45 protein-coding genes and 1 pseudogene (2 of these 46 only partly in view) are annotated in these 57,671 nt (G+C 29.9%); 43 read left to right on the forward strand and 3 right to left on the reverse strand.

Annotated elements, in window-relative coordinates:
- Together BN3004_RS03725 and BN3004_RS03730 are read left to right on the forward strand one after the other, a co-directional pair.
- Positions 1 to 848 carry the 3' portion of an ABC transporter ATP-binding protein gene (locus BN3004_RS03725; RefSeq protein WP_058259920.1) on the forward strand. It extends 847 nt beyond the left edge of the window, so only the last 848 of its 1,695 coding nucleotides appear in the window; its start codon lies off the left edge, out of view; its stop codon occupies positions 846 to 848.
- 220 nt (positions 849 to 1,068) lie between these two features.
- On the forward strand, positions 1,069 to 2,244 hold the full coding sequence (locus BN3004_RS03730; RefSeq protein WP_058259271.1) for an ISL3 family transposase: 1,176 nt from the start codon (positions 1,069 to 1,071) through the stop codon (positions 2,242 to 2,244).
- 196 nt (positions 2,245 to 2,440) lie between these two features.
- On the opposite strand, the gene BN3004_RS03735 is transcribed toward BN3004_RS03730, so the two are convergent.
- Positions 2,441 to 3,703, reverse strand: a complete 1,263-nt coding sequence (locus BN3004_RS03735; RefSeq protein ID WP_058259921.1) for a DUF1576 domain-containing protein — start codon at positions 3,701 to 3,703, stop codon at positions 2,441 to 2,443.
- A 130-nt stretch (positions 3,704 to 3,833) separates the two neighbouring features.
- On the opposite strand from BN3004_RS03735, the gene BN3004_RS03740 reads away from it, so the two are divergent.
- From BN3004_RS03740 to BN3004_RS03805, 13 genes and pseudogenes are all read left to right on the forward strand, one after another.
- Positions 3,834 to 4,403 carry a redoxin domain-containing protein gene (locus BN3004_RS03740; protein WP_058259922.1) on the forward strand — a complete coding sequence of 190 codons (570 nt, stop codon included), beginning with the start codon at positions 3,834 to 3,836 and terminating at the stop codon, positions 4,401 to 4,403.
- A 162-nt stretch (positions 4,404 to 4,565) separates the two neighbouring features.
- Positions 4,566 to 5,981: a C69 family dipeptidase gene (locus BN3004_RS03745; RefSeq protein ID WP_058259923.1), complete on the forward strand. Its 1,416-nt coding sequence runs from the start codon at positions 4,566 to 4,568 to the stop codon at positions 5,979 to 5,981.
- Positions 5,982 to 6,135: 154 nt separating this feature from the next.
- A pseudogene (locus BN3004_RS08520) lies at positions 6,136 to 7,353 on the forward strand (ABC transporter transmembrane domain-containing protein).
- A gap of 43 nt (positions 7,354 to 7,396) precedes the next feature.
- Positions 7,397 to 7,687 carry a CD1845 family protein gene (locus BN3004_RS03760; RefSeq protein ID WP_004829699.1) on the forward strand — a complete coding sequence of 97 codons (291 nt, stop codon included), beginning with the start codon at positions 7,397 to 7,399 and terminating at the stop codon, positions 7,685 to 7,687.
- Positions 7,688 to 7,752: 65 nt separating this feature from the next.
- A complete protein-coding gene (locus BN3004_RS03765) occupies positions 7,753 to 8,751 on the forward strand; it encodes a replication initiator protein A (RefSeq protein WP_432416302.1) in 999 nt (332 codons plus the stop codon).
- Between the two features lie 14 nt (positions 8,752 to 8,765).
- Positions 8,766 to 9,623 (forward strand): ATP-binding protein, encoded by an 858-nt coding sequence (locus BN3004_RS03770; RefSeq protein ID WP_005956106.1) that lies wholly within the window; start codon positions 8,766 to 8,768, stop codon positions 9,621 to 9,623.
- Between the two features lie 14 nt (positions 9,624 to 9,637).
- Positions 9,638 to 10,129, forward strand: a complete 492-nt coding sequence (locus BN3004_RS03775; RefSeq protein ID WP_058259926.1) for a PcfB family protein — start codon at positions 9,638 to 9,640, stop codon at positions 10,127 to 10,129.
- Positions 10,130 to 10,540: 411 nt separating this feature from the next.
- Positions 10,541 to 11,620 (forward strand): IS30 family transposase, encoded by a 1,080-nt coding sequence (locus tag BN3004_RS03780; RefSeq protein WP_058259272.1) that lies wholly within the window; start codon positions 10,541 to 10,543, stop codon positions 11,618 to 11,620.
- Positions 11,621 to 11,900: 280 nt separating this feature from the next.
- Complete coding sequence (locus tag BN3004_RS03785; protein ID WP_432416307.1) at positions 11,901 to 13,646, forward strand: VirD4-like conjugal transfer protein, CD1115 family; 1,746 nt, start codon at positions 11,901 to 11,903, stop codon at positions 13,644 to 13,646.
- A gap of 151 nt (positions 13,647 to 13,797) precedes the next feature.
- Entirely contained in the window at positions 13,798 to 14,661 is an 864-nt protein-coding gene (locus BN3004_RS03790; RefSeq protein ID WP_058259928.1) for an Abi family protein, read from the forward strand.
- A 189-nt stretch (positions 14,662 to 14,850) separates the two neighbouring features.
- The gene (locus BN3004_RS03795) at positions 14,851 to 15,174 is read left to right on the forward strand and encodes a single-stranded DNA-binding protein (RefSeq protein WP_058259929.1); all 324 of its coding nucleotides are present in this window, start codon (positions 14,851 to 14,853) and stop codon (positions 15,172 to 15,174) included.
- Positions 15,175 to 15,390: a Maff2 family mobile element protein gene (locus BN3004_RS03800; protein WP_002838961.1), complete on the forward strand. Its 216-nt coding sequence runs from the start codon at positions 15,175 to 15,177 to the stop codon at positions 15,388 to 15,390.
- 1 nt (position 15,391) lies between these two features.
- Entirely contained in the window at positions 15,392 to 15,709 is a 318-nt protein-coding gene (locus BN3004_RS03805) for a VirB6/TrbL-like conjugal transfer protein, CD1112 family (protein ID WP_148344901.1), read from the forward strand.
- A 76-nt stretch (positions 15,710 to 15,785) separates the two neighbouring features.
- Here BN3004_RS03805 and BN3004_RS03810 read toward each other — a convergent pair whose 3' ends face one another.
- On the reverse strand, positions 15,786 to 16,595 hold the full coding sequence (locus tag BN3004_RS03810; protein WP_058259930.1) for a helix-turn-helix domain-containing protein: 810 nt from the start codon (positions 16,593 to 16,595) through the stop codon (positions 15,786 to 15,788).
- Positions 16,596 to 16,930: 335 nt separating this feature from the next.
- Here BN3004_RS03810 and BN3004_RS08235 point away from each other — a divergent pair, with 335 nt between their 5' ends.
- The 28 genes from BN3004_RS08235 to BN3004_RS03930 all read left to right on the forward strand — a co-directional run bounded on the left by BN3004_RS08235 (position 16,931) and on the right by BN3004_RS03930 (position 56,569).
- Entirely contained in the window at positions 16,931 to 17,230 is a 300-nt protein-coding gene (locus tag BN3004_RS08235; protein WP_242854187.1) for a helix-turn-helix transcriptional regulator, read from the forward strand.
- Positions 17,231 to 17,388: 158 nt separating this feature from the next.
- Positions 17,389 to 17,817 (forward strand): hypothetical protein, encoded by a 429-nt coding sequence (locus tag BN3004_RS03815; RefSeq protein WP_058259931.1) that lies wholly within the window; start codon positions 17,389 to 17,391, stop codon positions 17,815 to 17,817.
- Between the two features lie 69 nt (positions 17,818 to 17,886).
- A complete protein-coding gene (locus BN3004_RS03820) occupies positions 17,887 to 19,767 on the forward strand; it encodes a hypothetical protein (protein WP_058259932.1) in 1,881 nt (626 codons plus the stop codon).
- Between the two features lie 19 nt (positions 19,768 to 19,786).
- Positions 19,787 to 20,407 carry an ATP-binding cassette domain-containing protein gene (locus tag BN3004_RS03825; RefSeq protein ID WP_058259933.1) on the forward strand — a complete coding sequence of 207 codons (621 nt, stop codon included), beginning with the start codon at positions 19,787 to 19,789 and terminating at the stop codon, positions 20,405 to 20,407.
- Positions 20,408 to 20,556: 149 nt separating this feature from the next.
- Positions 20,557 to 20,940 carry a hypothetical protein gene (locus tag BN3004_RS03830; protein WP_432416303.1) on the forward strand — a complete coding sequence of 128 codons (384 nt, stop codon included), beginning with the start codon at positions 20,557 to 20,559 and terminating at the stop codon, positions 20,938 to 20,940.
- A gap of 416 nt (positions 20,941 to 21,356) precedes the next feature.
- Entirely contained in the window at positions 21,357 to 23,057 is a 1,701-nt protein-coding gene (mobQ, locus tag BN3004_RS03835) for a MobQ family relaxase (RefSeq protein WP_058259935.1), read from the forward strand.
- A gap of 153 nt (positions 23,058 to 23,210) precedes the next feature.
- The gene (locus BN3004_RS03840; RefSeq protein ID WP_058259936.1) at positions 23,211 to 24,284 is read left to right on the forward strand and encodes a PDDEXK nuclease domain-containing protein; all 1,074 of its coding nucleotides are present in this window, start codon (positions 23,211 to 23,213) and stop codon (positions 24,282 to 24,284) included.
- A gap of 456 nt (positions 24,285 to 24,740) precedes the next feature.
- Positions 24,741 to 25,463: a hypothetical protein gene (locus BN3004_RS03845; RefSeq protein ID WP_058260673.1), complete on the forward strand. Its 723-nt coding sequence runs from the start codon at positions 24,741 to 24,743 to the stop codon at positions 25,461 to 25,463.
- A 132-nt stretch (positions 25,464 to 25,595) separates the two neighbouring features.
- Positions 25,596 to 26,450 carry an ATP-binding protein gene (locus tag BN3004_RS03850; RefSeq protein WP_082244073.1) on the forward strand — a complete coding sequence of 285 codons (855 nt, stop codon included), beginning with the start codon at positions 25,596 to 25,598 and terminating at the stop codon, positions 26,448 to 26,450.
- 59 nt (positions 26,451 to 26,509) lie between these two features.
- A complete protein-coding gene (locus tag BN3004_RS08355; protein WP_155995276.1) occupies positions 26,510 to 26,683 on the forward strand; it encodes a hypothetical protein in 174 nt (57 codons plus the stop codon).
- 14 nt (positions 26,684 to 26,697) lie between these two features.
- The gene (locus BN3004_RS03855; protein WP_180339358.1) at positions 26,698 to 28,704 is read left to right on the forward strand and encodes a recombinase family protein; all 2,007 of its coding nucleotides are present in this window, start codon (positions 26,698 to 26,700) and stop codon (positions 28,702 to 28,704) included.
- A gap of 85 nt (positions 28,705 to 28,789) precedes the next feature.
- Positions 28,790 to 29,386: a VirB6/TrbL-like conjugal transfer protein, CD1112 family gene (locus BN3004_RS03860; protein ID WP_489884272.1), complete on the forward strand. Its 597-nt coding sequence runs from the start codon at positions 28,790 to 28,792 to the stop codon at positions 29,384 to 29,386.
- Between the two features lie 17 nt (positions 29,387 to 29,403).
- The gene (locus BN3004_RS03865) at positions 29,404 to 29,661 is read left to right on the forward strand and encodes a hypothetical protein (RefSeq protein WP_050198402.1); all 258 of its coding nucleotides are present in this window, start codon (positions 29,404 to 29,406) and stop codon (positions 29,659 to 29,661) included.
- The gene (locus tag BN3004_RS03870) at positions 29,661 to 29,999 is read left to right on the forward strand and encodes a PrgI family protein (protein ID WP_002838958.1); all 339 of its coding nucleotides are present in this window, start codon (positions 29,661 to 29,663) and stop codon (positions 29,997 to 29,999) included. The genes BN3004_RS03865 and BN3004_RS03870 overlap by 1 nt, the downstream gene beginning before the upstream one ends.
- Positions 30,000 to 30,100: 101 nt before the next feature.
- Complete coding sequence (locus tag BN3004_RS03875; protein WP_432416308.1) at positions 30,101 to 32,491, forward strand: VirB4-like conjugal transfer ATPase, CD1110 family; 2,391 nt, start codon at positions 30,101 to 30,103, stop codon at positions 32,489 to 32,491.
- On the forward strand, positions 32,472 to 33,428 hold the full coding sequence (locus BN3004_RS03880; RefSeq protein WP_432416309.1) for a DNA-methyltransferase: 957 nt from the start codon (positions 32,472 to 32,474) through the stop codon (positions 33,426 to 33,428). The genes BN3004_RS03875 and BN3004_RS03880 overlap by 20 nt, the downstream gene beginning before the upstream one ends.
- 9 nt (positions 33,429 to 33,437) lie before the next feature.
- Positions 33,438 to 36,401, forward strand: coding sequence for a C40 family peptidase (locus BN3004_RS03885; RefSeq protein ID WP_058259939.1), 2,964 nt, complete (start codon positions 33,438 to 33,440; stop codon positions 36,399 to 36,401).
- 19 nt (positions 36,402 to 36,420) lie between these two features.
- Complete coding sequence (locus tag BN3004_RS03890) at positions 36,421 to 36,678, forward strand: hypothetical protein (RefSeq protein ID WP_001035536.1); 258 nt, start codon at positions 36,421 to 36,423, stop codon at positions 36,676 to 36,678.
- Positions 36,675 to 39,029: a leucine-rich repeat protein gene (locus BN3004_RS03895; RefSeq protein WP_058259940.1), complete on the forward strand. Its 2,355-nt coding sequence runs from the start codon at positions 36,675 to 36,677 to the stop codon at positions 39,027 to 39,029. The genes BN3004_RS03890 and BN3004_RS03895 overlap by 4 nt, the downstream gene beginning before the upstream one ends.
- A gap of 15 nt (positions 39,030 to 39,044) precedes the next feature.
- A complete protein-coding gene (locus tag BN3004_RS03900) occupies positions 39,045 to 39,923 on the forward strand; it encodes a CD1107 family mobile element protein (RefSeq protein WP_058259941.1) in 879 nt (292 codons plus the stop codon).
- A 313-nt stretch (positions 39,924 to 40,236) separates the two neighbouring features.
- Complete coding sequence (locus BN3004_RS03905; RefSeq protein WP_058259942.1) at positions 40,237 to 40,830, forward strand: type IV toxin-antitoxin system AbiEi family antitoxin domain-containing protein; 594 nt, start codon at positions 40,237 to 40,239, stop codon at positions 40,828 to 40,830.
- On the forward strand, positions 40,823 to 41,662 hold the full coding sequence (locus BN3004_RS03910) for a nucleotidyl transferase AbiEii/AbiGii toxin family protein (protein WP_058259943.1): 840 nt from the start codon (positions 40,823 to 40,825) through the stop codon (positions 41,660 to 41,662). Before BN3004_RS03905 ends, BN3004_RS03910 begins: the two co-directional genes overlap by 8 nt.
- A gap of 69 nt (positions 41,663 to 41,731) precedes the next feature.
- Positions 41,732 to 43,438, forward strand: coding sequence for a DNA topoisomerase 3 (locus tag BN3004_RS03915; RefSeq protein WP_019117159.1), 1,707 nt, complete (start codon positions 41,732 to 41,734; stop codon positions 43,436 to 43,438).
- Between the two features lie 278 nt (positions 43,439 to 43,716).
- A complete protein-coding gene (locus BN3004_RS08595; protein WP_008901382.1) occupies positions 43,717 to 44,049 on the forward strand; it encodes a type III toxin-antitoxin system ToxN/AbiQ family toxin in 333 nt (110 codons plus the stop codon).
- The gene (locus BN3004_RS08600) at positions 44,031 to 44,276 is read left to right on the forward strand and encodes a type III toxin-antitoxin system ToxN/AbiQ family toxin (protein ID WP_261795379.1); all 246 of its coding nucleotides are present in this window, start codon (positions 44,031 to 44,033) and stop codon (positions 44,274 to 44,276) included. Before BN3004_RS08595 ends, BN3004_RS08600 begins: the two co-directional genes overlap by 19 nt.
- A gap of 1,179 nt (positions 44,277 to 45,455) precedes the next feature.
- Entirely contained in the window at positions 45,456 to 45,764 is a 309-nt protein-coding gene (locus tag BN3004_RS08645) for a TnpV protein (protein WP_350310033.1), read from the forward strand.
- A gap of 1,262 nt (positions 45,765 to 47,026) precedes the next feature.
- Entirely contained in the window at positions 47,027 to 55,393 is an 8,367-nt protein-coding gene (locus BN3004_RS03925; RefSeq protein WP_432416310.1) for an SNF2-related protein, read from the forward strand.
- Positions 55,394 to 55,426: 33 nt separating this feature from the next.
- On the forward strand, positions 55,427 to 56,569 hold the full coding sequence (locus tag BN3004_RS03930; RefSeq protein ID WP_058259945.1) for a hypothetical protein: 1,143 nt from the start codon (positions 55,427 to 55,429) through the stop codon (positions 56,567 to 56,569).
- A gap of 165 nt (positions 56,570 to 56,734) precedes the next feature.
- On the opposite strand, the gene BN3004_RS03935 is transcribed toward BN3004_RS03930, so the two are convergent.
- Positions 56,735 to 57,671, reverse strand: partial view of a relaxase/mobilization nuclease domain-containing protein gene (locus BN3004_RS03935; protein ID WP_058259946.1) — the 3' portion only. It continues 434 nt past the right edge of the window; 937 of the gene's 1,371 nt are visible here — the last part of the coding sequence; the start codon falls outside the window, past its right edge; the stop codon is at positions 56,735 to 56,737.

The raw sequence follows: 57,671 nt of genomic DNA on the forward strand, positions 1-57,671 counted from the left end.
TGCAGCCTATACAAGAGCTGCCAATACTATTCGCAAAGAAGAAGGCAGCTAGTGGACTTATAGATAAGATGGAAGGCCTTGCTAAATCAAATGAAGAAGAAGTTGGCACTTTAAAACTTAAAAATATTAGCGATGGTATTAAATTCGAAGATGTATCATTCTCATACAATGGTGATGATAAGCTGGCTCTTAAAGATCTAAACCTTAGCTTTGATAATGGCAAGAGCTATGCCATAGTCGGAGAAAGTGGCAGTGGTAAGTCAACTATACTTAGACTTATAATGAGAGGCTACTTAAATTATGATGGTGCTATTATGTTTGATGACAAAGATCTTAAGGATATAGAAAGCACTTCTCTTTATAATTTGCTTTCAATGGTACAACAAGATGTTTTTATATTTAACAGTACTATAAAAGATAATATAACTTTGTACAAAGATTTTGATGATGCTAAAGTTAATAGAGCGATAGAACTTTCTGGATTAAAATCATTGATTGAAAAAAAGGGATTAGACTTTAATTGTGGGGAAAATGGCGTTAACTTATCAGGTGGCGAAAGACAAAGAATATCGATTGCTCGTTCACTTCTAAAAAACACAAAAGTACTTTTGATGGATGAGGCAACATCAGCTCTTGATGCAGAAACATCAAAATTGGTTTTAGATCAAATACTTTCTCTAGAAGAATTAACAAGGATAGTTATAACACATAGCTTAAAAAAAGAAGAACTTAAAAAATTTGATGAAATACTTGTTATGAAAAATGGAGAAATAGTTGAACAAGGCACTTATGATGAACTTATTACAAAGAAAGATTATTTTTATTCGCTATGTAATATAAGTTTATAATGTAAAGAATAAAAAATTGATAAGAATTAAATAGATAATAGACGCAAATACAAAAGCAGATGCACCTCAAAATGCATCTGCTTATTTTAGGCTGTATAATATCTATTGGGGAGTAAAACCTCAATAGATATTTTTTTGATAAAATTACAAAAAAAAGTTGCACTTGCACACATTTTATCCTATACTTAAAATACCACTACAACATAGGAGGTGTGTACAAGTGCAAGAATATAATACCATAAATTTGCTAGCTTGTAAAGATGTAGTTGTTAACAATTTTAAAGAAGGTGAAAATGTAGTAGTTATAGAAGCACAGACAAAAAAGTTAAAAAGCTGCCCATACTGTGGTTCTAAACATATCTGGGTTCATGATCACAGAACTCAAAAGATAAAAGATACACAGATGCATGGTAAAAAATGCATAATAAACCTAAGAAAAACTAGGTACAACTGTAAGTGCTGCGGGAAAAGAATTGATAGCAAAACAGAACTAGTAGCAAAGAAAATGACCATGACAAAAAGACTAGTAGCATCCATAGCTAGAGAGTTTAGAGAACTTTACTCAATAAAGTCAATATCAAGAAGATACTCAGTAAGCACATCAACAGTTACAAGAGTCCTATCTTACCTATCAGTAGAGAGAAAAAGTCTTCCAAAAGTACTTTTAATAGACGAGTTTAAAGGCGACAGCGGTTCATACAAGTATCAATGCTCACTTCTAGATGGCATAACACATGAAATCATAGACATAGTTAAAAGTAGGCAAGAAAATATTTTGTTTGAATACTTTAAAAACATACCAAAAGAAGAAAGAGAAAATGTAAAGATATTTGTTAGCGATATGTCAAAAACATTTAAAAACGTTAAAAACGCATACTTTAAAAACGCAGTACACATAGCAGACAAATATCACTTCGTAAGACAAGTCTCTTGGAGCTTAGAAAACGTAAGAAAGAGAATACAAAAAGATACATCAGCAGAAATGAGAATATACCTAAAAAGAAGTAAAAGCATACTTACAAAACCAATGCCAAAACTTAATGATGATCAAAAGCGAGAAGCAGCTCTAATGCTAGAGATAAGCGAAGAGCTAAGACTAGCATATGGCTTAAAAGAATCCTTCTATCAAGAAGTTCTAGTGCAGAAAAACAAAGAACAAGCACAATACAAGGTAAACGCATGGATAGACATATGTAAAAAATCAAAACTTAAAGAGTTTAAATCATGTATAACAGCCTTTACAAACTGGTCTGATGAAATTACAAACTCATTTGACTACAAACATTCAAATGGAGCACTAGAAGGAAAACATACAAAGATAAAGACACTAAAAAGAAACAGCTTTGGTATGAGAAACTTCGAGAGGTTCAGAAAAAGAATAATGCTTTTAGACTAAAATATATATATAAAACATCATAAAAACCTAATAAGCCTATATAGGTTTATTAGTCATGCAAAAATTACATAAATTTGTGTTATTTTAAGTATATAAATTAAAAACGTGCAAATGTTAGTTTTAACATAAAAAGAGAGACTTAAATCAATAAGTCTCCCCAATATTTGACATAGAGCCTTATTTTATATCTCATATACTATTCTTCTTTTTTCACCTGCAAATACTTTGGCCTTTTATAAAAGGTATCTAGTAGTGGCACCATAAATGCAGCTATGAATCCACCGGAGAAACCATTGTTATAAAGGTTCAGTCCTGAGTGAAGGCCGCCGACGTTGTTTATAAGCGCCATGTGCAAGAAGCCTGCCAAGAAGCCTGCGAAGCTACCGTAGTAGTTTGAGATTGGGCAAAGTGTTGTGCCAAAAAGGCTAGCAAGTAGAAGTGCTGTGTCATGCGGGTTGTAGACGTTGATCAGGCTCGCGACGTATATGCCTAAAAATATTGGCAAGGCGTTTCTTATGTCTTTACCAATGAAGGCAAAGCCCATGATTGTCAGTATGCCGCCGATGATTGGCCCGTTTAGCTCGCCTCCGACAAGTATTACATAAAGCGTCGATACTATGCCAAGTGTGCCCGCATTTATTAGGCAGGCGCCGCTACCAAACTCTGCCTCGTAATTTTGAAGCATGGGTCCTATCCTCTTAAGAAGTTTAAAATAATTTATAAGTGCATTTTTTTCGCTAAGTCCCAAAATTATGAAGAGCATCGATAGAAGTAAAAGTAGTGGCAGGAACTTATCGTTGTATCCACTTAAAACTATGTGTCTTTGTGGCAGCTCTATGTTTATAGTCTTTAAAAAGCCTGAGTAGAACATGGCGATGATACCTGCTGTGAAGCCGCCATTGTAAAGGTTAAATCCCTTGTGAAACTCTTTGAATGGTTTTAAAAGCGGCGTAAATATAAAGCCGACTAAAAAGCCTGCGAAGAAGGCACAGACCACGCCAAAGACGCCGCCAACTAGTAAGTAGACGTTCGTCACCATTGGCGCGAGTGATGTAACGAAGAGGGCGTTTGCGATATTGTCTTCGATCTTGATTTTGTAAAGCCTTGTGAAGGCGATGACGCCAAACATTAGCGGCATTGAATTAAGTAGATTCTTGCCAAAGAGCGAGAAGCCCGACACAACGAAGACGGCGGCTATATGTATGCCTCTTAAGTCTATCTTTCTTATATTCATTATCATTATCGAGAATAGTGTGACTATGGAGCTATTAACAAGGGCGGCTCTGATGTTTGCAAGCTTCATATAGTCTGTCACGAGAGATGCCGATGAGACGCAGATGATATTTAGGCCATTTACAATTTCATCTGGCGTGTTAAAGGCAAAGCCCGTTATAAATAAAAATATGGCGTATAAGTATAAAATTAAGTACTTATTTTTATAATCACTAAGGTTAATCATGTTATGCGCCTCCTTATCTTATATATATTTTACCATAAAAATAGATAAAATTGATATAATATTTTTTGTGATTTATTTAGGCGAATTGGGTATATATGGATTGAGCGAAAGGCTCGATAAGGAGGTATAAATGACAAATTTAATAGGTAAACAATTAGACGAATTTAAGGTAAATGCATTTCAAGCAGGCAAGGACTTTTTCCAAGTAACAAACGAAGACTTAAAGGGTCACTGGAGCGTACTTTTCTTCTACCCAGGAGACTTTACATTTGTATGCCCAACTGAACTAGAAGCACTTGCTGAAGAATATGAAAACTTTAAGAAAGCTGGCTGCGAAGTATATTCAGTTTCAACTGACTCTGAATTTGTTCACATGGAATGGCAAAAAACATCTCCAGCAGTTTCAAAAGCTAAATACGTTATGCTAGCTGACAGAGCATTTGAACTTTCTAGAATGCTTGGAGTTTTAAACGAAGAAGAAGGCCAAGCTTACAGAGGATCTTTCGTAATCAATCCAGACGGCGTTATCACTGCTTATGAAATCCACGACATGGGTATAGGCAGAAGCCCTAAGGAATTACTAAGAAAAGTAGAAGCTTCAAAATTCGTTAACGAACACGGAGACAAAGTCTGCCCAGCAAACTGGATGCCAGGCGAAGACACACTTACACCAGGCATGGACCTAGTAGGTACAATCTAAGATACTTACAAGAGTAGGCGCATCTATGCCTACTCTTTTTACGTCTAGGGCATTTTAAAAAATTATCAAGATAAAGGGATAATTCGCTTGACGTATTAATATATTTAGTTGTATAATAAATATATAGGCAAAACTATGTGTGTAAATTAAGGAGGTTATTTTATGAGAAAAACAGAGTGTACAACTATATTAGTTGGTAAAAAAGCGTCAATAGATGGAACTATCATCATCGCAAGAAACGAAGACTACCACGACGCTATAAACCTAAAGAAATTTGTGGTTCATGAAGCTAAGCCAGAAGGAAGCACTTATGAATCAGACAACACTAAGGTTAAAGTAGAATTGCCAAAGGGCGCTATGAGATATACAGCTATCCCATCAGACGATAAGAACGAGCCAGGCGCTTATGCTGAAGCAGGTTTTAACGAACTAGGCGTTGCAGTTAGCTCGACTGAAAGCTTATACGGCAACGAAAGAGTTTTAGCTCTTGATCCATTAGTTCTTGATGGTATCGCAGAAGATGCTATAAATGACTTAGTTACACCATATGCAAAATCAGCTCGTGACGGAATTAAATTTTTAGGCGAACTTATTAAGAAATATGGTTCAGCTGAAGGCAACGGTATCTTGTTCGCGGACAAGGACGAAGCATGGTACATGGAGATACCTACAGGACATCACTGGGTAGCAGTTAGGATACCTGATGATTGTTATGCAGTTGCTCCAAACCACGTATGCATCGAACAAATAGACTTTAATGACAAAGAAAATTATATGTGGTCAGAAGGCATGGAAGAATTTGTTAAAGAAAATAACTTAAATCCAGACTTCGAAGGATTTAACTTTAGAAAAGTTTTCGGCACATATAGAGAGCTAGACAGAGTTTATAATACACCAAGAGCTTGGTACGCACACAAACTATTGTCATCATGTGACTGCGACCCAACATGCGGCGACATACCTTTTATAAAGAAAGCTACAAGAAAGATCTCAGTAGAAGACTGCGCTAAAGTTTTAGGCTCACACTATAACGAAACAGAATTTGACCCATTAGGCTGGCAAGGAACAGAGCAAGAAAAGAAGAGATTCAGATGCATCTCACTATCAAGAACAGCTCACTCACATATCTTACAAGTATATCCAGACCTAGATGAAAAACTTAGAGGAGTAACTTGGTTATCCTTCGGAACAACAGCATTCAACCCATACGTACCGTTCTTTAACTACGTTGAAGATACACCACAAGAATACAGAACAGTTCCTGAAAAGATGGACATCGACAACGCTTACTGGCTAGCAAAAGTTTTTGCATACTACGCAGAAGAACACTACAAGCTATTCAACAGAGACACACACGAGTTTCTACAACGCATGGCAATCTATGGCAGACAAAGAGTTATGGAAGTTCAAAAAGGAGCAAAGGGCTTAGACGACAAAGCACTTATGAAGTACTTGACAGAAGAAAACCAAAAGACAGCTACTTACTTCATCGAAGAAACAAAGAAACAATTACAAGATTACGCAACAAGAGCTTTGTTCACTTCAAAATTAACTTTCCAAATGGATAAAAACTTATAGAATTTAGTATTATGTATATGGATGGGGCCTTATGATGAGGCTCCATTTTTTGCTTTAGCATGAAAATAAATTATATGAGCTTGACAAATAATATGGGGGGTATAATGTATATATAGTCTAAAATAACTGGAGTAATTAATGAAGGAGGTAATTTATGAAAAAGTACATTAAAGCAAATTTAAAATATTTGATTTTATCAATTTTATTTGCACTACTAAGCACTATATCATTTTATTTTTTAACAAGTAATATGGGTAAAGTTGTTGACGCAGCAGGAGCAGGAAACTTTGAAATTATTAAAGAAAGTTCTTTATATGCACTTTTATTTATAGTTCTATGGGTTTTTACTTCTTATCTTATGCTTATTTCTAGCAACAATTTTTCAAATAACGTTGCCTTATCATTAAATAGAGATTATTGCAGAGCAGTATTTTTAATGCCAACGGCTATATATGATAAGAGATCAAATGATTATTACATAAATTTAATGAACGAGGACTTAAACATACTAAGAAGAGATTATTTTTTTACTCTTAGCCATTTTGCAAGCTATGTAATACAAGCCATAGTTTTCTTAGTAGCTTTGTTCCTTATAAGTCCATACTTCTGTGCACTTAGCTTAGCATTTTCACTTTTACCATTCTTCTTAAGTAAGTTTGTCACTAAAAAATAGCAAAAGCTTCAAATGGAAGTTTCTCAGTCAAATGAAGAAAAATTTGGCGGAATAAAAGAAATCGTTTTTGGATCACACCCTATAAAACAATCAGGTAATGAAGAAACTTTTATAAATCGCTATTTAAAAGTCTTAGGTAAAAATTTATCAACAATAAAAGAGTCAAATATAAAAATGAATATCTTTAATCAATCGATGCGTGGAGTAGGTTTATTGAGCCAATTAGTAATTTTATCTTTAGGCGCTTTATTGATACTAAAAGGTACAGTTACTACCGGTGACCTAATCATGTCTATGTTCTTTATAACATCAGTTTCAGACGCAGTTGGAAATGCTATAGAGACGTATAACAATATAAAATCGACTAAGGGCGTTGGAGATAAATTCTTAAATATGCTTAAGAGTAACGAAGAACTTCCAAAGGGCAGAGCCTTAGCATTAGAAGCAGGCAAAGTAAAAGACGGAGTAAGTGTTAATAACTTTAGCTTTGCCTTTGGCGATAGAGATATATTTAAAAACTTCTCATATGAATTAGCCGATGGAGGTGCCTATGCAGTTATAGGCGAGAGCGGCAGCGGGGACAGTGATATAATGATGACAGATACAATAAATCCATTAAAATCAAAGTTTAAAGGCTTCCACAAAACTTTTAAACAAGACGATTTAGGATTAAGTCTGTCATCTTTTTTATTAAATTAACAAAAAAGAAAAGAAAACATAAGTAATAAGGATTGAAGAGAATATGATAATATTTAGAGTTTTTTTCAAAATCATATTGTTTCCTATTAGTATAGCGTTAAGTATCATCACTCTATTTTTAACGTTTGTATTAGGACTTAGTACAATATTTTTTAAACTGATTTCATTTATCGCTATTATGGGATTTTTAGGATCTGTTTATCATGGAGAAAAAGCACTTGCTATAGAGGCAATTATACTAGCATATCTTTTTAGTCCTTATGGTTTACCAGTGCTAGGATATTTTATTATAGAAGGGATAGAAGAGGTGAATGAAAGAATAAAAACAATTTAAATATAAAAATAAATAGATTAAAACGATGAAAAAGAGATAGCAAAATCAAAGCTATCTCTTTTTATATGAAAAGAAAGGGGGTTATGATGAAAGAAATAGTTAAATTTGAATATTATTATGGCAATGAAGCAGAACAATATTCATTTTTTAGGATTCCCAAAACTTTGTTTACCGACTTAAATTTTAAAAAACTATCCGTAGAAGCAAAAATTCTTTATGGAATTCTACTCGATAGAATGAGCTTGTCAATTAAGAATAAATGGTTAGATGAAGAAAACAAGGTATACATCATCTATACCATAGAAGAAATTATGGAAGTATTAAATTGGGGGAGAAATAAATCGGTCAAAGTAATGAAAGAAATTGAAGAGATAGGATTATTAGAAAAAAAGAGGTTAGGACTTGGAAAGCCAAATTTACTTTATGTAAAGAACTTTATTTACACAGAAAATAATAAAACTACAGAAGTTTCAAAAGCAAACCTCAAGAAGTTTAAAAAACAAACTTCAGGAAGTTTAGAAAACAAACCTCAAGAAGTTTCAAAAGAGGACTCTAATAATACTAATATTAATAATACTGAAACTAATAATACTGATTTTAATAATACCACCCCCATATCCCCCTTAGAAAAGCTAGGAGAAAAATCAAAAAAAACTTTGGAGGAGGAAGAATTAAAAGAAACTATAAAAAAGAATATATCTTATGAAACCTTTGAAAAAGTAAGAATAGAAGAAAAGAAGCAAGTAGATGTAATGATAAATGTACTTGTAAAAGCCTTAACTAGCTTTACAAACATTAAAATAGGAGGGAGGCATATATCCAATGAAAATTTTAAAGAAAAATTTCTAAGTCTTAACTATAAACACATAGACTATGTTTTGAAATACCTAAGAGAAAATGCTCCAAAGGATATTAGAAACATTAATGCCTATCTACTGACTCTCTTATACAATGCAGATGAAAGTATTAGAAACATAGAAGTCATAAAGAGAGAAGATCAGAAAAGAGAAAACTATGACTATAGTAACGATGAGGATATTTGGAGAGAATTTTTAAATACTTGATAGGAGAGGCGCATATGGAATTAATAAAAGAAATCTTAGAACAGAAAATAAAAAATGCAGAAACAAATAGTCCATCAAAAGATGAAGAAAATAGGAGTTATATAGATCAAGAAACAGGATTAAAATATTGTGCAAAATGTAAAACACCAATTGAAAAAGAAATAGACTTCTTTGGAGAAATAAAAAAAGTTGGTATTTTATGTCAATGTAAAAAAGAAAGACAAAAATTAGAGGAAGAAAAAAGAAAAGAAAATAAAAGGCTTTTAAAAATTGAACACTTAAAAAAAGAGTGTTTTTCTGATCCTATCCTATTAAATTGGAATTTTAAAAATATGGACAAAGATAGTGAGCATGAAAAAGTAGCAAAAAACTATGTGGAAAAATTTGATGAAATATATGAAAATAATATAGGGTTAATTCTCACAGGGAATGTGGGATGTGGAAAAACATATCTTGCAAGTGCTATAGCAAATGCTTTACTAGAAAAAGAAATATCAGTCAAAATGACAAATTTTTCAGTAATTTTAAATGATATGACTAACTTTGAGATTGATAAGAGTAAGTATATAGATAACCTAAATCATAAGAAACTATTAATTATTGATGATTTTGGAATGGAAAGAGATACAGATTTTGCAGCTGAGCATATCTTTAACATAATAGATAGTAGATATAGAAGTGGGAAACCTCTAATTATAACAACAAACTTAAATATATCAGCTTTAACTAATCCTGAAACTATAAAAGATAAAAGAATTTACTCAAGGATACTTGAAATATGCAGTCCCATTATATTTACAGGAGAAAATAGAAGAATAGAAAAAATGAAGGAGAAATCAAAATTAGCCTATGAAATATTAAAAAAAGAATGAAAGTAGGTGAGTGAATGCAAAATGATGATATAAATAGCAGAACAATAGCCATAGTACAAAAAGCAAGTATAGTAACAGCCAAGCAAGTTATAAATTTGATGAAGAAAATATTAGAAATAAATAAACATAAAGCGCAGACAGAACAGTCAAGACCCTTAGAAAAATTTAAAAAAGTAAAAGTAAAAGACCTTGTAAAAAAAGGTAAAGTAGAAACCTTAGAATTAAATGACATAGACTTAAAAGCATTGAAAAAAGAATTAAAAAGATATGGGGTGAAATTTTCCATAAAGAAAGATTTAGAAAATGGAAACAACATTATCTTTTTTCAAGCAAAAGATATAAAAGTAATGGAACAAGCTTTTAAAAAGACAGTCCAGAAATTTACTAAAGATAAGTCAAGAAAAAGAAAATCTGTAATAGAAAGGCTTAATAACTTCAAGGATAAAGTCAAAGATACTATTGACAGAGATAAGGTTAAACATAAGCATCAGGAACAAAGTTTATAATAAAAGAACTTAGATATATAATATATATGATGAGAAGGCATGAATAGCTGTATTGTTGAATACTATGAAAAAGAAGATTGGAATCATCCAGTAGAAGAATTTCTCTTATCTATAGATAAAAAATGAGAGCAGAAGTATTAGGAAAGAAACTAAAAGCTACCTTTGAAAGTAAAGTATAAGTGTATGAAATGAAGAAAAATATTTGCCCAAAATGTAAAAGAAAGATGAAACAACAATTTATAGGCCTACTACATTGCAAGTGTGGTATAAGCTACCATAAAGATTTAGGATATTTTAAAAGAAATGAAAATGGAAGATTGTATAATTAACTTAGCCACCAAATAAAAAAATCATGTGTACATATGGTATAGTATTAGTAACAAACAAAAAAACAACTATACGGAGGTACACATGACTCATATAAATTATACCATAGAATTTACAGAACGCAAGAAAAATTCACATCTATCACTACATGAAATGTCATTAATACAGGCATGGAAAATAGATGGACATAGCAACAGAGAGATAGCAAGAAGGCTAAATAGAGCCCCGCAGACAATAAACAACGCAATAAAGAAAGGCACAGTAAAGCAAAAGAGAATAATAAAAAGTAATAACAAAACATATACTTACTACGATGAAAAATACTTTGCCTTAACTAATTATGAGGTATATATAAACAATAGATCTTCTTGCGGAAGAAGACCAAAATATATAGATATAGTCGAATTTCTTAAATGGGCAGACAATAAAATGTTAAAAGATAAATGGTCTCCAGATGTATGTGTTGGATACGCAAAAGCAAATAGACTCTTTCCATCATCAGAAATACCATCAACAAAAAGCCTCTACAACTGGATAAATAAGTCACTAATGAAAACAAAAAATATAGATCTACTAGAAAAAGTAAAGAGAAAAAACAAAAATAGCACAAGAAGAACAAGACAAAACAAGAAAAAGCTTGGCATATCCATAGAAGAAAGACCAGATAAAATACAAACAAGAGAAGAATTCGGCCACTGGGAAATAGATACAGTTATAGGTAAAAAGAAAAAGACAGATCCAGTACTACTTACATTAGTAGAAAGAAAAACAAGATATGAAAAGCTGATAAAAATACATGGAAAAACACCCGATGCAGTAGACATTGGACTTAAATTCTTAAAAGATAATGCGCAGTTAAACAAAGAAATATTTAAAAGTATAACATCAGATAATGGTTCAGAATTTTCAAGCTTATCAGAATTAGCAGAATATGTAGATATATATTTTTGTCATCCATATACATCATGGGAAAGAGGAACTAGTGAATGTCAACATAAATTAATACGAAGATTTATACAAAAAGGCACATCAATAGAAGAAGTATCAAAAGAAAAAATATACAGAATAAACGAGTGGATGAATAATTTGCCAAGAAAAATCTTTAATTACAAAACTGCAAAAGAAGAGTTCATAAAGGAAATAAAACAGCTTAAAAGTATCTAGTTTAATAAAAATAAATACTTTTAAGCTATACTATACATTTAGTCTATATGATGTCTGGGTGGCTAACTTATTGTTGCAATTTATAAAGAAATGAAAATATGATTTTTGTCTTGGAAAGAAAAAAGATAGGTAAAAAAATAAAACAAGTTCCAGTAATAAGATATAAAAAAGATAAATAAAATACTAATGGGTAGAGAAATCTACTCTTTTTTATGGAGAGGAAGTGATTAATTCGAAAATACTAAATGAAATAATAAAAGATATAAAAAATGTTTTTAAGATAAGAGATAAGAAGAAATTTGTATTAGAAAATCTTCCTTACCTCTTATTTTTTTATATAGGAAATATCTTTGCAAGCCATGTCAACTCTTATGTAGGAGGAGATATAATAGATAGAATTATAGTAGCTTTTAGTCAAATAGATACTTTAAACTATATTCCATCATTAAAAATAAAAAATCTGATACCCGGTCTAATTCTATCAGTAGTTATTAAGTTAATCCTTATACAGAAAAAGAAAAAAGCAAAAAAGTTTAGAGAGGGCAGAGAATATGGATCGGCAAGATGGGGAAATGAAAAAGATATTGAGCCATACATTGACAAGAAGTTTGAAAACAATGTGCTATTAACTCAAACTGAAAGACTTACCATGAACAATAGACCTAAAAATCCAAAATATGCTAGGAATAAAAATGTATTGGTAATTGGAGGTTCTGGAAGTGGTAAAACAAGGTTCTTTGTAAAGCCGAATCTCATGCAAATGCACTCTTCATATGTAGTGACCGATCCAAAAGGAACATTAGTCTTGGAATGCGGAAAAATGTTGGAAAGAAATGGATATGAGATAAAAATACTAAATACAATAAACTTTAAAAAATCCATGAGATATAATCCCTTTGCATACTTGAAAAGTGAAAAAGATATTTTGAAATTAGTACAAACAATAATTGCAAATACTAAGGGAGAAGGAGAAAAATCAACTGAGGATTTCTGGGTAAAAGCTGAAAAACTCTACTATACAGCCTTAATTGGATATATTTTTTATGAAGCTCCTAAAGAAGAACAGAACTTTACAACTCTACTTGCTATGATAGATGCAAGTGAGGTAAGAGAAGAAGATGAAAATTTTAAAAATGCAGTAGACTATATGTTTGAAGCATTAGAAAAAGAAAAGCCAAACCATTTCGCAGTAAAACAATATAAGAAATACAAACTTGCAGCAGGAAAAACTGCCAAATCAATCCTTATATCCTGTGGAGCAAGGCTTGCTCCATTTGATATTCAGGAACTTAGGGACTTAATGAAAGAAGATGAACTGGAGCTTGATACACTTGGAGAAAAGAAAACAGCTTTATTCGTAATAATATCGGATACAGATGATACATTTAACTTTGTAGTATCAATAATGTACTCACAATTATTTAATCTATTATGTGATAAAGCAGATGATGAATATGGCGGAAGACTTCCTATTCATGTGAGATGCCTACTTGATGAATTTGCAAATATCGGCTTAATTCCTAAATTTGAAAAGCTGATAGCAACTATTAGAAGTAGAGAAATATCAGCTTGTATAATATTACAAGCACAATCACAACTAAAAAGTATCTATAAAGATAATGCAGATACCATAGTTGGCAATTGTGATTCGACGTTATTTTTAGGAGGCAAAGAAAGAACAACATTAAAAGAATTATCTGAAAGCCTAGGCAAAGAAACCATAGACCTATATAACACATCAGAAACAAGATCGAATCAAAAGAGTTTTGGACTAAATTATCAAAAAACTGGTAAGGAACTTATGAGTCAAGATGAAATAACTGTAATGGATGGTGGTAAGTGTATATACCAACTAAGAGGAGTAAGACCTTTCTTATCTTATAAATTTGATATTACAAAGCATAAGAATTACAAGTTATTGGAAGATTATGATAAGAGAAATATATTTGACATAGAGAAATACCTACAGAGAAAAGATGAGGTTAAGTTAAAAGAAAGTATGGTAGTTGAAATATTAGATGAATAAATTTAAAATTAAAAGTAAGATAGATATTTAGGAAAGATTAAAAGAAAATACTTGACAAAAAATATTTTATAACATATAATAATATCAACAGTACCCGACACGCCTCTTAACAATGCGGACCAAGTCGGGTCATTTGATTTTAGGAGAAAAAATGAAAAAAATCTATCAAGAACCGATTAGTATAGAAAATCAAGTAAAAAATTTAATAGACTTAGGACTTTTAGTGGAAGATAAAACTTATGCTAAGAAAATTCTTGGAAGAATATCCTATTATAGGCTGATTAAAGCTTATAGTATCACATTAAAAAAAGATGGAAGATATATATCAGGAACAAGTTTTGAAGATATTGTAAGTTTATATAAATTTGATAGAGAACTTAGACAGCTTATATTTGAAACAATAGAGCATATTGAAGTTTCTTTAAGAGCAGTTATCACAAACTATTTTTCTTTAAGATATGGGAACTTTTCATATAAAGATATGAATAATTTTGAGAAACAAAAGGAACAAGAAAGGGTACTAGAAGAATTAGCAAGGGAAGTTAAAAGAAATAGACGCTCACCATTTATAAAAAACTTTAAAGACAATTATGAAGGTGGAGAAATTCCACTCTATGCAGTGATAGAAGTAGCAAGTTTTGGAACTTTATCTAAAATGTATAAGAATATGAAAAATGAAGATAAAAGTAAAATTGCAAAAGTCTTTCATACAGACTACCATTACTTTGAATCTTGGATAGAAAATTTTGCCTATATAAGAAATATATGTGCCCATTATGGCAGGCTATATGGAGCAAAGCTTACAAAATCACCAAAGCTATATAAAGAATATTTAAAAAATAATATTTCAAACAATACAATATTTGCTACATTAGTTAATCTTAAAATAGTTTCTGAAGAAGAAAATTACAAAAAATTTTATCATGATCTAACAGCACTAATAGCAAGATATGAAAATATTGAATTAAGACATGTTGGCTTTATAGAAAACTGGAAAGAATTACTAAAACCATAAAATTAAATAGAGAAATCTACACCGAAAAAAACATTTCGGTGTTTTTTTATGCCCAAAGGAGGAAGAATGAAATATATACGAGATGAGCCGAAAAAATAAGATACAGAGAAAAATGAATATTAATCAATAAGAAGTAGAAGCGATAGAAAAAACTATCGCTTTTTTTATGGAATAAAGGAGATAGAACAAATGGAGAGAGAAATGCTAAATATTAATGGAAATCTAGTAGGAGAAATAAAAACAACTGAAATAGATACAAAGGAAGGAGAAAAAGAGGTAGCTAACTTCACAATAGTTAGAAAGAACAAAGAAGAAGGAAAGGTTAAAAAAGAATATATCTACTGTAATCTCTACGGGGAAAAGGCAAAAAGTGTGAAGGAATTTAAAAGTGGAGAATACATCCATATTTTTGGATATTTTAAGGAAACAAAAAAAGAAGACAAGACATTTAAAAATTTTATCGTAAAGCACATAAATAAAATTAAAAAAGAAGAAAAAGAGGAGGAAATATAAATGGAATTTTTTACACAAGCAGTAAATGTATTAAAAATATTAGTTACAGCAATTGGTGCAGGGCTTGGAGCATGGGGTGTTATCAACCTGATGGAAGGTTATGGGAATGACAACCCTGGTGCTAAATCTCAAGGTATTAAGCAGCTTATGGCTGGAGGGGGAATTGTACTCATAGGTTTAAAACTAATACCGCTATTAGCAAACGTGTTAAAATAAAATGTTTAATATAGTAGATAAGATCAAAGAGTTTTTTTCGGAGATACTTATTGATATGATCAAGGAAAATTTAAGCGGAATGCTCCTTGATATAAATGATAAAGTATCAACGATAGCAAATGAGGTAGGAAAGACTCCGAGTGGATGGAACTCGGAGGTTTTCCACTTCATAAAGTCTATTTCAGAAAATGTTATACTTCCCATAGCAGGTCTTATCATAACGGCTGTACTATGTATTGAATTAATTCAAATGGTAATGAACAAAAATAATATGCATGATGTTGTATTCTATAAGAGAAGTTATTCCAATATAGAATAACCTCAAATATAAAATACAAATTATCAAGCCTATTTACGATTGTTACAACCAAATAAATGAATTAGAAATATTGGAACTACTTTTTTCTTTTCCTAAAGTTAATACCTGAGTTTTTAATGATAGGAGATTTCTTGAATAGTCTCCTTAAAAATTCCTTTTCATCTTCAGATAACCTTTTATACTTTAGTTGAAAGGAATTACAGAAAATTTCAATGAACTTGTCTATATTGTTCCCTGAAGAAACCATGATTTGACGAATTTTTTGCAATGATAAAGTATCATCATCTTCAGGAATACTATCAATATCCTGTTCATGTTTTTTACGAATATCTTTTAGAATAGTATCCCATGTTTTATGAGTAATATGACAAAAGAAATCTTCTTCACCCACTTGAGCAGCCGATAGAGTCCTTAAAGTATGGTCACTATCAATATTGGGATGTTGACTAATGATTTCAGCCCTGACAGTTTCAAGAGAAGAATTTAAGTCATTAAATCGCTTAGTAGCAACACCATCAACAAAAATTTCCGTATTAGCCATAAGCTCCCTAAACTTATCATGTGTAGCAATTTCACAAAGTAAACGATTATTTATAGAACTACTTAGCAATAAATCAATCATATTATCACTCAAGTGTAGATTAGTTAAATCTGTATTTGGGTGATTTTTATTTTCCGTAAGGCAAAGCAAATAGTCGGTAGAAACATTATAAAACTGTGCAAGTGTAACTAAATTACCATGATTGATTTCTTTATAGTCATCATTTTCATAGTTACCTAAAGCAGATTTTGAAATACCTGTTAGCTTAGCTAATTCCTCTAAATTCAAATTATGAGCAACTCTTAAATCTTTTAAGCGTTCCTGTAAGGTTATTTTACACTTCATGACAGATAACCTCCTTAATACAAAATATTCTTAATAAATATTATATCATACTAAGTCCACAATCGTGGAAAAATGGGAGCGAAAACGGATATTCCAAGATTTAGGACATACGGGAAGAATAGCAAAAATACAATATCATACAGACATAAAGAAAATTGTTCTTTTACAATTGAATGAGCGGTCTGTAAGGATATGTATCTATGGGGAAGTAGGCGATGACTTTATATGTAGTAGAAAAGAGCCCGTCAAGTAGAACGAAACGTCGCTGTGAGATTCAGGGGCAGGAACTATATCAGGTGTAACCGACAAAAATTAGAATCAGATAACAAAAACTATTGACAAATAAAAATAATTATGGTATCATTGTCTTAACCAAAAAGAAAGGTTTAAAAACAAGAGTGAAAAATAGGATTAAGGAGTTGAGAAAACCATTGGGTTTATCTCAACATAGATTAGGAAAAAGGTCAGGAGTAACAAGAATAACAATAAATAGGATAGAAACAGAAAATACAGTGCCTACATTAAAGGTGGCAAATGATATTGCAAATACTTTGGGTGTGTGTATATATCAAGTATTTGATTTAGATGGCACAGGACGTTATAAATGTTTAAATTGTAATTGTGATAATAATTAGCAAATTTCATTGCTAATTTATGTTATATCTTAAAATAAAGGGAGGTTTAAGTAAGAGTAATTATATGAATCCTCAAAGGTATAGAAACGGAGATTGATTAGTTTTTGAGTTGATTTGGTAATTTGAAAAAAGTTGTATTTAAAATTAGGAGGATTATTATGAAACTTAAAAATAAAATTATCAGCAGTTTATTATTATCGAGTGTTTTAATTACTCCAATTGCGGCGTATGCAGCTAGTGAGAGTCTTGATGGTGGAAGTGGTTCTTGGTATGGTGGAATAGATAATCATGTTTTATATTCCAAAGTATGGGATCATAAAGCGGATGGAAGAAGATATCATGCAACTGTTTGGGTAAAGGATGATAATGGAGACAGAGATGAAGTGACAGGAACAACTAATGGTATTGATGCAGATGGTGAAGTAATAGTTACCAAAAGTGCATCTTATGATCACTTTTTTACTCCTAATAAGGCTGGTTATAAGGATTACGCTGTTATAACAAATCGTAGTATGGATTATAATGAAATGAGTACTGCACCTACTCCTGTTGAACTTGAAGTTGATTTGTGGGATGAGTTACAATAGTATTGAATTGTAATAACATGGGGAGTGAGAATTCTCACTCCCTTATTTTTATTATTGATGGTGATTAGTATGAAAAAATTATTTACATTGACCGGTGTTTTTGCAGGAATATACTTAGTATTTTTATTTATACTTTTTTCAAGTTCTCTGATTTTCCCTAATACTCAGGGACAGTTGTATGACTGTACGTTAGAAAAAACAATTACTGCAAAAGAATTAAGTGACATATCGAACAAATATAAAATTACAACATTTACAACTGAATATAAAAACACTAGTTTTTTTGAAAAAGACATAACCTTTAATTTTTTTAATAATTCAGATGTCAACAATATTAGATATGGATTGCAAAAAAAAATAATTAGAGCTAATAAAATCCTGTACGAAGAAAATTCAAATGAGGAACTAAAAATACAAAGATTTTGGGCTATAAATAATAATGAAGCTAATTTTAAATTATTTTCTGAAGATTTAAAAGAATATGTTTTACAAAAAGAGGAATTTGAAAGTCATAGAATGAATTTCTCGATTGTTTTTGCGGAAAAAAATATAGAGTTTTTTATATGTGTAATAATGTTTTTGATTTTTTGCGTAAGCATATATTATATATTGCGAAGCAAAGAAATTGCCATATTGAAATTAAATGGATATAATATTTTTGTTATCTCCATGAAGATTTTAGCAAAAGCAGTGCAACAGATTACGATAGGGTATACCATAATAGGATTGGCTTTTATTGTTTATTTAAATTTGCTTGACGGTACTCTGATTGGTGATTTTTTAAGACTTTATATGTATATATTTATATGCTTATTTGTGGCAATGTTAGTTATATGCATAATCGGTGCGGTCTTTATTAAAATATTAAAAATAATACCTGCCTTAAAAAACAATAAAAACAATAAAATTCTTATTATTTTAGTAGTGGCGTTTAAGGTGGCTATAACGGGTATATTTATATTTTCTGCTACTCACTTATGTAATGACTATTTAGACTATAAATTAACCACTGAGGGTTATGAAAGTATAGAAAGTAAAAATTTCAATTATATAAAAACATCAAAAACACCAGACGGAAATCTAATGGAAAATATATTGATTGCTATGGAAAAGAGCAACTTAGAAGATATTTATGATTATTCTAATCCAAGCTATAGTTTAAATGGACATGAGGTATTTAATAACATTAAAAAAAGAGAAGAGATGATTACGAATCCACCTGTGATTAGAATGTCTCATAATATGCTAAAATATGTAAAGATATATTCAGAGGATAATTCTGTTATTGATGTAAACTCTTTTGATAATAGAAAAACAATCATATTACTACCTAATAACTTGAGAAATAGAGCAAACGAAATACTAAAAAAATACGATGATATATCAAATTCAAAAGTTATATATATAAAAGACAAACAAGAACATTTTAATTTTTTAAGACCTAACGAAAAAGTTTATAATGCTATTTATTTATTGAAACCTATAGAAAGAAGTATTTATTTTAATAATGGTAGAGTTGTTTTTGGTAAAGAATCAACAGTTAAAATGGAAAAATATTTACTGAAAATAGGTGCAGATAAAGGAACGGTACAACTTATTAACTTGGAGTCTGAACACAAAAAAATGTTAGATTATATGCAGTTAAAGTTGATAGATAATATTCAGTTGTTTTTTATAAATACATTATCGTTTTTCTTAGCAATTATTGCAGTTGGTATTGTTTACTGCGAGTTTAGAAAAAAAGAGATTGCGATAATGAAAGTATCATCACAAAAACCGCTTAGGGTAATTTCTGTATTATGTAGTGTAAATGTAGCAATTACAACGGTAATAAGTTTGATTTTGAATCCGTTATTATGCACTGTTTGTGGATTGGAAATTGTAATATATATTCTAATCGTTTATTTATATTATTCGAGAAAAGCTGTAAGCGTTTTGAAAGGTGAATAATTTTCACAAGGAGGATTTTATGATTGAGCTTAAAAAAGTATCCAAATCATATGGAGATAAAGTATTATTTAATAATTTTAATTGCAATGTTAAAAAAGGAGAGTTTGTAGGTATTAAAGGTTGCTCAGGTAGTGGTAAATCAACTCTTTTAAATATAATAGGCTTGTTAGAAAACTGTGATAGTGGAGATATTATAATAGATGGTGATAAAGTAGATTATAAAGATAAAAAAAAGGTAAAAAAATTATTAAAAACACATATGGGTTATCTATTTCAAAATTTTGCGTTAATAGATGACTTTACAGTTTTGGAGAATTTATCAATAGGAATTAGTGGTAATAAGAACGAAAAAATCAATAAGATAAAAAAAGTTCTTGGGGATCTAAATTTAGATGTTGATTTAAATAAGAAAATATTCAAACTTTCTGGAGGTGAGCAACAGAGAATTGCAATAGCAAGACTTATATTACAAAATAAGTCTATAATATTAGCGGATGAACCAACTGCATCGGTTGATCCACAGAACAGGGATATAATTTTAGATATATTAAAAAAATTAAATAAAGAAGGAAAAACGATTATTTTAGTTTCACATGATGACTATGTGATAGAACATACAGATAGAGTTATATTCTTATAAATTATATTATAAAAGGACTATGGTAAAATACTTTAGTCCTTTTATAATATTTTAGATTTAGTAACTCGGATTGGAGAGTAAAACTTCCAACCTGAGTTGATTGAAAAATAGAAACGGAGAAAATAAATATGAAAGAATTAGAAAATGTAATGATTAAATTAGAAAAAGTTACAAAGAAAAAAGAGCAGATGGACAATCAAATTAAGCTATTGAAACAGAAAGAAAAGAAGCTTAAAAGAAGTGCAGAAACAAAAAGAAAAGTAAGGAAAGGTGGAGTGTTTGAAGCCTTTGAAAGAGAAATTACAGGTATGCAGGAAGAAACAAATAATGATTTGATCTATGACTTTTTAGACTATATCCTATCAGATAATAGGAATAGAGAAAAACTAAAGGAACTTACAGAAATTTATCTTAGAGACAGAGAAATTCCTGTAGAAGAAATTGAAAATCTTGATGATGAAAATGATAGCTTAGATAATCTAAAAGACGAAAACTTAGATGAAGATTTGGAAGCTGGCTTTTTAGAAAGTTAAGATTAAAAAATAAAGAATAGATAGGTGGCTTTTATGAAAACTAAATGTAAAAATTGATGTAGCAAAGTGGAGAGATTTTTAACACTTTGCTTTTTTATTGATTTTTAATCAAGAAAAAACAAAGTTCACAGGGGTTAAGGGGGAGTAGCCCACTTGAACAAATAAAAATGCTTTAGCGTTTTTGTTTCCTTAGCGGAGCGAATAGCTTTCTACAAGAACGCAAATCACCGAATGTAGTCGGTGTATCTTTGCGCCCTTTGAAAAAGGGAGTAAAGATACTTACTACCATAAAGATTATAAAATATTGAAATTTAATATAGGATAAAGATAAGCAGATAGAAAAATTATTAAAGAAAATCTATCTGCTTTTCTTATGTTGAAGAATAAAAAATAAAAAATGAAAGGAGCGAAAAATAATGGAGATAAAAAGTCTGCATACTCGTGTAGACATAGTATCAAGATCAAAGGGAGCAAGTGTAATAGCAAAAGCAGCATATAATGCAAGGAATAAATTAAAAGATGAATACTATGGAAAAACCCATGACTATTCAAAAAAAGAAGATCTTGTATTTTCAAAAATATTTCTACCAGAACATATACCAAAAGAATTTTCCAACAGAGAGTACCTGTGGAATAGTGTTGAAAAAATAGAGAAAAATAAAAACTCTCAACTTGCAAGAAATCTACTCTTTACAATTCCAAGAGAATTAAATGAACAGGAGAGAATAAAACTTATCAGTGAATTTATTGAAGAAAACTTTACCTCTAAAGGTATGATAGCAGATTGTAATATTCATAATCCTATGGCAAGCGATAATGAAGAACAGCCACACGCCCATATCCTACTTACCCTTAGAGAAATTGACGAACAAGGAAAATGGAAACCTAAAAGCAGAAAAGAATATATCCTTGATGAAAATGGAGAAAAGATAAAGCTAAAAAGCGGTAACTACAAAGCAAGAAAAGTAAACTTAAATGATTGGAATGAACCTGACAAAGCAAAAGAATGGAGAGAAAACTTTTCAAAGAAAGCAAATGAGTATTTAGAAAAAAATAATATAGATAAAAGAATTGATCCACGCACTTTTGAAGAACAAGGTAGAGAAGAACTGCCACAAGTTCATTTAGGGACAGCAAGCTATCAAATGGAGAAAAAAGGTATACAGACAGAAAGAGGAAATCATAACAGAAAAATCATAGCCTTAAATAAAGAGTTCAAAAAATTAAAAGAAGAAATTGCAGAAATAAGCAGTTGGATTTTAAGTTTGATAAATATGGTAAAAGGACTGTTGAAAGGATTTTCTAAAGAAAAACAAGAAGAATATAACCTAACTCCAGACCTTTTTGATGTTTATTCCTATCTTGAAACCTACTATAAAATTCAAAAGGAACTTTCTAAAAATCTAAGTTATGACAGTAGAATGAGAAAAGAACATTTTGACTCTAAAAAATATGTTAATGCCCTATCCTATATGAGCAGCAATAACCTAAAGACAATCATAGATATACAGTGTAAAAAAGATGAAGTATTGACAAAGCTAAAAGAAAATAAGGAAAGCATAGCCGACTGTAATAAGCAAATTAAGAACATAGAAACTATAATCAAACAGGCTAAAATAATGAGAGAACATAAAACTGTCTATGATAGATACAAAGGAGCTGGTAATTCTATCTTCAGTAAAATAGCAGGAACAAGTAAAGAAGAATATTACAATTCCCATAAAGAAGAAATTGATAAATATATTAGAGCAAAATCTATTCTAAAAAAATTAAGTGGAAGTGAAAAGATAGAAACAAAGAAATGGGAGAAAGAAAAAAGAGAGTTGCAGACAGATATAAATCATCTCACTTTTAACCAAAAATTTATAAAAGAGGAAATTACTCAAATAAACCATATCAAATATGTAGTAGGAGAAGTAAATAAAGACTTTGGAATAGTTATAAATATTGAGATAGAAATAGCCTATAAAAAAGCTATTGCAAGAGGAGAAAAACCAAGTGTAAAAATGGCATTAGAAGAATTTCAAAGGCAGATTAAAAAAGAGGATAGGCAAAAAGCATGGGCAAAGAAGTATTACAAGAATAAAGACCATATTCATAAGGAAACTGAAAGATAGAAAAGAGCCTTTATTTTTGGTATAATTATGTCAATTAAAATAAAACTTTGATGATAAAATGAGCTTATTTGCTATAAGCTGTTTATGATAAAAAATTAAAACTCGTACCGCTGGTGCGAGAATTGAGATAAAAAAGCGATTGGAGTTGTAAGAATGGATAAAAAAGATTTAGCTATCATAGGAGATAGTGAATATAAAAAATTACTTTTAGATTTAAAGGAAAAAGTTAGACGCAGTCAATTAAAAGCAGCAGTAAAAGTTAATTATGAGTTACTCGATTTGTATTGGAACTTGGGGAAAGAAATTGTTGAAAAACAAAAGCAATATTCTTGGGGTGATAGTTTTCTAAAATTATTGAGTAGTGATTTAAGAAAAGAATTTCCAGACATGAGAGGATTTTCAGCCGTAAACTTAAAACACATAAGATATTGGTATAACTTTTATAATGATTACCTAATTGGGTTACGAGCTGTAACCCAATTATCGGATATTGAAAGAAGGATAAAAAGTATTCCTTGGGGACATAATCAAAGGATTATGTATAAGTGTAAAGATGTCAAAGAGGCTTTGTTTTATATAGATAAGACTATTGAAAATGGGTGGAGCAGGACGGTTTTGGAACATCAGATTGATGGAGATTTATATAAAAGGGTTGGGAATGCAGTTACTAATTTTGACAATAGATTACCGGCTGTCCAATCTGAATTAGCTAAGCAAACAATAAAAGATCCATACAACTTTGATTTTCTAACAATAAGGGATAAATATGATGAAAGAGAGTTGGAAGAGGCATTAGTAAATCAAATAACTTCTTTTCTTTTGGAACTTGGTACAGGATTTTCTTACATGGGTAGGCAAGTTCATATCAAGGTTGGAGAAAGTGATTTTTATATAGATTTACTTTTCTATCATGTTAAACTACACTCCTATGTTGTAGTAGAATTAAAGACAGAGAAATTTAAGCCGGAATTTGTAGGACAACTCAATTTTTATGTAACAGCTGTAAATAAGAATATGAAATCAAATAGTGATAATCAAACCATAGGAATACTAATTTGCAGAGATAAAGATAATGTAGTCGCTGAATATTCGCTTGAAAATATCTCACAGCCAATAGGAATAAGTAAGTATGAAATTAGCAAACTACTTGAGCAGGAATATAAAAGCAGCTTACCATCTATTGAAGAAATAGAAGAGTCTATAAAAGAATTAGATTCAGAAAAATAAAAAATGAAAATGGCAAATAGTTATTAAATAAATAGCCATATACACTTACAAAGGGCGGTAGAAGTAAAATCTATCGTCTTTTTTATTTGAAGGAAGGACGAAAATATAAGTAAAAACAAAAGATTATTACAGGAATAAGGAAAGATGAAATCCTAAAATAGGACAACATAAAAAACAAAAGCTGATGGAACAAATCGTTCGGTCAGATAAATAAGCTGACGCACTGTTTCAGAGCATAAGGCTGCGTACCCATTTTGAGAACGCAGATAGAAAGATGAGTCCTCGTTTTAGGGACGCATATAGCCTGTGTCATGTTTCATGATGGCAGTTTTATAAGGATGCCCTGTTTTGGGGCGTGCTAACTATAAAGGGTGTCGTAAATCACGACTTCCTTAAAAACTAAGAGGGGGTAACGATTTGTTACACCCTTTTTTAGAAGAAAAGAGAGGAGAAAAAATGGCAGATAAAAGAATGTTTTCACTAAAGATAGTGGATAGTGACTTATTTTTGGATATGCCACTAAGTAGTCAGTGCCTATATTTTCATCTATCAATGAGGGCAGATGATGACGGATTTGTGGATAATCCTAAGAAGATAATAAAAATTATAGGAGCAAATGAAGATGACTTAAAAATCCTAATTACAAAGGGATTTGTAATTGTCTTTGAGAGAGGAATTATAGTCATTACTCATTGGAAGATAAATAACTACATCAGAAATGACAGACGAAAAGAAACTATGTATATTACGGAAAAACAAAGTTTAACACAAACAGAAAACGGAGCATATATAAGGCTTGAAAATCTTGGTATACCAAATGAAAACCAAGTGTCAACCGTTTGTCCGCATAGTATAGGTAAGGGTAGATTAGATAAGGTTAGTATAGATAAGGGGAGCATAGAACAGGCTAGCCCCTTTTCTCTTTACGGAGAATATAAAAATATTCGATTAACTGATGAGGAATACCAAAAGCTAAAGGATAGGCTAAAAGGACATACCGATACGATGATTGAAAAATTATCAAGATATATCAAAGGTTCAGGAAAAGACTACAAAGACCACTATGTAACAATCCTTAATTGGTATGAACAGGACAAAGAGAAACTAACACAGAAAAATATTCAAAATAAAAGTTCTAAAACCTATTCAACCAACTATGAGGACAGCGACAGCCTATAAATATCATATAACAAGGTGGAAAGGTGTTTTTAGAGTATTAAAGCTGAAAGAGGTATCAGAGTATACCCAATATAAAAAATAAGCCTTAAAACGCATTCCACCACTTAAATAAGAACAAGGAGGATGAAAGCTATGAATAACAAAGATACTCAAAATATGATAACTACAAAAATACAAGGTACAGATTTTACCTACAACAAAGAAACTCACTATGAAAAAGACGGACATATCTATTGTAAGACTTGTAATGAAAGAATAGACGGAAAGCCTATTCCAATGTTAGATAAAAAGCTAATGATAATTAGAAATGCTTGTAAATGTGATAGAGATAGAGCAGAGCAAGAAAAATTAAGAGAAAAGCAGATTGAACAGGATAGACTTAGAAAAAACTGCTTTATATCCAAAAATCAAATAGCCTATACCTTTGAAAATGCTGATGAAGATACCGACAAAGAAATCATCAAAAAAACTAAAAACTATGTAAAGCATTTTGAAGAAATGAGAAAGGACAATGTAGGTTTACTCTTATATGGAAATGTAGGAAGTGGTAAGACCTATCTTGCTTGTTCAATAGCAAATGCCATAATCACAGAGTATTCCTATACTGTTAAAATGATAAACTTTGCACAGATACTAAATGATTTACAAAAAGGTGGCTTTAACCTTGATAGAAATGAATATATAGAGCAAATAACAAATCCTACTCTACTAATCCTTGATGATTTTGGAATAGAAAGGAATACAGAATACGCCTTAGAGCAAATCTACAATGTGATAAATGCAAGATACCTAAAGGCAAGACTGACCATTATAACTACAAACCTAAATTTCAAAGACATAGAGAAAGAACAGGAAGATATAATGCTTGGCAGGATTTATTCAAGGATAATAGAAATGTGCTTACCTCTTAGGGTAATAGGACTTGATAGGAGAAAAATACAAAGTAAAGAAAAGCTGAAGAAAGCACAAAACTTAATAGACGAGTAAAGGCGATTGAAAAAGTAGAAATTCTAATCGCTTTTTTTATTTTACAGGAAGGAGAATTTATGAATACCATACAAACAGAAAACACAGACAATAAAAAAACTAAAGTAATTCAAAAAGAAATTGGAAATACAAAATACACTGTAAATATCTTTTGTAAGAAAAATGGAAAAGAGCTGAAAGATAAGATGAAATCAATCATTAAGCAGGAAGTTATAAAAAATAGCGACAATTAATGGTGGAAAAAATTATGAAAAAGGAGTATAATACAAATATCGTAGGTAGGCTTGATAGACAGGAGGAAAATATGTCTATTCAAGCTAACAGAAAAACAGCTCTTTATTGTCGTTTATCAAGAGATGATGAACTTCAAGGAGAAAGCAATTCCATTACAAATCAAAAGAAGATTTTAAGCCAGTTTGCCAAGCAGAGTGGCTTTTTTCAGTGTGAATTTTTCATTGATGACGGCTACTCAGGAACAAATTTTGACAGACCTGAATTTCAAAATATGATAACAAGGGTTGCAAATGGAGAAATAGGAACAGTAATTGTAAAAGACTTGTCCAGATTTGGAAGAAATCATCTTCATGTAGGGATCTATACAACAGAATTTTTTCCGAAGTATAATGTAAGATTTATTGCCATAAATGATAATGTAGATACCTTTACTACCGATATGGAAACAGATATAAGTATTCCAATCAAAAATATTATTAATGAAATCTATGCAGTAGATACCAGTAGAAAAATTAAGGCAGTATATAGGGCAAAGGGACTTGAGGGAAAGCATACAGGAAGCCATGCCATATATGGATATAAAAAAGACCCTGATAACAAGGATAAGTGGATTATTGATGAAGAAGCTGCAAAAGTTGTAAAGAGGATTTACTCTTTAGTTGTAAGTGGACTTGGACCCTATCAGATAGCAGATTTATTATACAAAGAGAAAGTCTATTCTCCATCGTACTATATGGCTATGAATGGCTATGGGAATCGTATCAATAAGGAATTTGACACACCATATCGTTGGTGGGGAACAAGTATTTCGTGTATTGTAAGACGTGAAGAATACTTAGGTCATACTGTAAACTTTAAGACCATCAAGCCAAGCTTTAAGGATAAGAGAAGGTACACCAATAAAAAAGAAAATTGGGCTATTTTTGAAAATACTCATGAAGCGATTATTGACAAAGAAACATGGGAAATTGCCAATTCCCTTTTGAAAACGACAAGAAGGCAGTCGAGAGAGGGAACGGTAAATCCACTAACAGGCAAGCTGTTTTGTGGAGATTGTGGAGAAAAACTATATAATTCAAGAGGGATAAATAGAAAGGGTACAGGACATTACAAAGAAGATGTCAGGTATGATAATTATATATGCTCAACCTATCAGAAACATAGAAATGAATGCTCTGCACATTACATTCGTACAGAAGTTGTTAGAGAGCTTATTTTAGAAGCATTAAAAGATATTAGTAAATACATTGAGGATAATGAGGAAGAATTTAAAAATATCGTTATATCTGCAAGACTTGAAGAAAGAGAGAAAAGTCAAAAGGAAAATATAAAGAAATTAAACGCTGATAAGAATAGATTAGCTGTAATAGATAGGTTATTTGTAAAATTGTATGAGGATAATGCAAGTGGCAGAATAAACGATGAAACCTTTAATAAGATAGCTATCCAGTATACTGATGAACAAAAGATCTTAAATAGTGAAATATTTGAGCTTGAGGAAGTAACAGGAAAGCTACAATCTGTTAGTGATAATACAGAGCAGTTTATTAAGACCATTAAGAACTTTACTGATTTTTCCATACTCACAACCTCAATGATAAATCAATTGATAGATAAAATTGTGATATATCAAAAGGAGAAACTTAAAAGATATAAGTTTACTCAAAGGATAGATATTTACTTTAACTTTATCGGTAAGTTTGAAATAGAAAAGGATGATGAAATAAAGGAAGATACCTATATAGAGGAAAAAGAAGATAAAAAGTATATTCACAAAGACAGCAGATTTTCACCGATAACAGAATATCTGAAAGGGCAAGACAGAGAAATAGAGCTTGATTTTTCAAAGGTGGAAGAACTTATAGGCAGAAAACTTTGCAAATCAGCAAGAACCTATCCAAGCTATTGGTATGCAAGTGAAGATAGACCTATGGGAAATTCTATTTATAATGCAGGATATGATATTGTAAAGTTAGATGTAAAAAAAGAAACAATAAGGCTTATAAACTACGACAAGTAAAATATAGATGAGATTAGAGGTAACTACTAAAAATGGTGGTTACCTCTTTTTTTATTTGTAAATATTTGAAAAACTTTGTTGACAAATATCAACCGACACAGATACCTTTGATTTTTTTAAATATATGATAAAAATGTGGATAGCAGTATGGCTTGTATCTCATGCTTTTGACTTTTCTATGGCAGTATTTGATGTGGCACAGAATTTAATAGGAAAGGCAGCAGGTGTGGCAAATGCTAGTGCAAAAGTTTCTCCAGGTGATATAGCTAATATGGTAGATAGCCTAAAAGGAGAGTCAATAGGAAAATTAATGACTATAGTACTAGAGACATCAATTGTAAAGATGATAATTCAAGGGATATCAATACTAATTACAGTTATTCTATACGGCAGGATGATAGAAATATATATTTATACTTCAGTTTGCGCCATACCTTTTGCCACAATGGGCAATAAAGAATGGGGAAGTATTGGAACAAACTATATAAGAGGGCTCTTCGCACTTGGCTTGCAAGGTTTATTCCTACTTATATGCGTAGGAATTTATGCCGTACTTGTTAAGACTTTAAATATATCAGACATACACAAAAGTATTTTTGAATTACTAGGATACACCTTAATACTTGGTATAACTATGATGAAATCAGGAAGTATTGCAAAATCAATTTTAAATGCTCATTAATAAAAAAGGAGAAGATGATGAAAATTAGAAGAAAAAAGGACAAAAAAATTAATTTTAAAACACTTGGAACAATAGGACTCCCAATACTTTTAATAGGGGGATATATTACAAGAGAAATACAAAATAGAATGATTATAAGAAAAACATCGGAAGTTTTAGATAATAGAGAAGAAACGAATGAAAAAGTCTTAGAAATAGCAGTGAATATGGGAAAATCATTAGAAGATCTGAACAGAGAAGACATATATGGCTTTTACTTAGAGGGTTTAGAATAATGGCTTATGTAAATGTCCCAAAGGACTTAACAAAAGTAAAAACAAAGGTAGCTCTAAATCTAACAAAAAGACAATTAATTGGCTTTACAATTGCAGGTCTAATAGGCTTTCCAGTATATTTAATGGTAAAAAAAGTGCTGCCTAATGACCTATCTATGTTAATTATGATAGGTGTGTCTTTTCCTATAATATTTGCAACTCTTTATGAAAAGGACGGGATCTATTTTGAAAAATATTTAAAGTATATTATAGATAAGAAAAGACAGACAAGTATAAGGATATACAAGACAGAATGTATTTATGATATAAAGAAACAAAGAAAGGAAAGGAGTAAATGAATCAAATACAGAAAAAACAACAGAAAAAATTAAATCAAGAAAAAAGAAATTTAAAAAAACAAAAAGAAGATTTAAAAAGCATTAGTATAAGTCAAAAAAAGATGAAAAAAGCAAATATTTCTAAAGAAAAAGGAAAGCCCAAAAAGAAGCTTTCCTTTTTTGGTGGGAAGAAGAAAAAGAGCGTTCAGGAAACAATCCCTTATTTAAGAATGTTGAGAAATGGAATTTGCCAAGTTGAGAAGAACAAATTTAATAAAATGATACGTTTTTTAGATATTAACTACCAGCTTTCAACAGAAGAAGATAAGGAAAGTATATTTAATGAATTTTCAAGTTTTTTAAACTATTTTGATCCAAGTGTTGATATAGAACTTTCATATATTAATCGCATAGGAAAAAATGAAGAAGTAGAAAAAAACATCAATGTTCCGGATAGAAACGATTCATATAATGAAATACGAAAAGAGTACAGGGAAATGCTAAAAAATCAGAGTCAAAAAGGAAATAATGGACTTACTAAATATATGTATATCACCTTTAGCTTACAAGCACAAGATTTAAAAGAGGCAACTACAAGACTTGAAAGAATGGAAATGGATATATTAAATAACTTTAAGCAGATGGGAGTAAAAGCTTATGTATTAAGTGGATATGAAAGGTTAAAGGTTATTCACGATATCTTAAATCCGAATAAGAATTTTGTTTTTTCCTTTGAAGACCTAAAATATAGTGGACTATCTACTAAGGATTATATAGTACCAGCATCATTTAACTTTTCATCTAATAATCAATTTAAAATTGGAGAATACTTTGGAGAAGTAAACTTTCTGCAAATTCTAGCACCTGAATTATCAGATAGATTATTATCAGAATTTTTAGGAGTTGAAGAAAATATGATTGTAACATTTCATATAAATTCCATTGATCAAACAGAAGCTATAAAGATGATTAAAAGAAAAATAACGGACTTGGATAAAATGAAAATTGAAGAAAATAAGAAGGCTATAAGATCAGGATATGATATTGATATTCTTCCAAGCGATTTAATTACCTATGGTAATGATGCTAAGAAACTATTGGTAGAACTTCAAAATCATAATGAGAGAATGTTTGTCATAACTATTTTGTTTACAAATATGGAAAAAAGTAGAAAGAAATTGAGTAATATAATCTTTCAACTAAATTCAATAGCAGGTAGGCATAATTGTGTATTGAAAAATCTTAACTATAGACAGGAACAAGGACTAATTTCCTCCCTACCACTTGGAAAAAATGAAATCGAAATAAAAAGAGGACTTACAACTAGCTCTACAGCAGTCTTTATTCCTTTTACAACAGAAGAGTTGTGCTTAGAAGGAGAGAGCTTATACTACGGCTTAAATGCTTTAAGTCGTAACATCATTATGACAGATAGAAAGCTTTTAAAGAATCCAAACGGTTTAATACTTGGAACGCCTGGTAGTGGTAAATCTTTTTCGGCTAAAAGAGAAATTACCAATGCTTTTTTAATCACACAAGATGACATCATTATATGTGATCCGGAAGGGGAGTATGGAAATTTAACTAAGGCACTAGGTGGAGAAGTTATAAAAATATCGCCAACAAGTAAGGATTATATAAACCCGTTGGATATAAATGTAGACTATGCCGATGAAGACAATCCCTTATCTTTAAAGTCTGACTTTATTCTTTCACTGTTTGAACTTGTAGTAGGAAAGGAAGGATTAAGTGCAGAAGAAACTTCAGTAATTGATAGATGTCTTCCGATATTATATAAGGATTACTTCGACAATCCCATTCCTGAAAATATGCCAATTTTAGAAGATTTATATAATTTACTTTTAAAACAAGAAGAAAATGTAGGGAAAAAATTAGCGGTAGAAATGGAAATTTATGTCAAAGGCAGCCTCAATGTATTTAACCATAGGACTAATGTAGATACAGGAAATAGAATTCTTTGTTATGACATTAAGGAATTAGGAAAGCAACTTAGAAAAATAGGTATGTTAATTGTTCAAGATCAAGTGTGGAATAGAGTAACTATTAATAGAAATAAGAAGGAAACCAGATATTACTGTGACGAATTCCATTTGCTTTTAAGAGAAGAACAAACAGCCTCATATTCCATAGAAATTTGGAAGAGATTTAGAAAATGGGGAGGGATTCCAACAGGATTAACACAAAATGTAAAGGACCTTTTAGCCAGTCCTGAAATAGAAAATATATTTGATAACACTGATTTTATCTTAATGCTTAATCAAGCTAGTGGTGATAGGGAAATTTTAGCTAACAAGTTAAATATATCTCTTTATCAGTTATCCTACGTCACAAATTCCAATGAGGGAGAGGGATTACTATTTTATGGAAACACAATAGTACCTTTTGTAGATAGCTTTCCTAAAGATACAAAATTGTATAAGTTAATGACAACTAAACCAGAAGAATTAAAGGAAGGGATAGAAATTGATAGACATAGAGAAGTTAAAAACTAATTATATTATTAATTTAGATGCAATTTCTGCTCTAAAGGAATTTCCAGATAAAACATTTGATTGCTGTATTACATCTCCTCCATATTATGGACTTAGAGATTATAAATCAGAAGGACAAATTGGAAGAGAAGAAAGTCCGGAGGAATATTTAAATAAATTAATTGAAGTCTTTAGAGAAGTAAAAAGAGTATTAAAAAAAGAAGGAACACTTTGGGTAGTTATTGGAGATTCTTATGCAGGGACAAGAAGCAAAAAAGAATATAAAGATCCTAAAAACATAGAAGGAAGAAGTGGTCAAAAAGAGTCTATTACAGAAAAACTCAGTGGCTACAAGGCAAAAGACTTAATGGGGATACCTTGGCAACTAGCTTTAAAATTAAGAGAGGACGGTTGGTATTTGCGAAGCGATATTATTTGGCATAAGGAAAATGCCATGCCTGAGTCTTGTAGAGATAGACCATCAAGGTCTTATGAACATATCTTCCTACTATCAAAAGCAAGAAAGTATTTCTATAACTTTGACGCTATGAAAGAACCAATAAAAGAAATAAGCAAGAAAAGATATATGAGGGCAAGAGGAAAAAACAATAAGTATTTACAAGAAGGTACAGGAGCTAAAATACAGAGCATAAATGAAGCAAGAGAGTATGGAGAATATATAGGAGATAATGTCCCTGAGTTTAGAAACAATAGAGATATTTGGACTATTAACACCAGTGCATTTAAAGGAAAACACTATGCGGTATTTCCACCAAAACTGGTAGAACTTTGTATAAAAGCAGGATGTCCTAAAAAAGGCTTGATTCTTGATCCCTTTATGGGTTCAGGAACTGTTGGAATGGTAGCTATTAGGATGGACAGAGAATATATTGGAATTGACATAAACAAAGACTACTGTCAAATAGCTAAAGAAAGGATAGAGAAAAATATGAAATAGGAGGTATATATGAAAAAGAAAGGGAAAGTAAACCCAAGAGATGTACCAAAGACCAAACTTATATCAGAAAAGAAAGAAGAAAGCAATGAAAAATTCAGTAGTACAGAGAGAACATCAGATTTTTCAAAAAAAGAAATTAATAAAGTAAAAAGCAGGAATAACATAGACAATAATGATGAAAACTCTAAGTATTATTCATCTCATTTGCAAGAAAATAGTCAGGATTTACTCAACGAAAAAGATAAGTCAAATAGAGGAAGAAGACAAAGAAAAAACCATGAGGAAAAATTTTCAGAAACTTTCTATCATAATGAATATCAGCCAGAATATTCGCAACAGCAGCATAGAAAAATGGAAGAAAATGAGGAAAGTAGATATGGTGAATATTACGGGCAAGAAACAGAATACAGGCTAAGTAACTTTAAAGAAGATTTTAATGATAGACCAAATTCAACTAGCTCTAATTTAAAAAGTAGCACTTCTCCCCAAAAAAATTACAAGGGGAATAGTAATTTAAAATGGAAGAAAAACGTTGAGAGTGAAAGTTTTAATGATGTGCCAGAGAAAAAAATAAGGAGATTTAGAAAAGAAGATAAGAATTTTAATAGAGAGGTAAGTTCAACATATGATCCATTATCACAGGACTCAGATAATGATGGTGTCATAGATCACTATGACATGAACTTTAGTGATAGCAATGTATCCTATAGGGATACAAGAGATGACTATAAGTATTTACCATCTTCTGATGTGCAAAGAAAAAATTGGGATGGTTATTCTATTCTTGGTAAGAAAGGGAAAGAAAGCTTTCAAAAAAATACCTTAAAAAAACTTTATCAATCTCAAAGGCAGTTTAAGGATAAAGGGGAAAAAGTAGAATTAAAATCTTTAAATGGGAAGTTTAGAAGAAAAGGTCTATCATATAAGGCAAATGAAGAAGATAAAAAAATAATTCAAGACCTGAATACTAATAAAAAACAAAATAGCAAATATTTCAAAGGCAAAGTTAGAAATTTAGAAGAAAAAAATATGCTAATGGGTAGGGTTTCTAGTGGGAAATTTAGACAGGATAGCCTATCTGAAGGATTTAAAAGTGAATCTGAAAAAAATAAAGATAAATATAATATAAATAAAAAGAATCAAGAAAAAATAGGCACGAAAAAAGAAATCTTCAAACAGGAAAAAAACGTAATAAAAAATGAGAATCTTGAAGTAGATGAACTTGATTTAAATCATAGTGGAATTTCTAATAAAAACAAGGTAAAGAAAAGACAAATAAAAGACGCTTTTGATAATACTATAAAGAAAAGCAACTTTGATCCAAAGAAAGAATACACCAGGACAAAAAAAGAAGTACAGGATTCTAAAAATGTATCTGAAAAAAATAAGGTAGATACAAAAAATAAAACTAAATTCCATTCTAAAAAAGATAACAAAAGTGAAAAAGATAAGTTTTATAAAAAGGAAGATAAAATATCAAAACTATATGAGAAAAAGAATAAAAAGGAAAAAGAGTTAATTAAGGATAAGAAAAAGTCAAAAAAAGCGGGTTTAGAAAAACCTATTACTTTTGCGAGTGCTATGACGGCAAACTATCTATATAGTGGGAAAGATGATAATGCAGGCGTTAACGCTGCTTATAAGCTTAGTAGAACTACCGAAGTTGTAGGTAGAGAAATTAGCCATTTTAGAAGAAAAAAACCTTTAAAAACTCAAAGAAAAATAAAATCTTTAGAAGGGAAAATTTATAAGAAAGAAAGTAAACTCCTCTTTCAAAGAAATTTTGAAGAATTGAAGAAGACTAAAGCTTATCAAAACTCTAATAAATTGAATCGATTTTTTATGAAAAAGAAGTTTCAGAGAGATTTTAGGAAGAAACACGGGGAAGGTTTAGTAAATAGAATAAAGAAATCTTTCGCTAATATTGGAAAGAAAACATTGGAAGTTTTAAAAAACAAAGGATATAAGCAAATTTTAATTGCCCTTTGTATTTTAGGACTTTTTTTTATGCTATTTCAAGGAATTAGCAATGTTGGCAGTCTTACTTCAGGATTAACAAGTAATGTTATAGCTACAAGCTATCTATCAAAAGAAGAAGTTTTAATGGATATTAATAATGAATTTACAAGTTATGAATATTCATTACAAGATGAAATAGATAGTATTAAAGAAAATTATCCAAATTATGATGAATATCATATAAAAGGAGATTCTGTTGGTCATGATCTACACGAGCTTTTTAGCTATTTAACAGCAAGATATGGAGAGATTAAGTCAGCTGAAGAGATACAAAAGGAATTAAAAAAACTATTTAATCAAATGTATGAGAAAAAATATACTTCAAAGTCTATTACAAAATATGACAGTGAAGGAAATCCATATACCTATAGAATTCTAACATTAACTATAAAAAAGAAAAGTATTGATGAAATAGCAAGAGAAGAATTTGCAAACTATGAAACAAATATGGCTCATTATTTAGCATTACTTGATAGTCAGGGAAATATGAGTGGATATTTTGGATCAAGCTATGGGAACTTGGGAGAGATTATAGACAATCCAAACTTTGGAAATCCTGGTCTTGCTTTTGATTCAGCTACTGCCAAAGCCTTATTTAATGAAGCAGAAAAACATATAGGCAAAAGATATGTGTTTGGAGCAAGTGGACCATCTAACTTTGACTGTTCAGGTTTTGTATGTTGGTCATTTACAAAGTCTGGTGTAAAGAGAATGCCAAGAACTACAGCTTGGCTTATTTATAAAAACTATTGTAATCCAATATCTCCAAGCGAGGCAAAACCTGGGGATATTATTTTCTTTAAAGGCACATATAATTCGGGTACGCCAATTTCTCACGTAGGGATATATGCCGGAAATGGAATGATGCTCCATGCAGGAGATCCTATCCAATATACCAGTATAAACTCAAGGTATTGGAAAAATCACTTTTATTCCTTTGGTAGACCAAAATAAGGGGAAGGAGTAAAAATCTATGAATAAAAAATTAATCAGAAACATAGAAAAACAGAAGAATTTAAGAAAGAAAAAAGAAGAAATTGAAATAGAACTTCAGTTATTAGTAGAGGAACAAGAAGAAATAGAAAATTTAGAGGTCATCAAGGAATTTCGAAGTCGAAAAATATCTCTTGATGAATTTTTATTTATTGTTAGAAAAAATAAGGAAGAAGAAAATAGAGAAAGACAAGAACTTAAAAGAAAAGATACAAATGAAAGTGAGGAAAATTTATGAAAAAAATAACCAGTGGAATTTTAGCTGTGATAATGCTACTTGTAAGTCTAGTGAATATAGTGGCTGTAAGTCCTGTATATGCAAGTACAGATTATAAGGTAGAGTGGACGGAAGATGATTTTATGTATTCCTCTGAGGGAAATATAATTGCCTTTAGTGATAAAGGCTTAGAAAAGAAAGAAAAGACAAATGTTCTAGTATTTCCTGAAGGAACGAAATCTATAAATGGAAATTATTCTTTAAGTCATTCAAACGATGAACTTAGATATAAAAGAGAATTTGGACGTGGCAAACATTGGGATAAAGTAATTATTCCTGATTCTGTTAAGCATTTAGGTTATGCTGCCTTTTACGATGCAAGTATAGACGAGGTAAAACTATCAAATAGTCTAACTTATCTTGGTGGTTTAGCATTTTTCAATTGTGGACTTAGAGAAGTGACTTTACCTAATACTTTGGTAAATATTGAACATAATGCTTTTGAAAGAAATAACCTCCAAGAAATAACTATACCGAAGTCTGTGAAGACAATTGAACAGTATGCTTTTTCAAGAAATAAATTGCACACTATAAAAGTTTTAGGCAATCCAAATATTAACAGTAAGGGAGTATTCCATAATCAAGAAGTTGAATATAGACCAAAACAAAATCCATTTTACGAAAATCATTTTGGTTTCAACGGAAATCAAGGATTCAAATCTATTCCTAATGGATTGAGGTATGAAAATGGAGAGTTTGTCTTTGATAAGAATGTAGATAGTATAGAACTTGAATTTGATTATAACAATGATATGTATCAAGGAAAGATGACTATATACAATCCAAATAAATATTCCATTGATACTCAAACAGATTTGACAGGACAAGATATTGATGAAAAGGACAATAAGATTGATGATTTAACAAAAAACATTAAGGACTTAGAAAATCAAATTAAAGAATTAAATGAAAAGAAACAAGAAGACCAATCAAAGATAGATGAATTAAAGGAAAAGTTAGAATCTTGCAAAGATAATGGAGAGAAACTAAAACAAGAAAAAGCTAAGCTAGAAGAAGAGATTAGAGATAAAGATAATAAGATTGATCAATTGGAAAAAGAAATTGAGGATCTTAAAAATTCTAATAATGATGAACTAATAGCAGAAATTACTCAGCTTAAAGATGAATTAAAAAGGTTACAAGATGAAAATGCAAAACTAAAAGAAGATTATTCATCTACAAAATGGGAGTTAGAAGCTGAGAAAGAAAAGACCGATAAAAACGAAAATAAAATCAAAGAAATGCAAGAAAAGCTCGAGTCTTTAGAAGAAGAACTTGCAAAGAAAACTAAAGAAATTGAGGATAAAGATAATAAAATTAAGGACTTAGAAAAAGCTCTTGATGAAAAAGATAATAAGATAAAAGAATTAGAGTCTAAAAAGAAAGAAACAGAAAATTCTAAGTCAGAATGCTGCAAGAAAATTGAAGAGCTTCAAAAGGCTATTGATAGCTTAAAAGAATCTTCTGAAAATACAAAAAAAGAATTAGAAGATAAGATTAAAGGATTAGAAGAAAAGCAAAAAGCTTCTGAAGAAGAAATTAAAAAGCTAAAAGAAGATTTAGATAAGAAAATTGAAGAAGAAAAGAAGTTAATCGAGGAAGCAAATAAAAAAGCTAAAGAAGAACTTGAAAAACAAAATAAAGATGAAAAAGAAAAAAATCTAAACCAAGACCTATCTAAGAAATTAGATGAACTTCTAAAACTTCAAAAAGAAAACAAAGAGAAGAAAGAAGATAAGAAATCTCAAGATAAGAAGTGGGACGAAATTTTGAAAGCTGATGATAAGAACATCCTAAATCAATTTGATCCTAACAAGATGAAAAAGCAAGAGGAACAACAGGACAAAAAACAAGTTAAAGATGAAAAAGAATTTGCAGTTTTTCAAGTAGACAAAAACTTTTATAACATTATAAAAGATGGAAAGAAAACTACTGTGTATATGGATGTAAAAGCATATATTAAGGATAATCGCATTATGCTACCTGTTAGATATGCAGCCTATACTCTTGGGTTTAATGTAGAATATGATGATAGTAAGAGAGAGGCTATCTTTTCAAATAAAGAAAATACAGCCTTACCTAAAAAAACTCTAAGATTAAATATAGATACTGGTGTTATGAAAGATAGTCAAGGAAACATTTATCATTCTGACACTAAACCTGTAATTATAAATGGAAGAATTCACGCATCTATTTCCAATATAGCTAAAGCTTTTAATTCAAGCTGTGGGGATATAAGAGATGAAAAAGATCAAAGTATAGAATGGGATAATAGCAGAAAGGCAGTTTATGTCTTTAAGAATATAAAGTAAGAAAAGGAGATAACTATGAAGAAAAAAAGATTAGGGGTAGCCTTAGTGCTACTCCTTTTACTATTAAGTATGCCAAGCATATCCATAGCTAAGAGCAATGATAATGAAATAAAAAATCAGTCAAATGATATTTATTTGCCAGAAAAAAGTAAAGAATTAGAAAGCTTATTTGATGAAGATATATATGAACCATCCAATGAGAGTCAAAAAATTCCTTATCAGGAAGTGCCGAAAATACAAGAAAATAACATAAAAAATGAGCAAGTAGATAAAAAAGAAAAGCCATCTAAACTTGTTAAAGGTAGCAATACTAAAGCAATTAATCCATTAGCTACAAAAGAAAATAAGGCAAGAGGAACAGTAATAGAAAATGTAGATAAAAATGGACAGGATATTACACCGAAAGTAGAAGATCAAACATCAAGAGATGAAAAAAAGGAAAATCCAATAGATGTTAGACAATTTTTAACCTTTCAAACAAAGAGTGGAAAAACTATGCACCTCATTGTAGATCATTCGGAAAATCAAGAAAATGTACAATTACTAACAGAAGTTGGAGAACAAGATCTACTAAATATGATTGAAGGAGAAAGTGAAGTAAAGCCAAAAGAAGAAGTAGTGAAAAAAGAAGAACCGGTGGAGGAAAAACCGAAGAAAGAGGAGAAAGAAGAAAAGAAATCAGGGATAGGACTTTATTTATTTATGGGTTTAATTATTGTTGGTGTAATGGGTGCAGGATATTACTTCAAAATCTATAAAAAAAATGAAGAGGCAAGTTTTGAAGAGGAGCAAGATTATAATGAATTAGAAGATGATTATGAATCTGAAGGGGAGGATTATGATCTTGAAGATAAGGAAGATACAGAAATTATTCCAGATGAAGATGAATTTTAATCTTCTCAATGATTTAAACAGTAGATTAAGTACAACAATAAACTCAATTATCGTATAAATTTATAAACATACGATAGAAAAGTACAATTAGAATTCTGGAACTTTAATAAAAAACGATGAACAAAACGACAGCGCAAACTTAATATATAAGGGAAGCTAAGTTGAAATGATTGATTGTATAATTAAGAATTTGATGATATGAAATTTCTTGATAATTTTTGAAACAAATTGGGATAGAAATTCAAAGCCTTGTTGCAAATGCACTTATAAAAATATATAATATAAGTGTAAACACAACAAGGGGATGAATATAATGAATTATAGAAAGCAAATTGAAATACATCTAAAAAAATCAGGTGGCATTATAACATCTGCTTATTGCAGAGAAAATAACATACCTACAGTATATTTAAGTAGACTAGCAAAAGAAGGAAAATTGTTTAGAGTTCAAAAAGGAATATATATTATTGAAGATGGTGATTACGATGAGTACTATTTTTTCCAATATCAGTATAAAAAGGCGATATTTTCCTATGAGACAGCTTTGTTTCTACTTGGGGTAACGGACAAAATTCCATGGAGAATAGATGTTACAGTATACAATGGATATAAATTTAATGAGAAACAAGATACACTTAATATCAATTATGTAAAGAAATCTATTTATAATCTAGGAATTATACAGAAAAAGACAATGTTTGGAAACATTGTGAATGTTTACTCCTACGAAAGAATACTTTGTGATTTTATTTCCAACAAAGAAAAAATGGATACTGAAGTTTATGTAAAACTCATTCGTTACTATTTTAAATATAAGGATAAGGATATACATTCTCTATATGAAATAGCAAGAAAAATGGGAATAGAAGATAAAGTAAGGGAAGTTATGGAGGTGGTATATGAATAAAGCAAAGTTAACCGCCATTTGTCATAATATAAGCAAAGAATCAGGACTCCCATTTAATTCAGTAATGTTATATTATTTTTTGGAAAGCATATTAAAAAAATTAGCACAGAGTAAGTATCATGAAAAATTTATTTTTAAAGGAGGTTTTCTTTTATCTAATGTAGTAGGCATAGATTCAAGAAGTACAGTAGATATAGATCTTCTTTTAAGAAATATGCATTTATCAGAAGAAAATGTATTAAAAATAATACAAGAATTACTAGAAGCAAGTCATTTAGATGATATATCCTATAAAGTACATGGAATAAGTACAATCAAGGAAGATGACCAGTATGGAGGGTTTCGTGTAAGTATACTTTGTAGGATGGAGAATATAAGACAAATTGTACCTCTTGATATTGCAACAGGTGATGTTATCACACCACATCCCATAGATTATAAATATATAAGTGCTTTTGGGCAAGAAGATATTTTAATTAAAGCCTATCCTATTGAAACAATTGTGGCAGAAAAAATTCAAACAATATACTCTAGGGGGTTTTTAAATAGTAGAAGTAAGGATTACTATGATCTTTATATAATTTATAAATTAAAAGATAAAGAAATTGATACCAAGGTATTAAAAGAAGCATGTATTAGAACCTTTGATTATAGAAAAACGGAATTTGATATAGATAAAATCATCAGTTTAATGAGAATGTTAAAAACAGATCAAGCTTTTTTAGACAGATGGAATTCTTATTCGAAGAAAAATCTTTATGCTAGAGACATAAAGTTTGAAGATGTAATAGATAATGGAATAAATATTATAGAAAAAATAAAAAATCGGTAGAGCTATAAAAAGATGAGGGATTGAAAATTTAATCTCTCATTTTTTTATTAAAAAATTAAAGGAGGAAAAATGAAATTAGTAATCGCAGAAAAACCAAGTGTTGCAGCATCAATAGCAAAAGTTATAGGAGCAAAAAATAGAAATAATGGATATTATGAGGGGAATGGATACATTGTTTCATGGTGTGTTGGGCATTTAGTACAAATGGCAAATCCTGATGTGTATGATGAAAGATATAAGAAGTGGAGAATTGAAGATTTACCTATTATCCCAAAAGAATACAAGTATGAGGTAACGAAGACAACTAAAAAACAGTTTAATATTCTTAAAAGACTAATGAATAGTAATGAAGTTGACACCATTATTAATGCTTGTGATGCTGGTAGAGAAGGAGAAGCTATCTTTAGACTTGTATATATGATGGCAAATTGTAAGAAGAAAATGAAACGTCTTTGGATTTCCTCAATGGAAGACTCTTCCATAAAAGAAGGATTTAGCAACTTAAAAGATGGAAGTAATTATGATAATCTTTTTGATTCAGCTAAGGCTCGTGCCATAGCTGATTGGCTTGTTGGAATGAACATAAGTAGACTTTACTCCTGTCTATATAATGAAAATTATAGTGTAGGCAGAGTACAAACACCAACTTTATCAATGATTGTGAATAGAGATGATGAGATAAATAGTTTTAAAAAAGAAAAATATTATACAGTGGAGATTTCCATGAATGGATTTACACTTTCGACAGATAGAATTGATGACAAGATAGTGGCAGAGCAGCTTAAAAATTTAATCGGAGAAAAAATTGAAATAACCGATGTAATTAAAAAAGAAAAGATTACAAAGCCTAATCTGCCCTTTGACCTAACAACACTTCAAAGAGAATGTAATAAGTATTTTGGATACAGTGCAAAACAAACCCTAGATTATGCCCAAAGCCTGTATGAAAAGAAGTATATTACCTATCCACGAACAGATTCAAGATATTTGACAGTAGACATGATAGAAAGCACTGTAAATAATATTATAGGAAAAAATGATTTTGACACAGAAAGAATTAAGGTAGTTTTTAATTCTGAAAAAGTTACAGATCATCATGCAATAATTCCAACGATAAGTTCATTAAATAAGGATATTTCAAATCTCCCGGAAAGCGAAGCCAAAGTATATAGACTTATAACAAATAAACTCTATGCAAGTTTTGGATATCCACTTGTAGAAAATACAACAAAGATAGTGGCTGAATTTGACGGGTTTGAATTTATAAACACTTATAAAATAATTGCAGAAGAAGGGTTTACAAAATATTTAGAAGAATATACATCAAAGAAGAAAGAAGATATACAACTTCCTGATGTAAAAATAGGAGATTTTTTATATATTGAAAATAAAGATATAAAAGAGAAGTATACAAATCCACCTAAACACTTCACTGAAGACACACTCTTAAAAGCAATGGAAATAGCTGGAAATGATGAATTAGTTAAGGATGTTGAAATTGAAAGAAAAGGACTTGGTACTCCTGCTACAAGAGCGGGAATAATAGAAAATTTGATATACAAAGGTTATATAAAAAGAGAAAAGAAAAACCTAATATCAACTAGGAAGGGATTAAACCTAGTTACTATAGTTATAGATGAGTTTAAATCTCCAAAGACAACAGCAAAATGGGAAATGAGATTAAGTGATATAGCAAAGGGTAAGGAAAATAAAGAGAATTTTTTAAAAGAAATTGAAGAAGAAATAAAAAATACTATAGGTAAATATTATAAGTAAATTGATTATAAAAAATTGAATACGGTTATAGGAATGAAGAAAGGAGTGATTTATGAAAGAAATAGGGTATAATATAAGTGATAAAAGAGTAGGCATTAGGAAATTTACTTATTTGATATTACTATGAATATATGTTATACTCTTATCAGATAAAGATGGTGTCCCACTACCGTTAAAGGTGGAGCATTAAAGAAGGTGTCTCACTACCTATATCCCAAAGGTGAAGCATTAAAGCAAGCAGAGAGGATTAAACCTCTCTGTTTTTTTAGGAGAAAATAATGGTAGAAGTTATAAAATATGGATTTTATACTGTAAACTCTGATTACCTTGAATATCTAAATAAAGTAGATTCAGAAGTTTATTACAACCCATCGTATAGAAACAGTATAAAACCATTTGTTGGAATTATTGTTGGTATAGAAAATTATAATTATTTTATTCCAATTTCTTCTGCAAAGGAAAAACATAAAAAATGGAAGAATGTTTCTGATGAGCATTTTTTGATTTATGAAGTGATCGATAATAGTATTACTATAGATGGAGATATCTACAAATATTATTCTGATAGAAAAAAATGCACATATTATCTATATTGGATATTAAGAAAATGATTCCTGTACCGACTGATTGTTATGAAAGAATTGATTTTAACGAACTTGAGGATATTAGATATAAAGACTTATTTCAAAAAGAATACGCTTTTTGTTTAAAAATAAAAACAAAGGTCTTGATAAAGGTAGAAAAAATATACAAAAATCAAAAGAAAACAGGAATTATAAGAAGAGCAAATTGCAATTTTTCAAAGTTAGAAAAAGCAATGTTGGATTGGAAGCAATAGAATAAAGGCAGTTAAAGCGATTAGAAAAGTAAAAAATTCCAATCGTTTTTTTATTGCAATAAAAAGATAGCGTAAATGACATTTTAAAGTTATCTTTTGCTTACAGAAATTTAAAAAATAGAAAGAAATAAAGTTTAATAAATAAATATATAAAAATTTAGTTCATTTTTATCACTATAATGAGGAGGGATAAAATGCCAAGATATGATATAGTAGATTTAAGTAGAACAATCTATCTTGCAAAAGAAGAATTTAAGAAAGATATAAAAAAATATGAGGAATATTTAAAGGTATCAGGCAATAACTATAAGTATCCATATATACATCAAATATCTATATACAATATGGATCCAAAAGCAACAGCCTGTGCAGAATTTGATTATTGGAAAAGTATAGGTAGAAGCGTTAAAAGAGGCGAAAAAGGAATACCACTTTTAGATATAGATAGTGGAAGGATAAAATATATCTTCGACATAAGGCAAACAGTAAGTATTAATCATAATATTTCTGAGGTAAAGTTATGGAAATATGATAGCAAAAAGCATTTAAACTTACTAGATGAAATGATAGATAAGTTTAAAGAAAAAGATAGTAAGCTTCTATTAAGCCAAGAAGATAAAATTGCTGCCTTAGTAGAAAGTAATGTTAGAGGAAAATTCAATAAAATTTTAGAAAGTCTATCTGATGAAAGTTTAAAAAGCATTCAAAAGGTAGACCTTTTTAATTTGTTAAAAGAATCCGTAAAAATTTCTATAAGCGAGAGAATGGAGGTCTCATATCAGCTAAAAGAAGAAAACTTATCTTTACTGTCTAAAATATCAAGTTCGGACATAGACAAAGTATTAAGTATAAGTGCTAATATAAGTAAAAATATCTTACTTGATTTGGGAAGTGAAATAAAAAGATTAGAAATTTTAGAGAAAATTCAAGAAAGAAAAGATTTGGAGCAGACAAAAGAGCTTAAGGAGCGTTATAATAAATTAAGTTCTGATATAAACGGTGAAATAAATTTTAAAGGAGGCTTGGAAGATGAAAGAGAAATTAACATTGGCAGGCAAGGAATACCTCATGGAGGAGGGGATTTACACACCAATCGTCAAGGAGAATTCCTTCGAGAGACAGGGAGGGACATACAAGATGGAAGAATTGGAGGAAGGCATGGAAGTCCTAATACCCAATATGGCAATTCCCAAGGAAATAGATTTAAAGAAACTCAACAGATGGGGAAGGATGAGATTGAACTTTCTCAAGGAGAACAAAGAAGAGGATTATCAGATAATGTATTTGCAAGGGACATTGATGGATCATCTTCTATCAAAGGAAAAAGAGATAGAGGACTTTATCACGAGGGAAGAAGTCAAAATGATGGAAACTTGGGGTCTGACAGAAGAACTGAAAGAAGAGGACTATCTGAAATATCTGAGATTGAAGAAGAACATGGATATGACCCTACAAGAAATAGGGGAAAGGGAGATAATCCTAATCTAAAAAATGAGGAAGTAGAGTCTACTTCCTTTTTTTCTGCTAAAAATCATGGAGAGCAAATATCCTTCTCAAATCCAATAAGTCAAAGAGAAATAGATACATTTTTAATACATGGAGGAAATCATGAAGATGGAAGATTAGCAGTAATAGCAGAATTTTCTAAGGGTAAATCTTTAGAAGAACAGGCAAACTTTTTGAAAGAAATATATAGGGGAGCCAATGGTCTTGAAATTGAAGGAAGAAAGATATCTGCATGGTTTGGAAAGGAAGGAGCAATTTTTAAAGATGGAGATGAGGCAAGATATAGAGAAGGGCAAATAGTTTCTTGGAAAGATTTAGCTAATAATATTAATAATTTATTAGATAGAGGAGAATTTGCTAGCAATGTTGAGATTGTAGAAAGTGCGACATATGAAAGAGAAAAAATAGCAGAAAAATTATTGTATTTAAAGAGAGATCTTACTGATGAAACTAAGGATAGATATTTAGCGATTCTTAATGATATAAAAGGAAGAGGCTTCCCAGATGAAAAAGAAAATCTCGGGAAAAAACTTGAAGATAAAAATTTTATAAATAAACTCAGAAAAGAATACGAGGTATTTTTAGAAGAATATAAGATTAATCCTGATATTTTAAGATTTCATCATTATAAATTATCTAAAATCTATAATGATATCAATGATTTAGAAATAGAAAGAAAATTATATAGGTCAAATTTAAAGGATATTGCACCTATTCAGAGTTTTATAACACAAGATGAAATAGATGAAAGCCTAAAAAGAGGAAGCGGGTTTTCTGATGGAAAGAAAAGAATATATGAATTTTTTACTGAAAAGCATGATTTAAAAGAACAAGCAGATTTCTTGAAAAATGAATATGGCGTAGGTGGAAGTTCTCATGCACTATCTGCTGCAAGAGAAAGTGGTGAGTGGCACGATGCGAAGGGAATAAAATATAATAAAGGTAATGCAAAAGAAATACTACTATCTTGGTCTAATGTTGCAAGAAGAATTAATGACCTTATTAAAAAGAATAGATATATAGATGAAGAAAGTTTTGAAGAAAATAGGAAGAAAAAAACAGATCAGGAAATAAATAAAACAGAAAAAGAAAGCCAGGAGTATATAAATTATCAAGATGATTTGCCTCCAACTGATAATGATGTATATATAGAAAGAACAAATAATAGTTCTATATATTATTATCAAGGACAGTCTGTAGCAAGTATAGGTGATGATGGAAAACTTATCATTTATGATGAATTTATGCCAAACTTTTTAAAAGAAGAAATATATTCCATAGCCTTTGAAAAACAATTAGATATACCATTAGACCAGTTAGACGATGGAATTATTCTTGAGGGAATACATGACACTTTTTATATTAAAGAAAAGGAAGAAATAGAAGGAAGAGAATATTACCTTTTAGAAAGTCAAAGTCGATATGATGATATTCCAAATATTGTAGTTAATTCTAACAAAGAAGTTATAGATGATGATATAGTAAATGGTTTTGAAGAATTTAAGGAATTTTATCCTAATAAAAATAAAGAGAATATAGGTTTTGATTTAGATAGCCATAGAAAAGATGATTATTGGATAATTGAGTTTAATGAGGGTTCAAGTCTAATAGAAAAAGATTATGCAGGACAAAGGCTGACTAAAGAACTATTAGATGAAATAAGGGAAATAGATGAAAAGATAAGACTTCATAATAAGACCTTAGGAGAAGATGAATATGGGCAGATGACTGATAAGTGGGAGGGGTATTCCAAATTCTATTTTAACCATATAGTAGATGGGAAAATAGTTGATCACTATAAGATAGACATAGGTGATGGAAATGAGATCAACCAAAGAGACTTTGAATTTCTTTATGAACAAATAGGAAAAAGTCAGATAGAACTTAATCAAACTATAGAAGGAAATAAGATAGATGAAAAAATAATTTCAATAAATCAAATTGAAGATAGAATTTTTGATGTATTAGTTAAGGATAAAGTTTTAGAAAATGAAATTATAAAGGCAAGAGAAAACTTAGGAAATAATACCTTAGCAAGTTTTAACTCTGTATTCCAAAGAGAATATGTAAAAATCATGAGAGAAGTTGCCGATAAACAGGGAAATCTTCCGGATGATATGAAGGCAATAGATAAGGTTAAAGAATTAGCTATTAGAATAGAAAATAGATATAGAGAATATTTAAATAATTCACATGAAAACAATATAGAAGATGATAAGGAGATACTCTCTATAAAAGTGGGAGATATAGTTAGAACAGAGGATAATAAATATTTAAAAATAAAAGATATTTCCAGTGGATATGATAATAACCATAATCAAATAATATATTATTCATATGATGCCTATTTTGATAAGGACTTAAAACTATTCTCACATTCCTTTAAAGAAAGCGATTTAAAAGCTTTAGAAGTATTAAGAAATGAAGTAGAAGAAAAATTAACAAAAGAGATTGTAGAAGATAAAATAGCAGTAAAAGTAGGATTTTATTATGCTTTAGTAGATAAATATAAAACAAAGGATATAGAATTAGAAGAAACAGGAATTAGAGTTTATCCAAGAAAGGAAAACTCACAAGGAAAGATCTATACTTTATATAAAGGGAAATCTTTTGAAGATAGCAAAAAAATAGACAGTTTGTTTGATAAAATTACTGCCAAAATGAAAGAAGCAAATCTTACAAATTTAAATGATGTATTAGAATTGGAAAGGGAAGGTTTATTTGAAATTACTGATGATAAAGTTACAAAATTTGAGGAAGGCTATGATATAGATGTTCAAAGCTTTAATCAGCAATTTCCAGATTATTATAATGATATATATGTTTTTAATAAAAATCTTGAAATCAATGGAGCATATCAAAATTTAGCACATATAAATGAAGAAAATAAAATCACTTTTAATATAAATTTATCGCAAGAAGAAAAATCCAAAATTGAAGAAATAAGAGATAAGAAACAAGTTCTTTCCATGTTAATAGATAAGGATATCAAAGAAAAAAGAGAATACTATTTTGATCCTCAAGATGAAGAATACTTACTACTGTCAAAGAAAATAGAAGATGGATTATTAAAAAAACCAGAAAATATTATAGATGGAAAAGAAGGGTATAAGGTAGAGCTAATCTTAGATGTTAAGGGAAAATCTCTTAAACAAAATTTACGATACAATGGGTATATTTTAAATTCTAATCAAGCTATAAAATATAAAAGTTATAAGGACATATTAAGTAACTTACCTTATTTACTTGATGATAAACATAGAGAAGTGCTTTTAAATGGATATTTAAATCAGCAAATTGAAAATGATAGAACAAGGCAAGAAGAAAATCCATTTAAAGAAGGTATGAATGTTAGATACAAAGGAAAAGAATACACTATAACTGCCATTAACGATACTACAAGTCCTAAAACTATAGAACTAGAAGATAGCACAGGACTAATGAATGGTTTTATTACCGGAAGTGAAATAATTCTTTTTAATGACTACAAAGATCTTGATTTGGAAGTTATAAAAAAAGAGGAATTAATTCCGTTAGAAATAGAAGATTATAGTCTTTTAGGATTACCAGTTCAATTTAGAAATAAGGAATATTTAATTAAAGAAAATGAATTTAATGAAGCTGGAATGGGTAGATTAGCTTTAAGTACAATAGATAAGAGTGGTATTACTGAAGTAATATATAGTAGAGAAAGACCTGTTTCTAATATCTTTGTAAGAAAGGAAGATTTAGAAGAATATAAATCTAGTGAAAAAGATAAATTAAGTAAAAAACAATCTATCGATAAAGAGGAATTAGTAGAACAAATTAGCTTTGAAGATATTGACAATAATAACGAAGAAAAAGTTAAAAAAGACAATTCAAGGCTCTTATATAAAAGCCTTGATGTAATAAATAATAAATCTTCTCTTGTTGCTGATCAGTTTATAGTAAGTGTTGATAATGAAAAGGAAGAATTTTTAGTATATAGTTCATCTAATCCAAAAAATCATAGGGAATTTACTCTACCTTTTTCTTACCTCAAAGGAATTGACAAAATTGACGGAGATGGTAATTCATTGAAATTAACCACTCATAGAAAAGAAACTATTGATAAGAAGTTAGAAGAATATAAGGAATGGAAAGAAAATAATGATTTAATAAGGACTGATAGAGAGAATATAGAAGGTGTTTCTGAAGTTTCTTTAGAAAACTATAAAATTATTAATGAAGAAGAAATCCTACCACCTTCACAGAGATTAAAAAACAACATTGAAGCTATAAATGTCTTAAAGGCTTTAGAAAAAGAAAATAGAAGTGCAAGAAAAGATGAACAGGAAATTTTGGCAAAATATATCGGCTGGGGAGGACTTTCTGATGTATTTGATGAAGAAAAGGAAGGTCAATGGCTTGATGCAAGAAACTTTTTAAAAGAAAATCTAACTGGGGAAGAATATAATAGGGCAAGAGAATCAACCTTAACAGCTTTTTATACGCCGAAAGTAGTTATAGACGCTATCTATGAAAGTCTTTCTAATCTTGGATTTGAAATAGGAAATATATTAGAACCAAGTACTGGGACAGGGAGATTTATAGGAAATCTACCTGAAGAAATGAAAGAGTCAAACTTTTATGGAGTTGAATTAGATAGCATTAGTGGACAAATTGCCAAAGAACTTTACCCTAATGCCAATATCCAAATAAAAGGCTTTGAAGAAACTTCTTTTTCTAATAACCTATTTGATGTGGCCATAGGAAATATTCCTTTTGGAGAATTTAAAGTAGCAGATCGTGAGTACGAAAGAAATAACTTTCTAATTCACGATTATTTTTTTGCTAAAACTTTAGATAAGGTTAGAGATGGCGGCATCATTGCCTTTATAACATCTTCAGGAACAATGGATAAAAAAAGTGAAGATGTTAGAAGATATATATCGGAAAGAGCAGAGTTTTTAGGAGCAATAAGACTGCCAAATACTACATTTAAAGGGGTAGCTGGAACAGAAGTAACTTCAGATATAATCTTTTTAAAAAAGAGAAATAGGCTATTAAAGATAGATGAAGACTGGATAAAGCTAGACAAAGATGCAAAAGGACTAATATATAATAAATACTTTGTAGATAATCCTCAGATGGTAATAGGGACTATGGAAGAAATACCGTCAAGATTTGGGACAAGCCTTGCATGTATTGAAAATAAAGATATTTCTTTAGAAGAAGGACTAAAAAAAGCCATTAAAAATATCCAAGGTAGGTATGAAGAAGCTCAAATAAATGATGATTTAGGAGAAGAAACAATACCAGCTGATGATAGTGTTAAAAACTATTCTTTTGCTTTAGTGGATGATGAAATATATTTTAGAGAAAATTCAATTATGCAAAGAATATCCTTAAACCAAAAGGATAAAGATAAGGTAAAAAAATATTTAAGATTAAATGAAAGTCTAAGGAAAGTTATAACCTATCAAAGAGAAGACTATTCAGATGAAGAGATAAAAAAAGAACAAGAAAATCTAAATAAATTCTACGATGATTTCAATAGCAAACATGGAAGACTAAATTCAAAAACCAATAAAAAGTTATTTAGAGAAGATGCCAATTTTTCTTTAATTTCAACTTTGGAAAAATTAGATAAAGAAGGCAACTTTATAGGAAAATCTGACATCTTTAACAAGAGAACTATAAAAAAAGCTGTAATAATAGATCATACAGATAGGGCAATAGATGCTCTGGTACTCTCTATTAGTCAAAAAGGTAAAATAAATTTTGATTATATGGAAGAATTGACAGGAAAAACAAGAGATAAATTAATAGAAGAATTAAAGGGAGAAATATTTTTAAATTTAGATTCCTTTGAACCTAATGATATAAATCCATTTAAGTCTGCTAATGAGCTAGGAGATTTTTCAAGACCTTACGTAAGTGCTGATGAATACTTGTCAGGAAATATAAGAGATAAAATTGAAGTTGTAGACTCTTATATTAAAAACATCGAAAAAGAGTTAGGAAAGGAAGAAAATCTAGAGGATAGTAAACTCTTAAAAAAAGAATTAGAAGAGTTACATTTTCAAAAAGCAAAGCTAGTGGAAGTAATGCCTAAAGCACTAGATGCAAGTGAGATTACAGTTAGAATGGGTGCAACATGGATACCGGAACAAGATTACAAAAAATTTATGTTTGATTTGTTGAAAACACCAGTTTCATCAAGGTGGAATATAGATATTAAGTATTCTGACTTTACAGGAGAATATAGAGTTGAAGGAAAAAGCTCTGATAGGGACAATGACCTTGCTTCTTTTACCTATGGTACAAATAGGGTAAATGCCTACAAATTGATAGAAGATACTTTAAATTTAAGAGATACTAAGGTATTTGACCAAGTAGAAGACAGTGATGGAAAGAAAAAATCTGTGCTTAATCAAAAAGAAACAATGCTTGCAAGAAGTAAGCAAGAGATGATAAAAGAAGAATTTAAAAGCTGGATATTTGATGATGTGGAAAGAAGAAATAGATTAGTAGAAGATTATAACGAAAGATTCAATTCCATAAGACAAAGGGAATATGATGGATCTAATCTTACTTTTGAAGGAATGAATCCTGAAATAGAATTAAGAGCACATCAAAAAGATGCCATAGCAAGAGGTTTGTTTGGTGGAAATACTTTACTTGCCCATGAAGTAGGAGCAGGAAAAACCTTTGAAATGATAGGTATAGCCATGGAGTCAAAAAGACTTGGTATGAGTAATAAGTCAATGTTTGTTGTTCCTAACCACATTGTAGAGCAATTTGGAAGAGAATTTAATGAACTTTATCCAGGAGCTAATGTATTATGTGCTACAGAAAAAGATTTTACACCAGATAGAAGAAAAAGATTTTGTAGTCGTATTGCTACAGGAAGTTTTGATGCTGTTATTATAGGGCACAGTCAATTTGAAAAAATTCCTATATCAAAAGAAAGACAAGAATATGAATTGCAAGGTCAAATTGATGAAATCATTGACTATATAGATGAATATAAGAGAGAAAGGGATCAAAGATTTACTGTAAAGCAATTAGAAAAAACAAAGAAAAAATTAGAGACAAAGTTAGAAAAACTAAATGCTGATTATAAGAAAGATGACGTTGTAACCTTTGAGGAACTGGGAGTAGATAAGTTATTTGTAGATGAAGCCCACGCATACAAAAACCTCTATCTATTTTCTAAAATGAGGAATGTAGCAGGAATTACTTCTACAGATTCACAAAAATCATCAGATATGCTTATGAAATGCCGCTATATGGATGAAATAACTAATAATAAAGGATTAGTATTTGCCACAGGTACACCAGTAAGCAACAGTATGGCTGAACTTTATACCATGCAGAGATATTTACAGTATGATGAATTAAAAAAGATGAAATTGCAACATTTCGATTCTTGGGCGTCTACTTTTGGAGAAACAATAACGGCAATAGAATTAAATCCTGAGGGTAATGGTTATAGGAGCAAAACCAGATTTGCAAAATTTTATAATCTTCCTGAACTTATGAATACTGTAAAAGGATTTATGGATATTAAAACAGCTGATGTTTTAAATCTTCCTACACCAATTGCCCATTATGAAACTATAAAAACAAAGCCTACCGAAGAACAAAAAGAAATTCTTGAAACTTTTTCCGAGAGAGCAGATAAGGTTCGTGATAAGCAGGTAGATGCAAGTGTTGATAATATGCTTTTGATTACAAATGACGGAAAGAAAATGGCACTTGACCAAAGGTTAATCAATCCTTTACTTTCTGATGATCCTAATAGTAAGGTGAATACCTGTATAAAAAATGTATTTAGCATTTGGGATAAATATAAAGATAAAAAATCTGCTCAATTAATATTTTGTGATATGTCTACACCAAGTAATGATTTTAATATCTATGATGATATTAAAACAAAACTTATAGATATGGGAGTACCTGAAAATGAAATAGAATTTATTCATAAGGCAAAAAACAATATGGAAAAAGACGCTATCTTTGATAAGGTAAGAAAGGGAGAAATAAGAGTCTTGCTTGGTTCAACACAGAAAATGGGAGCAGGTACTAATGCCCAAGACAAACTAATTGCAATTCACGATCTTGATATACCATGGAGACCTGCTGATCTTTCTCAAAGGGCAGGCAGGATTGTGAGGCAGGGAAATGAGAATAAGGAAGTCCATATATTTAGATATGTAACAGAAAATACTTTTGATGCCTATCTATTCCAAACCTTAGAGAATAAACAAAAATATATTTCCCAAATTATGACGTCAAAGACTCCTGTAAGAGTTGCAGAAGATGTAGACGAAGCCACATTAAACTATGCCGAAATCAAAGCTCTTGCAACAGGAAATCCATTAATAAAGGAGAAGATGGACCTTGATGTTGAAGTTTCTAAACTTAAAATGCTAGAGTCCAATTTTAAATCAAATCTTTACAAGCTGGAAGATAAAGTAGTTAAATTTTATCCAAAGGAAATAGAAAGATTAAAAGAAAGGATAGAGAACTTAAAGGAAGATATTAAAAATGTTGAGCCTTATAGAGAAGTAGATAAAAATTTAAAAGAAGATAATAAATTTACCTCTCTAATTATTGACGGAAAGAAGTATATAGATAAGAAAATAGCTGGAGAGTTTTTGTTGAACAAAATTAAGGGAGTTAAAATATATAGGGAAATGGATAAAGATGGAGAAAAAATAGGTGAATATAGAAATTTTGATTTATCCATAAAATATGATTCTTTTTTCAATAAATATAACTTTATATTAAAAGGTAAGGGAGAATATAGAGGAGAGTTTGGAACAGATGAAATAGGTAATATAACAAGAATGGATAATGTATTAGATAAATTACCAGAAAGATTAGAAAATACAATTTCAAAACTAAAAGATACAGAAGAGCAATTTCAAACAGCCAAAATTGAAATACAAAAGACATTTCCACAAGCTGAACTTTTAAAGGATAAGACACTAAGACTTGCAGAAGTAAATAATTTACTAGATATGGGAAAAAGTGAAGATATAAGCCAAGATAATCCATTACTAGAAGAAGTAAAGGAAGAATTGATAGACTTCCTTAACAGAGAATATGATGAAGAAAACAGGTTAGAGGACTTTGATACTATATTTCCTGACTTAACAGATATAGGAATAGCTTATACAACTACACCAGATGAAAAACATGAAATACAAGTAAGTTTAGATTTAATAAATTACAAGATGAACACCTATGTAGATAAGAACCTAATTGACAGCTTTCAATACACCTATGATCCCTTAGATGCAAGTGATTTAAAAGAGCTAGTACAGATAAAGACATCTATTGGCTTTTGGAATTTTAGTGAGCTTGTATCAGTAAATGAAGAAAAACTGAGAGAAGTAATGGGACTTGAAATAGATGATGATGGAAACTTCTATGATCCATTATCTAAAGATATGGATTTAGATGGAATAATAGATAGAAATGATGCTGACTTTAGAGATAGTAAAGTGCAGGAAATAGGAGATTTTGAAAGGAAAGAAAAAACATCTATTATGGATAAATTAAAGGAATATAAGGGGAATTTAGCAGTAAATAATAATATAAAAGAAATAAATAATAGTGAACCATGTGGCAGATAAAACTTTAAATGAGATTATTAGAGGACAAAGAATATGGAATTTGATAGAGATAGATTTAATGAATTTATTCGAGAAAATTTTTCTTTTGATGGTGCTACTCAGAGAATAATTAACAATATAGTTGAATATGGAATTAAAAATTTTGCCACTTCAGAAGATAAATTAGTTGAATTTATTCAGACTACAATCGATGATCCAAAAGTTGAAGAAATAAAACAATTTATTATTAGTGATGGAAAGGAAGAAGAAATAAAAGATTTAACAGATAAGAAAGATAAAAATAGAAATGGAGGAATAAAAATGAATATAAAAAAGGGAAATGTAATTGAAACTGAATTTGGGGACACTATGGTATTGGATGTGAAAGATAATCAAGCTACCTTATTTGACGGAAAGCAATTTATTTTAGCCACAGGAGTAGAGTTTAACAAAGAAAGTGGAAAGTATGAATGGGATTCTGTTAGATACGCAAGTGATATAAAAACAATAGCAAATATGGAAAATACAAATTTTGAAAGCATGAAAAATACAATAGATTTTTTAGCAGAATATAATCATAAAGAATTTGTAAAAGGTATTATATCTCTTGAAACAGGAGTAGAAAATGATAATGTTCTTAATAATGCCTATGATAATTATATGAACGATTCAGTTATGGGTCTTATTGATGAAAAGTTTATTGAATATATAGACGAAGAAGAGTTAAAAGAAAATTTAGAAGCTAATCAAGAACAAGGAGATAGAGAAATGAAAGATATAGATAATAAAGAAAAGGATACATTAAATATAGATGGAAATATAGCAACTGATATAGAAATTAAAGATTTAAAATCAAAAGATGGGAGGGACTTTAAAGTAGCCTCCTTTTCTATTGCTGAAAATGACAAGGAAGGAAATGCAAAATTCATCAGCTGCTACGCCTATAATGACAAAATCAATCAAGTAAAAAATTTGAAAAAAGGAGATTTTGTACACCTATTTGGAAAAGAAAAGAAAAGTATGGGAAAGGATAATAAGGAATACACAAGTCTAAAAGTATACTCTGCAAAGTTATTAAAAGCTAAAGAGCATACTAAAGCAAAAGCATCAACAATAGGGAAATTAAAGGAATTTAAGACTAAAGGGAATATGAAAGTGGATGAAAAGAAGAAAAAGCATAATAGCATAGAAAGGTAAAAGATTATAGGGGGCAGGTTTTAGTCTGCCTCCTGTATTTTTTTATTGGTTGTCTTTAAGGGAAAATGATTGGTCATATTGAAAAATATCAGCCACATCCTATCAGGAGGGCTGATACACAAAACTTTTCACACTACCCTACCGGAGAACTGATACACCAGATCCTTACTTATATAATTCATTATAAATATACTTATCAGTATTCTTTCTTAATTGAGTCAATTCATTTATCAAGATATTCTCGTTGGCGTAGTCATCCATAAGAATATCTTTTTTATTTTTGTATTCATCATATAATTTTGACAACTCTTTTATACTTGGATTTTTATATTGACACTTTTCTAAAGCATTTATTGCTTTTTCATATGCGATAATTTGAGGCTTATATTCACTATAAAAATCTTTATCATTTGGATTTTCTTTATAGGTTTTATAGATAACCTTATTCATTTTTATAGTGTTAATATCTTCAATAGCTGCGTAAATTTCGCTCATAACTTTTTCAACATCTTTAATCTTATTTAGGATTTCTTGCCTATTAACAGCCTCTTCTTGGAGTTTAGTTTCCAAATCCATACTAGATGATAGACCGTATTTTCTAAGCTGATTTAAGGTCTTCGCCATAGTATTCATATTATGTTTTCTAGCCCATATTTCATAACCTTTAGAAGATTTAACCTTTTCATTACTTTCTATGTCTATTATATTATCAAATTTCTTATAAGATTTTTTATCATAACAAATTTTGTTATTTTTGTAATTTTCATTTACCTTATTTTCAATTCTCTCTTTTATTTTCTCTTTTGTATAATCTTTTCCAAGAGTATTTTCCCTCGCACGAATGAATCGCCCTTTTTCTCCTTGTTTTTTATGTCTGAAAGAAAGATATTTTCCAAGTTTAATTTCATAGCCATATTCTTCCATAAGCTTTAAGAAATTCTCATAGCTATTTGCTTTATTAATAGTATGATCAATAGCGATTTGAAGTTTATGTTTCCAGGATTTTCCTTTCTTAAATTCAATATATTCTTTGTAGGATTTACCATTGGTTTTATACTTTTCCTTAAATTTTACATAATCTTCATCTATAACTGATAGCTTA

This window comes from Fenollaria timonensis (assembly GCF_001457835.1).
GTDB lineage: Bacteria > Bacillota > Clostridia > Tissierellales > Peptoniphilaceae > Fenollaria > Fenollaria timonensis.

Coding starts and splice junctions, on each gene's coding strand:
- BN3004_RS03810 (WP_058259930.1), bottom strand. CDS start 16,595: ATGAAGTGTAAAATAACCTTACAGGAACGCTTAAAAGATTTAAGAGTT.
- BN3004_RS03800 (WP_002838961.1), top strand. CDS start 15,175: ATGGAATTTTTTACACAAGCAGTAAATGTATTAAAAATATTAGTTACA.
- BN3004_RS03795 (WP_058259929.1), top strand. CDS start 14,851: ATGGAGAGAGAAATGCTAAATATTAATGGAAATCTAGTAGGAGAAATA.
- BN3004_RS03890 (WP_001035536.1), top strand. CDS start 36,421: ATGAATAAAAAATTAATCAGAAACATAGAAAAACAGAAGAATTTAAGA.
- BN3004_RS03910 (WP_058259943.1), top strand. CDS start 40,823: ATGAATAAAGCAAAGTTAACCGCCATTTGTCATAATATAAGCAAAGAA.
- BN3004_RS03825 (WP_058259933.1), top strand. CDS start 19,787: ATGATTGAGCTTAAAAAAGTATCCAAATCATATGGAGATAAAGTATTA.
- BN3004_RS03905 (WP_058259942.1), top strand. CDS start 40,237: ATGAATTATAGAAAGCAAATTGAAATACATCTAAAAAAATCAGGTGGC.
- BN3004_RS03740 (WP_058259922.1), top strand. CDS start 3,834: ATGACAAATTTAATAGGTAAACAATTAGACGAATTTAAGGTAAATGCA.
- BN3004_RS03760 (WP_004829699.1), top strand. CDS start 7,397: ATGATAATATTTAGAGTTTTTTTCAAAATCATATTGTTTCCTATTAGT.
- BN3004_RS03830 (WP_432416303.1), top strand. CDS start 20,557: ATGATTAAATTAGAAAAAGTTACAAAGAAAAAAGAGCAGATGGACAAT.
- BN3004_RS03820 (WP_058259932.1), top strand. CDS start 17,887: ATGAAAAAATTATTTACATTGACCGGTGTTTTTGCAGGAATATACTTA.
- BN3004_RS03915 (WP_019117159.1), top strand. CDS start 41,732: ATGAAATTAGTAATCGCAGAAAAACCAAGTGTTGCAGCATCAATAGCA.
- BN3004_RS08355 (WP_155995276.1), top strand. CDS start 26,510: ATGAATACCATACAAACAGAAAACACAGACAATAAAAAAACTAAAGTA.
- BN3004_RS03850 (WP_082244073.1), top strand. CDS start 25,596: ATGAATAACAAAGATACTCAAAATATGATAACTACAAAAATACAAGGT.
- BN3004_RS03875 (WP_432416308.1), top strand. CDS start 30,101: ATGAAAAAAGCAAATATTTCTAAAGAAAAAGGAAAGCCCAAAAAGAAG.
- BN3004_RS08595 (WP_008901382.1), top strand. CDS start 43,717: ATGGTAGAAGTTATAAAATATGGATTTTATACTGTAAACTCTGATTAC.
- BN3004_RS03870 (WP_002838958.1), top strand. CDS start 29,661: ATGGCTTATGTAAATGTCCCAAAGGACTTAACAAAAGTAAAAACAAAG.
- BN3004_RS03790 (WP_058259928.1), top strand. CDS start 13,798: ATGAAAAAAATCTATCAAGAACCGATTAGTATAGAAAATCAAGTAAAA.
- BN3004_RS03780 (WP_058259272.1), top strand. CDS start 10,541: ATGACTCATATAAATTATACCATAGAATTTACAGAACGCAAGAAAAAT.
- BN3004_RS03805 (WP_148344901.1), top strand. CDS start 15,392: ATGTTTAATATAGTAGATAAGATCAAAGAGTTTTTTTCGGAGATACTT.
- BN3004_RS03845 (WP_058260673.1), top strand. CDS start 24,741: ATGGCAGATAAAAGAATGTTTTCACTAAAGATAGTGGATAGTGACTTA.
- BN3004_RS03770 (WP_005956106.1), top strand. CDS start 8,766: ATGGAATTAATAAAAGAAATCTTAGAACAGAAAATAAAAAATGCAGAA.
- BN3004_RS03765 (WP_432416302.1), top strand. CDS start 7,753: ATGAAAAGAAAGGGGGTTATGATGAAAGAAATAGTTAAATTTGAATAT.
- BN3004_RS03745 (WP_058259923.1), top strand. CDS start 4,566: ATGAGAAAAACAGAGTGTACAACTATATTAGTTGGTAAAAAAGCGTCA.
- BN3004_RS03855 (WP_180339358.1), top strand. CDS start 26,698: ATGAAAAAGGAGTATAATACAAATATCGTAGGTAGGCTTGATAGACAG.
- BN3004_RS03735 (WP_058259921.1), bottom strand. CDS start 3,703: ATGATTAACCTTAGTGATTATAAAAATAAGTACTTAATTTTATACTTA.
- BN3004_RS03900 (WP_058259941.1), top strand. CDS start 39,045: ATGAAGAAAAAAAGATTAGGGGTAGCCTTAGTGCTACTCCTTTTACTA.
- BN3004_RS03895 (WP_058259940.1), top strand. CDS start 36,675: ATGAAAAAAATAACCAGTGGAATTTTAGCTGTGATAATGCTACTTGTA.
- BN3004_RS03885 (WP_058259939.1), top strand. CDS start 33,438: ATGAAAAAGAAAGGGAAAGTAAACCCAAGAGATGTACCAAAGACCAAA.
- BN3004_RS03930 (WP_058259945.1), top strand. CDS start 55,427: ATGGAATTTGATAGAGATAGATTTAATGAATTTATTCGAGAAAATTTT.
- mobQ (WP_058259935.1), top strand. CDS start 21,357: ATGGAGATAAAAAGTCTGCATACTCGTGTAGACATAGTATCAAGATCA.
- BN3004_RS03840 (WP_058259936.1), top strand. CDS start 23,211: ATGGATAAAAAAGATTTAGCTATCATAGGAGATAGTGAATATAAAAAA.
- BN3004_RS03925 (WP_432416310.1), top strand. CDS start 47,027: ATGCCAAACTTTTTAAAAGAAGAAATATATTCCATAGCCTTTGAAAAA.
- BN3004_RS03865 (WP_050198402.1), top strand. CDS start 29,404: ATGAAAATTAGAAGAAAAAAGGACAAAAAAATTAATTTTAAAACACTT.
- BN3004_RS03815 (WP_058259931.1), top strand. CDS start 17,389: ATGAAACTTAAAAATAAAATTATCAGCAGTTTATTATTATCGAGTGTT.
- BN3004_RS08645 (WP_350310033.1), top strand. CDS start 45,456: ATGGCAATTCCCAAGGAAATAGATTTAAAGAAACTCAACAGATGGGGA.
- BN3004_RS03775 (WP_058259926.1), top strand. CDS start 9,638: ATGCAAAATGATGATATAAATAGCAGAACAATAGCCATAGTACAAAAA.